Origin of the sequence: Microbacterium sp. Cr-K32, from assembly GCF_000708345.1 — a bacterium.
GTDB lineage: Bacteria > Actinomycetota > Actinomycetes > Actinomycetales > Microbacteriaceae > Microbacterium > Microbacterium maritypicum_A.
Genome location: NZ_JARD01000018.1, coordinates 112,145 through 167,827, shown reverse-complemented (window position 1 = coordinate 167,827; position 55,683 = coordinate 112,145). Strand labels below are relative to the sequence as shown.

General features: G+C 68.8%; 55 protein-coding genes (2 of these 55 only partly in view). 29 read left to right on the top strand and 26 right to left on the bottom strand.

What is annotated here, in order from left to right:
* The 3 genes in view from GZ64_RS0109135 to GZ64_RS19060 are tightly spaced (each overlapping or abutting the next) and all read left to right on the top strand, a layout consistent with a single transcriptional unit that may run on beyond the window.
* Positions 1-1,256, top strand: the 3' portion of a protein-coding gene (locus tag GZ64_RS0109135; RefSeq protein WP_029266065.1) for a lysine N(6)-hydroxylase/L-ornithine N(5)-oxygenase family protein. 70 nt of this gene lie to the left of the window's left edge; only the last 1,256 of its 1,326 coding nucleotides appear in the window; the start codon falls outside the window, past its left edge; it ends in the stop codon at positions 1,254-1,256.
* Positions 1,253-1,834: a GNAT family N-acetyltransferase gene (locus tag GZ64_RS19685; protein ID WP_081859712.1), complete on the top strand. Its 582-nt coding sequence runs from the start codon at positions 1,253-1,255 to the stop codon at positions 1,832-1,834. The genes GZ64_RS0109135 and GZ64_RS19685 overlap by 4 nt, the downstream gene beginning before the upstream one ends.
* Positions 1,831-3,618, top strand: a complete 1,788-nt coding sequence (locus GZ64_RS19060; protein WP_081859711.1) for an IucA/IucC family protein — start codon at positions 1,831-1,833, stop codon at positions 3,616-3,618. Before GZ64_RS19685 ends, GZ64_RS19060 begins: the two co-directional genes overlap by 4 nt.
* 96 nt (positions 3,619-3,714) lie before the next feature.
* Here the strand turns inward: GZ64_RS19060 and GZ64_RS0109120 are convergent, their stop codons facing one another.
* On the bottom strand, positions 3,715-4,650 hold the full coding sequence (locus GZ64_RS0109120) for a LysR family transcriptional regulator (protein WP_021198155.1): 936 nt from the start codon (positions 4,648-4,650) through the stop codon (positions 3,715-3,717).
* Positions 4,651-4,721: 71 nt separating this feature from the next.
* Here GZ64_RS0109120 and GZ64_RS0109115 point away from each other — a divergent pair, with 71 nt between their 5' ends.
* Both GZ64_RS0109115 and GZ64_RS0109110 read left to right on the top strand, forming a co-directional pair.
* Positions 4,722-6,452: an L-aspartate oxidase gene (locus GZ64_RS0109115; protein WP_029266059.1), complete on the top strand. Its 1,731-nt coding sequence runs from the start codon at positions 4,722-4,724 to the stop codon at positions 6,450-6,452.
* A gap of 102 nt (positions 6,453-6,554) precedes the next feature.
* Entirely contained in the window at positions 6,555-7,349 is a 795-nt protein-coding gene (locus tag GZ64_RS0109110; RefSeq protein ID WP_029266057.1) for an APH(3'') family aminoglycoside O-phosphotransferase, read from the top strand.
* A gap of 14 nt (positions 7,350-7,363) precedes the next feature.
* Here GZ64_RS0109110 and GZ64_RS0109105 read toward each other — a convergent pair whose 3' ends face one another.
* Positions 7,364-7,660: a hypothetical protein gene (locus tag GZ64_RS0109105; protein WP_029266054.1), complete on the bottom strand. Its 297-nt coding sequence runs from the start codon at positions 7,658-7,660 to the stop codon at positions 7,364-7,366.
* A 126-nt stretch (positions 7,661-7,786) separates the two neighbouring features.
* Here GZ64_RS0109105 and GZ64_RS0109100 point away from each other — a divergent pair, with 126 nt between their 5' ends.
* The 5 genes from GZ64_RS0109100 to GZ64_RS0109080 all read left to right on the top strand — a co-directional run bounded on the left by GZ64_RS0109100 (position 7,787) and on the right by GZ64_RS0109080 (position 12,330).
* Entirely contained in the window at positions 7,787-9,283 is a 1,497-nt protein-coding gene (locus tag GZ64_RS0109100) for an L-serine ammonia-lyase, iron-sulfur-dependent, subunit alpha (protein ID WP_029266053.1), read from the top strand.
* Between the two features lie 68 nt (positions 9,284-9,351).
* A complete protein-coding gene (locus GZ64_RS0109095) occupies positions 9,352-10,104 on the top strand; it encodes an AAA family ATPase (protein WP_029266052.1) in 753 nt (250 codons plus the stop codon).
* A 42-nt stretch (positions 10,105-10,146) separates the two neighbouring features.
* Positions 10,147-10,743: a TetR/AcrR family transcriptional regulator gene (locus GZ64_RS0109090; protein ID WP_029259701.1), complete on the top strand. Its 597-nt coding sequence runs from the start codon at positions 10,147-10,149 to the stop codon at positions 10,741-10,743.
* Between the two features lie 142 nt (positions 10,744-10,885).
* The gene (locus GZ64_RS19055) at positions 10,886-11,599 is read left to right on the top strand and encodes an ABC transporter ATP-binding protein (RefSeq protein WP_136025434.1); all 714 of its coding nucleotides are present in this window, start codon (positions 10,886-10,888) and stop codon (positions 11,597-11,599) included.
* Positions 11,596-12,330 carry an ABC transporter permease gene (locus GZ64_RS0109080; protein ID WP_029259703.1) on the top strand — a complete coding sequence of 245 codons (735 nt, stop codon included), beginning with the start codon at positions 11,596-11,598 and terminating at the stop codon, positions 12,328-12,330. The genes GZ64_RS19055 and GZ64_RS0109080 overlap by 4 nt, the downstream gene beginning before the upstream one ends.
* 19 nt (positions 12,331-12,349) lie before the next feature.
* Here GZ64_RS0109080 and hrpB read toward each other — a convergent pair whose 3' ends face one another.
* From hrpB to GZ64_RS0109060, 4 genes are all read right to left on the bottom strand, one after another.
* Positions 12,350-14,905: an ATP-dependent helicase HrpB gene (hrpB, locus tag GZ64_RS0109075; RefSeq protein ID WP_029266051.1), complete on the bottom strand. Its 2,556-nt coding sequence runs from the start codon at positions 14,903-14,905 to the stop codon at positions 12,350-12,352.
* A 206-nt stretch (positions 14,906-15,111) separates the two neighbouring features.
* Positions 15,112-16,737 carry an SPFH domain-containing protein gene (locus tag GZ64_RS0109070; protein WP_036331293.1) on the bottom strand — a complete coding sequence of 542 codons (1,626 nt, stop codon included), beginning with the start codon at positions 16,735-16,737 and terminating at the stop codon, positions 15,112-15,114.
* A gap of 250 nt (positions 16,738-16,987) precedes the next feature.
* On the bottom strand, positions 16,988-17,416 hold the full coding sequence (locus tag GZ64_RS0109065) for a MarR family winged helix-turn-helix transcriptional regulator (protein ID WP_021198144.1): 429 nt from the start codon (positions 17,414-17,416) through the stop codon (positions 16,988-16,990).
* Positions 17,417-17,599: 183 nt separating this feature from the next.
* Positions 17,600-18,850, bottom strand: a complete 1,251-nt coding sequence (locus GZ64_RS0109060) for a DUF418 domain-containing protein (RefSeq protein WP_051667906.1) — start codon at positions 18,848-18,850, stop codon at positions 17,600-17,602.
* Between the two features lie 50 nt (positions 18,851-18,900).
* On the opposite strand from GZ64_RS0109060, the gene GZ64_RS0109055 reads away from it, so the two are divergent.
* Positions 18,901-19,563 carry a DUF6611 family protein gene (locus tag GZ64_RS0109055; protein WP_331280735.1) on the top strand — a complete coding sequence of 221 codons (663 nt, stop codon included), beginning with the start codon at positions 18,901-18,903 and terminating at the stop codon, positions 19,561-19,563.
* A 78-nt stretch (positions 19,564-19,641) separates the two neighbouring features.
* The gene (locus GZ64_RS0109050; protein WP_029266043.1) at positions 19,642-20,166 is read left to right on the top strand and encodes a VOC family protein; all 525 of its coding nucleotides are present in this window, start codon (positions 19,642-19,644) and stop codon (positions 20,164-20,166) included.
* Here the strand turns inward: GZ64_RS0109050 and GZ64_RS0109045 are convergent.
* Together GZ64_RS0109045 and GZ64_RS0109040 are read right to left on the bottom strand one after the other, a co-directional pair.
* Complete coding sequence (locus tag GZ64_RS0109045; RefSeq protein ID WP_029266041.1) at positions 20,163-20,765, bottom strand: hypothetical protein; 603 nt, start codon at positions 20,763-20,765, stop codon at positions 20,163-20,165. The genes GZ64_RS0109050 and GZ64_RS0109045 overlap by 4 nt on opposite strands.
* Positions 20,762-21,283 (bottom strand): hypothetical protein, encoded by a 522-nt coding sequence (locus GZ64_RS0109040; RefSeq protein WP_029266039.1) that lies wholly within the window; start codon positions 21,281-21,283, stop codon positions 20,762-20,764. Before GZ64_RS0109040 ends, GZ64_RS0109045 begins: the two co-directional genes overlap by 4 nt.
* A 139-nt stretch (positions 21,284-21,422) precedes the next feature.
* On the opposite strand from GZ64_RS0109040, the gene GZ64_RS0109035 reads away from it, so the two are divergent.
* A complete protein-coding gene (locus tag GZ64_RS0109035; protein ID WP_029259711.1) occupies positions 21,423-22,412 on the top strand; it encodes an NAD-dependent epimerase/dehydratase family protein in 990 nt (329 codons plus the stop codon).
* Positions 22,413-22,422: 10 nt separating this feature from the next.
* Here the strand turns inward: GZ64_RS0109035 and GZ64_RS0109030 are convergent, their stop codons facing one another.
* Both GZ64_RS0109030 and GZ64_RS0109025 read right to left on the bottom strand, forming a co-directional pair.
* Positions 22,423-23,529, bottom strand: coding sequence for a fatty acid desaturase family protein (locus GZ64_RS0109030; protein WP_029259712.1), 1,107 nt, complete (start codon positions 23,527-23,529; stop codon positions 22,423-22,425).
* A 249-nt stretch (positions 23,530-23,778) separates the two neighbouring features.
* A complete protein-coding gene (locus GZ64_RS0109025; protein WP_231479858.1) occupies positions 23,779-24,753 on the bottom strand; it encodes an arsenic resistance protein in 975 nt (324 codons plus the stop codon).
* 103 nt (positions 24,754-24,856) lie between these two features.
* Between GZ64_RS0109025 and GZ64_RS0109020 the strand changes: the two genes are divergently transcribed.
* Positions 24,857-25,546 (top strand): GntR family transcriptional regulator, encoded by a 690-nt coding sequence (locus GZ64_RS0109020; protein ID WP_029266035.1) that lies wholly within the window; start codon positions 24,857-24,859, stop codon positions 25,544-25,546.
* Positions 25,547-25,580: 34 nt separating this feature from the next.
* On the opposite strand, the gene GZ64_RS0109015 is transcribed toward GZ64_RS0109020, so the two are convergent.
* Positions 25,581-27,137, bottom strand: a complete 1,557-nt coding sequence (locus GZ64_RS0109015) for an amino acid permease (RefSeq protein ID WP_081859709.1) — start codon at positions 27,135-27,137, stop codon at positions 25,581-25,583.
* A gap of 317 nt (positions 27,138-27,454) precedes the next feature.
* Here GZ64_RS0109015 and GZ64_RS0109010 point away from each other — a divergent pair, with 317 nt between their 5' ends.
* Positions 27,455-28,477 (top strand): TerC family protein, encoded by a 1,023-nt coding sequence (locus tag GZ64_RS0109010; protein WP_021198117.1) that lies wholly within the window; start codon positions 27,455-27,457, stop codon positions 28,475-28,477.
* 94 nt (positions 28,478-28,571) lie between these two features.
* Entirely contained in the window at positions 28,572-29,852 is a 1,281-nt protein-coding gene (locus GZ64_RS0109005) for a hemolysin family protein (RefSeq protein ID WP_029266030.1), read from the top strand.
* A 121-nt stretch (positions 29,853-29,973) separates the two neighbouring features.
* Here GZ64_RS0109005 and GZ64_RS0108995 read toward each other — a convergent pair whose 3' ends face one another.
* From GZ64_RS0108995 to GZ64_RS0108975, 5 genes are all read right to left on the bottom strand, one after another.
* Entirely contained in the window at positions 29,974-30,879 is a 906-nt protein-coding gene (locus GZ64_RS0108995; protein WP_029266029.1) for an arginase family protein, read from the bottom strand.
* Between the two features lie 40 nt (positions 30,880-30,919).
* Entirely contained in the window at positions 30,920-31,840 is a 921-nt protein-coding gene (locus GZ64_RS0108990; protein WP_029266026.1) for an SDR family NAD(P)-dependent oxidoreductase, read from the bottom strand.
* A 32-nt stretch (positions 31,841-31,872) separates the two neighbouring features.
* Complete coding sequence (locus GZ64_RS0108985) at positions 31,873-32,550, bottom strand: cation transporter (protein WP_029266024.1); 678 nt, start codon at positions 32,548-32,550, stop codon at positions 31,873-31,875.
* The gene (locus tag GZ64_RS0108980) at positions 32,550-32,885 is read right to left on the bottom strand and encodes an ArsR/SmtB family transcription factor (protein WP_029266023.1); all 336 of its coding nucleotides are present in this window, start codon (positions 32,883-32,885) and stop codon (positions 32,550-32,552) included. Before GZ64_RS0108980 ends, GZ64_RS0108985 begins: the two co-directional genes overlap by 1 nt.
* Positions 32,886-32,949: 64 nt before the next feature.
* Positions 32,950-33,498 carry a hypothetical protein gene (locus tag GZ64_RS0108975; RefSeq protein WP_021198111.1) on the bottom strand — a complete coding sequence of 183 codons (549 nt, stop codon included), beginning with the start codon at positions 33,496-33,498 and terminating at the stop codon, positions 32,950-32,952.
* A gap of 155 nt (positions 33,499-33,653) precedes the next feature.
* Between GZ64_RS0108975 and GZ64_RS0108970 the strand changes: the two genes are divergently transcribed.
* The 3 genes from GZ64_RS0108970 to erm all read left to right on the top strand — a co-directional run bounded on the left by GZ64_RS0108970 (position 33,654) and on the right by erm (position 36,444).
* Positions 33,654-34,856, top strand: a complete 1,203-nt coding sequence (locus GZ64_RS0108970; RefSeq protein WP_029266021.1) for a sensor histidine kinase — start codon at positions 33,654-33,656, stop codon at positions 34,854-34,856.
* Positions 34,853-35,455 carry a response regulator transcription factor gene (locus GZ64_RS0108965; protein WP_029266019.1) on the top strand — a complete coding sequence of 201 codons (603 nt, stop codon included), beginning with the start codon at positions 34,853-34,855 and terminating at the stop codon, positions 35,453-35,455. The genes GZ64_RS0108970 and GZ64_RS0108965 overlap by 4 nt, the downstream gene beginning before the upstream one ends.
* A gap of 224 nt (positions 35,456-35,679) precedes the next feature.
* Complete coding sequence (gene erm / locus GZ64_RS0108960; RefSeq protein WP_029266017.1) at positions 35,680-36,444, top strand: 23S ribosomal RNA methyltransferase Erm; 765 nt, start codon at positions 35,680-35,682, stop codon at positions 36,442-36,444.
* A gap of 57 nt (positions 36,445-36,501) precedes the next feature.
* Here erm and GZ64_RS0108955 read toward each other — a convergent pair whose 3' ends face one another.
* Positions 36,502-37,314: an alpha/beta fold hydrolase gene (locus GZ64_RS0108955; protein ID WP_029266015.1), complete on the bottom strand. Its 813-nt coding sequence runs from the start codon at positions 37,312-37,314 to the stop codon at positions 36,502-36,504.
* A 151-nt stretch (positions 37,315-37,465) separates the two neighbouring features.
* On the opposite strand from GZ64_RS0108955, the gene GZ64_RS0108950 reads away from it, so the two are divergent.
* The 8 genes from GZ64_RS0108950 to GZ64_RS0108915 all read left to right on the top strand — a co-directional run bounded on the left by GZ64_RS0108950 (position 37,466) and on the right by GZ64_RS0108915 (position 47,410).
* A complete protein-coding gene (locus GZ64_RS0108950) occupies positions 37,466-37,972 on the top strand; it encodes a methylated-DNA--[protein]-cysteine S-methyltransferase (RefSeq protein WP_029266013.1) in 507 nt (168 codons plus the stop codon).
* 104 nt (positions 37,973-38,076) lie between these two features.
* Positions 38,077-39,480, top strand: coding sequence for a threonine synthase (gene thrC, locus GZ64_RS0108945; RefSeq protein WP_029266010.1), 1,404 nt, complete (start codon positions 38,077-38,079; stop codon positions 39,478-39,480).
* Positions 39,481-39,718: 238 nt separating this feature from the next.
* Positions 39,719-41,056, top strand: a complete 1,338-nt coding sequence (locus tag GZ64_RS0108940; protein WP_029266008.1) for a purine-cytosine permease family protein — start codon at positions 39,719-39,721, stop codon at positions 41,054-41,056.
* Between the two features lie 39 nt (positions 41,057-41,095).
* Positions 41,096-42,643 (top strand): hydantoinase/oxoprolinase N-terminal domain-containing protein, encoded by a 1,548-nt coding sequence (locus tag GZ64_RS0108935; RefSeq protein ID WP_021198103.1) that lies wholly within the window; start codon positions 41,096-41,098, stop codon positions 42,641-42,643.
* Position 42,644: 1 nt separating this feature from the next.
* Entirely contained in the window at positions 42,645-43,745 is a 1,101-nt protein-coding gene (locus tag GZ64_RS0108930) for a DUF917 domain-containing protein (RefSeq protein ID WP_029266006.1), read from the top strand.
* On the top strand, positions 43,742-44,860 hold the full coding sequence (locus GZ64_RS0108925) for a DUF917 domain-containing protein (protein ID WP_029266004.1): 1,119 nt from the start codon (positions 43,742-43,744) through the stop codon (positions 44,858-44,860). Before GZ64_RS0108930 ends, GZ64_RS0108925 begins: the two co-directional genes overlap by 4 nt.
* Before the next feature lie 10 nt (positions 44,861-44,870).
* Positions 44,871-45,899 carry an S-methyl thiohydantoin desulfurase domain-containing protein gene (locus tag GZ64_RS0108920; RefSeq protein WP_029259729.1) on the top strand — a complete coding sequence of 343 codons (1,029 nt, stop codon included), beginning with the start codon at positions 44,871-44,873 and terminating at the stop codon, positions 45,897-45,899.
* Positions 45,896-47,410 (top strand): PucR family transcriptional regulator, encoded by a 1,515-nt coding sequence (locus tag GZ64_RS0108915; RefSeq protein ID WP_029259730.1) that lies wholly within the window; start codon positions 45,896-45,898, stop codon positions 47,408-47,410. The genes GZ64_RS0108920 and GZ64_RS0108915 overlap by 4 nt, the downstream gene beginning before the upstream one ends.
* A gap of 12 nt (positions 47,411-47,422) precedes the next feature.
* On the opposite strand, the gene GZ64_RS0108910 is transcribed toward GZ64_RS0108915, so the two are convergent.
* From GZ64_RS0108910 to GZ64_RS0108895, 4 genes are all read right to left on the bottom strand, one after another.
* A complete protein-coding gene (locus tag GZ64_RS0108910) occupies positions 47,423-47,836 on the bottom strand; it encodes a VOC family protein (RefSeq protein WP_029266002.1) in 414 nt (137 codons plus the stop codon).
* 105 nt (positions 47,837-47,941) lie between these two features.
* Positions 47,942-48,208 carry a glutaredoxin family protein gene (locus GZ64_RS0108905; protein WP_029266000.1) on the bottom strand — a complete coding sequence of 89 codons (267 nt, stop codon included), beginning with the start codon at positions 48,206-48,208 and terminating at the stop codon, positions 47,942-47,944.
* A 129-nt stretch (positions 48,209-48,337) separates the two neighbouring features.
* Positions 48,338-48,625, bottom strand: a complete 288-nt coding sequence (locus tag GZ64_RS0108900) for a hypothetical protein (protein WP_029259732.1) — start codon at positions 48,623-48,625, stop codon at positions 48,338-48,340.
* Between the two features lie 124 nt (positions 48,626-48,749).
* Entirely contained in the window at positions 48,750-49,490 is a 741-nt protein-coding gene (locus GZ64_RS0108895) for an SDR family oxidoreductase (RefSeq protein ID WP_029259733.1), read from the bottom strand.
* Positions 49,491-49,595: 105 nt separating this feature from the next.
* Here GZ64_RS0108895 and GZ64_RS0108890 point away from each other — a divergent pair, with 105 nt between their 5' ends.
* Positions 49,596-50,945 (top strand): M20/M25/M40 family metallo-hydrolase, encoded by a 1,350-nt coding sequence (locus tag GZ64_RS0108890; RefSeq protein WP_029265998.1) that lies wholly within the window; start codon positions 49,596-49,598, stop codon positions 50,943-50,945.
* Between the two features lie 55 nt (positions 50,946-51,000).
* On the top strand, positions 51,001-52,461 hold the full coding sequence (locus GZ64_RS0108885) for an MFS transporter (protein WP_029265996.1): 1,461 nt from the start codon (positions 51,001-51,003) through the stop codon (positions 52,459-52,461).
* Between the two features lie 3 nt (positions 52,462-52,464).
* Here the strand turns inward: GZ64_RS0108885 and GZ64_RS0108880 are convergent, their stop codons facing one another.
* The 5 genes from GZ64_RS0108880 to GZ64_RS0108855 all read right to left on the bottom strand — a co-directional run.
* Entirely contained in the window at positions 52,465-53,292 is an 828-nt protein-coding gene (locus tag GZ64_RS0108880) for an acyl-CoA thioester hydrolase/BAAT C-terminal domain-containing protein (protein WP_029265994.1), read from the bottom strand.
* Positions 53,289-53,549, bottom strand: coding sequence for a hypothetical protein (locus GZ64_RS0108875; protein ID WP_231479857.1), 261 nt, complete (start codon positions 53,547-53,549; stop codon positions 53,289-53,291). The genes GZ64_RS0108880 and GZ64_RS0108875 overlap by 4 nt, the downstream gene beginning before the upstream one ends.
* A gap of 195 nt (positions 53,550-53,744) precedes the next feature.
* A complete protein-coding gene (locus tag GZ64_RS0108870) occupies positions 53,745-54,914 on the bottom strand; it encodes an RtcB family protein (protein WP_029265991.1) in 1,170 nt (389 codons plus the stop codon).
* Between the two features lie 275 nt (positions 54,915-55,189).
* Entirely contained in the window at positions 55,190-55,594 is a 405-nt protein-coding gene (locus tag GZ64_RS0108860; protein ID WP_029259739.1) for a VOC family protein, read from the bottom strand.
* A 33-nt stretch (positions 55,595-55,627) separates the two neighbouring features.
* Positions 55,628-55,683 carry the 3' end of a siderophore-interacting protein gene (locus GZ64_RS0108855; protein WP_021198087.1) on the bottom strand. It continues 712 nt past the right edge of the window, so only the last 56 of its 768 coding nucleotides appear in the window; its start codon lies beyond the right edge, outside the window — the gene reads right to left on this strand; the stop codon is at positions 55,628-55,630.

Sequence of the window (55,683 nt, the reverse complement as noted above, 5' to 3'; positions counted from 1 at the left end):
CGGATCCGCTCGGGGTGGACGCGGTGTTCCTCGACCGTGCGGAATGCTTCCGATGGCACCCCGGGATGATGATCGAGGGCTCGACCATCCAGGTGCCGTTCCTGGCCGACCTGGTCACCATGGCCGATCCCACCTCGCGCTTCTCCTTCCTCAACTGGTTGAAGCAATCGGGGCGGCTCTACCCGTTCTACATCCGTGAGAGCTTCTATGCGCTGCGTACCGAATATGACGCGTACTGCCGCTGGGCGGCCGAGCAGCTGCACCAGCTGCACTGGAATCACGAGGTCGTGCGGGTCGAGCATGACCCTGTCGACGACGTCTACATCGTGCAGGCGATGCGCACCGACACCGGCGAGGAGCGCACACTGCGCGCCCGACACGTCGTCGTCGGGGTCGGCACGAGCCCCACGATCCCGACGGCTCTCCGCGACATCTCCGGCCGTGCCGTGCACAGCTCGGCATACCTGGAGAATCGTGATGCGCTTCGTGCGACGGATTCGATCACGGTGGTCGGCAGCGGCCAGTCGGCGGCCGAGATCTACCGCGATCTCCTCGAGGGTGCGCGCGACGGCGGCTATCGTCTCGACTGGATCACCCGGTCGCCGCGGTTCTTCCCCATGGAGTACACGAAGCTCACCCTGGAGATGACCTCACCGGAGTACACCGATCACTTCCATGGCCTTCCCCTCGCGCTGCGGCAGCACCTGAGTCGGGAGCAGCGGAGCCTCTACAAGGGTGTCTCCGCCGACCTCATCGACGACATCTACGACACCCTCTATCGGCTCAGCGCCGAAGGTGCAGTGCCCACGACGCTCCTCGCCGACACCGAGGTCACCGCCGCCGAGTGGGACGGCGTGCGCTTCCGGCTCTCGTTGCGGCACGGCCAGCTCGGAGAGCAGCACGACAGGGAGACGGCCTCGCTCATCCTCGCCACGGGGTACTCTGCCCAGACGCCGCCTTTCCTGCAGGGCATCGCCGACCGTCTGGACTGGGATGCCCTGGGCAGGATGGACGTCGCGCGCGACTACAGCGTCGACGGCGGACGGGCGCGGGTCTTCGTGCAGAACGGTGAAGAGCACACCCATGGGTTGACCGCCCCGGACCTCGGCTTCGGCGCCTGGCGCAACTCGTCGATCCTCTCGTCGATCCTCGGTCGAGACGTCTACCCGATCGAGCGCCGCATCGCGTTCCAGGACTTCGGTGTCCCCGCCGATGCCCTCCGGGAGTCCACCGCGCCCGGGGCGGTCGTGCGATGACGACGACGACCGGGATCGGAGTATCGCTCACCGTCGCCAGCCCCCTTCGGGACGCGGCTATCCTGCACCGCTGGCTGGCCGATCCCCATTCGGCGTACTGGGGCATGACCGACCTGGATGTCCCCGCCGTCGCGGCCTATCTCGCCGCTGTCGATGCTGATCCCGCCCAGCAGGCGTGGCTCGGGCTGGTCGACGAGGTCCCGCTGTTCTACGCCGAGACCTATGACCCGGCGCAGGTGCTGCTGACAGAGGTCCACGACGCGGTGCCGGGCGACATCGGCATGCACGTCCTGGTGTCGCCTCCGGGCGAGGACCCCCGACACGGGCTGACCGATGCGGTGTTCGCCGCCGTGATGTCGTGGTGCTTCGATGAGCTCGGCGCGGAGCGCGTGGTCGTCGAACCGGATGTGCGCAACGCGCGCATCCGCGCGAAGAACGTGCGCGCCGGCTTCGAAGAGGTGCGCCACGTCGTCATCGACGAGGGCGGGCACCTCAAGACCGCGATGCTCTCGGTGTGCACCCGCGCCGGCTTCGCGGCGTCCGAACTGATCCGCCTCGACCGAGAGGGACGCGCATGATCGCCCCCGCCGCCCACCTGACGATCGATTCGCTGGAGCGCGCACAGCGTCACCTGGTGGCCAAGGCTCTCGCGGAGTTCAGTCACGAACGGCTGATCGCCCCGGAGCCCTCCGGCGATGGTTGGCGCGTCGGTGTGCCTTCCTCCGCCGTCGAGTACCGGTTCCGCGCCATGCGTACCGAGCTGGAGCACTGGATCATCGAGGAGAGCAGCGTCCGTCGCCTCATCGACGGTGCGGATGCCGTGCTGGACGCGCAGCAGCTGATCCTCGAGCTGCAGCCGACCCTCGGCCTGTCGGATGAGCTTCTCCCGTTGTACCTGGAAGAGATCGCCTCCACGCTCGCCGGCTCGATGTTCAAGATCGCGCGGGGTGGGCCGTCGGCGCGGGAGCTGGCCGGCGCCGACTTCCAGACGATCGAGGCGGCGATGACCGAGGGGCACCCTGGTTTCGTCGCGAACAACGGGCGCATCGGCTTCGGTGTCTCGGATCATGCCACCTTCGCTCCCGAGGCCGCCCGGTCGTTCCGCCTGGTGTGGGTCGCCGCGCGGCGGTCAGCATCGCATCTGGCCCTCGGCGCCGATCTCACCGAGGAGACCCTGCTTTCGGGCGAGTTGAGTCCGACCGAACGCGATCGCTTCGCCACCCGTCTTCGCGACCTCGGCGAGGAGCCGGCCGACTTCCACCTGCTGCCGGTGCACCCGTGGCAGTGGGAGAACCGCGTGACCATCACCTTCGCTCCCGACCTCGCCCGACGCGACCTCGTCTACATCGGCGAGAGCGAAGACGACTACCGCGCCCAGCAATCGGTGCGCACCATGTTCAACGTCTCGCATCCGCATCGGCACTACGTGAAGACGGCTCTCGCTGTGCAGAACATGGGGTTCCTTCGGGGGCTCTCTCCGGCGTACATGCGTGTCACACCCGCGATCAACGACTGGGTGGCCGCGCTCGTGGCCGCCGACCCGACATTCGCGGATGCCGGCTTCCGAGTGCTCCGGGAGCGCGCGTCGATCGGCTACACGGGCGACGTGTACCACCGCACCGCACAGCCGTCCGCCCACCGCAAGATGCTGGCCGCCCTCTGGCGCGAGAGCCCTGTGCCGTTGGCAGCCGGGGCTGAGCGACTGGCGACTCTGGCGTCGCTCCTGCATCGCGACAGCGAGGGCGTCTCGGTGGTCACCACGCTCATCCGTGCTTCCGGTATCCCCGCGACCGCGTGGGTCCACCGGTTCCTTCGCGCGTATCTCCGGCCGATCGTGCACAGCCTGCTGGCCCACGATCTCGCGTTCATGCCGCACGGCGAGAACCTCATCCTCATCCTCGAGGGGAACGTGCCGACCGGTGTGTTCATGAAGGACATCGGTGAGGAAGTGGCGCTCCTGTCCGAGCGCACGCTGCCGGAGGAGGTGCGACGCATCGTCGCCCCCGTCGGCGACGAGGAGAAGGCGCTCGCCGTCTTCACCGACGTCTTCGATGGGGTGCTCCGGCACCTGGCGGGCATCCTCCACATCGACGGCACCCTGACTGAGGGGGACTTCTGGCGCCTGGTCGGAGAGACGGTCGATGAGCATGCCGATGGGCATCCCGACCTCGAGTCACTCGTCGATCTGCGGGCCGATGCATTCGCCCATTCGTGCCTGAATCGTCTGCAACTGCGCAACACGCTGCGCATGGTGGACCTCGCGGACCAGTCCGCTTCTCTGATGTACGCCGGAACGCTCGACAATCCCATCGGTCGGGCGCGCAGCTCGTCGCCGATTCCGCTGTCGCCCCAGGGAGGGTGAGCGGATGACCAGCGGTGGTTCGCGATGCCCTCGGCATTCCGCGCATCCGGGTGATGGATGGGCGGGACCGTGGATGTGCGGTCTCGCGGAGCGAGATCAGAGCAGGCTGGTGATCGCCGGGTCGCGGTCGGCGACGTCCGCGGCGGTGGCGACGATCACCTGGCGGATCGCGGCGACGGCGACGGCCGGCGTGACGTCTGCACGGTGGGCGAGGCTCACCGTGCGGGTCATCATGGGGTGCGTCAGTCGCACCGAACGAAGAGCGGGGCGATCGAGCAGAACCATGGCCGGCACCACCGCGACGCCGACGCCGCGCTCGACGAAACGCAGCACCGCATCCATCTCGGCGCCCTCGAGCACATGGGTGGGTCGGAGTCCCTCGGCGCGGAAAGCCGCATCCGTGGTGGCTCGAAGCTCGTAGGTCTCGTCGAGGGCGATCAGGGGGAGGGTGGCGAGGTGGTGAAGCGTCATCGACGCCGAACTCGACACCGGTGGCTCGCTCGCGGCCGAGACGACGACCAGCTCCTCGGTGAGGAGCGGGGTCCGCGTCAGGCTGAATCCAGAGGGAGGAGGTCCTTCGGACTCGGTGATGAGGGCGATGTCGACGGCGCCGACCGCGAGCTCCTCGACGAGCCGGCGAGAGCCGCTCTCCGTCAGGTGCAGATCGATGCCGGGATGCGCGGAATGGAAAGCGCGGATGGCCTCGGCGACCAGGCTGATGCAGAGTGTCGGAGGGGCGCCCAGGCGCACGCGTCCACGGCGGAGTCCGGCCAGCTCGCCCATCTCGTCACGGATGGCGTCGGCCTCGGCGAGCATGCGCTGCGCGCGGGGGAGGAGGGTCTCGCCGGCGGCCGTGAGAGCGATGTGGCCGCGTGCGCGGTGGAACAGTTCCGCGCCCAGTTCGCGCTCGAGCGTGGAGATCTGCCGGCTCAACGACGGCTGCGCCAGATGCAGGTGCTCGGAGGCGCGGGTGAAGTGTCCGAGACGCGCGACCTCGACGAACCCGCGGAGTTGCTCGAGGTTCATGACCATAGCCTACCCGCATCGTTTCAACTCGAACTATGCATTGGAGTTATTAGGATCCCCTAACTAGCGTGGATCGCATGGCTACGCGCGAACGACAGATATCCACCACGGTCCTCGTCATCGGCACTGGAGGGTCGGGTCTGCGGGCGGCGATCGAGATCGCCGAACACGGAGTGGACGTGCTCGCCGTGGGGAAACGACCGCGGCAGGATGCGCACACGTCGCTCGCCGCCGGCGGCATCAACGCGGCACTCGGCACGATGGATGCCGACGACAGCTGGCAGCAGCACGCAGCCGACACCATCAAGGAGAGCTACCTTCTCGCAAACCCGCACACCGTCGAGATCGTGACGCAGGGTGCCGAGCGTGGCATCCGCGACCTCGAGCGCTGGGGCATGGACTTCGCCCGCGAAGACGACGGCCGCATCTCGCAGCGCTTCTTCGGCGCCCACACCTTCCGCCGCACCGCGTTCGCCGGCGACTACACGGGTCTCGAGATCCAGCGCACCCTCGTGCGCAAGGCCGAGCAGCTCGAGGTCCCGATCCTCGACCACGTCTACATCACGCGCCTGCTCGTGCGCGACAACGTCGTGTTCGGCGCCTACGGCTTCGACCAGGCCGACGGCACCCGCTACCTCATCCACGCGGACGCCGTGATCCTCGCCGCGGGCGGACACAACCGCATCTGGCGCCGCACCTCGTCCCGCCGCGACGAGAACACCGGCGACTCCTTCCGTCTCGCGGTGGACGCCGGCGCGCGGCTCCGCGACCCCGAACTCGTGCAGTTCCATCCGTCGGGCATCATCGAGCCGGAGAGCGCAGCGGGAACCCTGATCTCCGAGGCCGCACGCGGTGAAGGCGGAATCCTCCGCAACGCCCTCGGCGAGCGATTCATGGCGAAGTACGACCCCGAGCGGATGGAGCTCTCGACCCGTGACCGCGTCGCGCTCGCCGCGTACACCGAGATCCAGGAAGGGCGCGGCACCGAGAACGGCGGCGTCTGGCTCGACGTCTCGCACCTGCCGCGCGAGACGATCATGACCCGTCTGCCGCGCGTCTATCAGACGATGATGGAGCTGCAGATGCTCGACATCACGACCGATCCGATCGAGATCGCGCCGACCGCGCACTACTCGATGGGCGGCGTCTGGGTGCGTCCGGAAGACCACCAGACCGACGTCGACGGCCTCTATGCGATCGGCGAGGCGTCGAGCGGTCTGCACGGCGCGAATCGTCTCGGCGGCAACTCGCTCATCGAACTCCTCGTCTACGGACGCATCGTCGGTCAGGCGGCAATGGAGCATGCGGCGGGGCTCGACGCGCAGCGCCGGTCGGCGACCGCGGTGGCGGAAGCGCGGGCCGAGATCGACGATCTGCTGGCGGCCGAGGGGCGCGAGAACGTCCGTGCCCTGCAGCGCGCGATCCGCAACCTCATGACCGAGTACGCCGGTGTGGTGCGCTCGGAGGAGGGGCTGCGCGCCGGTCTCGCCGACCTCGACATGATCGAGGGGCGCATGGAGGACATCGGCATCCACCCCGACATCGCCGGGTTCCAGGACCTCGCGCATGCGTTCGACCTCAAGGCATCGGCACTCGCCGCCCGGGCCACCCTCGAGGCCGCGCTGGAGCGGCGGGAGACCCGCGGATGCCACAACCGCAGCGACTTCCCCGACACCGATCCCACGTTGCAGGTGAACCTGGTGTGGTCGCCGAAGGACGGCGTGACCCGTGAGGCGATCCCAGAGATCTCGCCGGAGATCGCGGAGCTCATGCGCGAGGTCGACACCGCGGGCAAGCTCGTCGAGTAAGAGCACACAGCGGCGGCTTCCGGTCGCACCTGCTGTCGTCCCGTCGACGATCAGGCAGCATCAGGTGCGACCGGAGCGGGTCCGGTGCGGGAGGATGAGCAGATGCACATTCCCGCAGAACTGCTCCCCGATGGTGCGGACTGGCTGCCCGTGGAGAGCGGCGAGTCGGGCGCGGCTGTGCTTCGCGATGAGGCCGGTGGGCGATACGTCAAGGTGGTCCCCTCGTCGCAGGCGGACGAACTGGCGGCCGAGCGCGACCGGATCGCATGGCTCGCGAGCGTCGGCATCCCCGGTCCGTCGGTGATCGAGTGGCGTCTCACCGCGCACGGCGGTGCCCTCGTGACCTCTGCGGTGGAGGGAGTCCCCGCCGACCGGCTCGATGCGGCCGGTCTGCGTGCGGCGTGGCCGGCGATCGCCGACATCCTGCGGCGTCTCCACGCCGTCCCGGTGTCCGACTGCCCCTACGGCCAGGGAGTGGACGGGATGATGACGGCAGCCAGAGCGACGGTCGCCGAGGACCGGGTGCAGACCGAGTTCCTGCCCGTCGCGCTGCAGGATGTGCCGCCGTCGCGGATCCTCGCCGGCCTCGAGGGCGAGCTCCCGCGACGGATCGTCCAGGAGCAGGCAGAAGCGGTGGTCTGCCACGGCGACTTCTGCCTGCCGAACATCCTGATCGCGCCCGACGGCTCGCACGTCGCCGGACTCATCGATGTCGGCCGGCTCGGGCGTGCCGACCCCTACGCCGACATCGCCCTGCTCCTGGCGAACGCCCGCGAGACGTGGCCCGACGAGAGCACCGCCCGTCGGGCGGACGACGACTTCGCTGCGCGGTACGGCATCGATCTCGACTCTGCCCGTCAGGACTTCTACCTGCGGCTCGACCCGCTGACCTGGTAGCGCGGTCGCGGGTCTCAGCCGGCCTGCGGCTTTTCCGTGTCGACCACGCCGATGCCGACCGCCTCGTGATCGGGCTCGGGCTCGTCGCGCTTCGGGGCCTTGGGTTCCTCGCCCGGGGCCTTCTCGGTGCTGGGCTCTTCGAGGTCTTCGGTGCGGGGCACTTCACTCGGGTCGGCGTCTTCGGGGGAGTCGGCTTGTGCCGGTGTCGTGACCTCGCCGTCGCTCGTGTCGGAGGTCGGGGTGGGAGTCGGAGTCTGCGCCTCGGCGGAGAGCTCGTCGGTGGGCTCGGGCTCGGGAGTGCTGTCGGTCATGGGGACCCCTTTCGATGATGTCGTCCGCTCAGGATGCCTCGGCGGCGGATGGGGCTGTAGGGGGTTGACGGGACGGCGAGTTAACCTCGGTGAACCGAAGTCGCCGATCCGGCGTAGCCTGGAGGGGTGACTGCGTACGTCTCGGCCTTCGACCTCTTCTCCATCGGAGTGGGGCCTTCGAGCTCCCATACGGTCGGACCGATGCGAGCGGCTCTCGACTTCGCACGACGACTCACTGCGACGGGCGTCCTGCCGCAGGTCACCCGCATCGGAAGCACACTGTACGGATCGCTCGGCGCGACGGGAATCGGGCACGGGACGCCGGATGCCGTCGTCGCCGGCCTCCGCGGACTCGCGCCGGAGACCTGCGACCCCGCCGAGGTGCGCTCGGCCTGGACCGACCTGCCGGCACAAGCCGTGATCCGCATCGACGGCGCGCACGACGTGCCCTTCGCGAAGGACGACATCGTCTTCGCGCCGCGCACCCGGCTTCCCGGTCACCCGAACGCCATGACCATCACCGCCTGGGACTCCGCGGAGCAGGTCGTCGCCGAGGAGACCTACTACTCGGTCGGCGGCGGGTTCATCCGGCGCGATGGCGAGGAGGCGAAGCTCGCGACCTCGGGATTCCCGTACTCGTACGCGGATGCCGCGTCGCTGCTCGCACTCTGTGACGAGAACGGACTCTCGATCGCCGAGGTGGCCCGACTCAACGAGACCTCGCTGCGCAGCGAGGAAGAGGTCGCGGCCGGCCTCGACGCGATCTGGGACGCGATGTCGGGGTGCGTGGATGCGGGTCTCCACGCCGACGGCACGCTTCCCGGCATCCTCAAGGTCAAGCGGCGGGCCGGAGTGATCCGCGGCCAGCTCGAAGAGGTCGAGGCCGACGGCCATCGTGAGCTTCCGGGTGAGTGGCTCGGCGCGTTCGCGCTCGCCGTCAACGAGGAGAACGCCGCGGGTGGCCGCGTGGTCACGGCGCCGACGAACGGTGCCGCCGGAATCCTCCCGGCCGTCGCGATGTACTGGTGGCGGTTCCTCGCCGACTCCGGACTCGGGGCGGGCAACGCGGTCACGCCCTACGGCGAGCTGGTCGGCAGCGCACTCCTCGGGTTCGAGTCGGATGTGCGCGCGGTGAGCGACGGGAGCGACCTCGACGAAGAGCAGACCGCCGAGGCGAACCGTCGCCGTGGCATCCGCCGCTTCCTGCTGACCGCGACGGCCCTCGGGTCGTTGTTCAAGGCCAACGCGTCGATCTCCGGGGCGGAGGGCGGATGCCAGGCCGAGGTCGGCTCCGCCTGCGCCATGGCAGCCGGCGGCCTGACGGCGGTGATGGGCGGCACGAACCGCCAGATCGAGAACGCCGCCGAGATCGCGATGGAGCACCACCTCGGTCTCACCTGCGACCCCATCGGCGGACTCGTGCAGATCCCGTGCATCGAGCGCAACGCGATCGCCGCGTCGACGGCCGTGACCGCCGCCCGCCTCGCCCTGCGCGGCGACGGCAGCCATTACGTCTCCCTGGATGCGGTCGTCGAGACCATGCGCCAGACCGGGGCCGACATGTCGACGAAGTACAAGGAGACCAGCGAAGGCGGCCTCGCGGTCAACGTCATCGAGTGCTGACGGTCCTCGGTCGCGCGGGTGTCCCCGGATGCCGGTAGCCTCCACGAGACGACACGCGGAGGATCACGATGGATGAGTTCTGGGAGCCGGCCTCCCGCCGTCGACGTCAGCAGCCCGTCGTGGCGGTGCGCCCGAACGACGACGCCCCCGCACCCGGCGCAGTATGGCCGACGAGCATCCCCGCCGTCGCCCAGGTGCTGCGCGAGGGGATCGACCTCGACCCCGGCGTCACGTTCCTGGTCGGCGAGAACGGCAGCGGCAAGTCGACACTGGTCGAGGGGATCGCGATCGCCTATGGGCTCTCTCCCGAGGGCGGTTCCCGCCAGGCCAGGCACACCACGCGCGCGACCGAGTCGCCGTTGTCGGACTGGCTGCGGCTGCAGCGGGGCGTGGGGGCGAATCGGTGGGGTTTCTTCCTCCGCGCCGAGACGATGCACTCGTTCTACACCTACCTGGAGGAGAACCCCTCGGCCCGCGGCGACGTCCCGTTCCACGAGATGAGTCACGGCGAATCGTTCCTCGCCCTGCTGGAGAGCCGATTCGACGAGCCGGGCTTCTACTGCCTCGACGAGCCGGAGGCGGCGCTGTCCTTCAACTCGACGCTCGCGCTCATCGCCGTGCTCCGTCGCATCGCCGATGAGGGCGGCCAGGTGCTGTGCGCGACGCATTCGCCGGTGCTCGCTGCTCTTCCCGGCGCGAAGATCCTCGAAGTGGGGGAGTGGGGTGTGCGGCCGGCGGAGTGGGACGACCTCGAGATCGTGAACCACTGGCGCTCGTTCCTCGAGCATCCGACCCGCTACCTCCGCCATCTGCTCGACTGACTTGCGCGCCGTGCCCTCGTCGCGCGTCATAGGCTGACGGACATGACCGAGCAGAAGCCCGCGCGGCGGCGTGGCCGCCCCCGGGGCGTCTCCGACTCGCGAGCGCGCATCATCGCGGCTGCGGTCGACGACTTCGGTGAAAAAGGATACGACGGCGCGACGATCCGCTCCATCGCCGCCAGGGCCGGTGTGGATTCTGCCCTCGTGCATCACTACTTCGGCACCAAGGCCGATCTCTTCGCAGAAGCCGTGGGCATTCCGCTGCGACCGGATGTCGATGTGCCGGGGATCCTCGCGGGTCCGCGTGACGAGATCGGCGACCGGCTGATCCGGTACGTCCTCGAGGCGTTCGAGCAGCCCGAGGTGCGCCGTCGGGGAGTCATGCTGCTGCGCACCGCGATCGGCAGTCGGCTCACGACCCCGCTGCTGGCGGGCTTCCTGTCGCGCGAACTTCTCTCCCGGGTGGCTCGGCGCCTCGACGTCGACGACGCCGATCTGCGTGCCTCGCTCGTCGCCTCGCAGATCGCCGGGCTGCTGATCGCACGCTATGTGCTTCGGCTGCCGGCGCTTGCGGCGGCATCGATCGATGAACTCGTCTCCCGTCTCGGCCCGACCGTTCAGCGCTACCTCTTCGACTGACGCCGAACGTCGGCATCGGGTATGTGCGGATCCCGTTGACGCGGACGACGGGCGGGCGCATAATTCATCACATGATGAATAACTCCGCCGTCGAGATCGCGCAGCTGCGTGTGCGTCGCGGGGCGGTGCACGTGTTCGAGGGATCGACCTCGCGATCCCCCGCGGCCAGATCACGGGCCTGCTGGGCCCTTCCGGATGCGGCAAGACCACGCTCATGCGCTCGATCGTCGGCGTGCAGAGGATCGCCTCGGGCGAGGTGACGGTACTGGGCGAGCCGGGAGGGTCGCGACGGCTGCGGCACCGGGTCGCGTACGGCACGCAGGGGGCCTCGGTCTACGGCGATCTGAGTGTGCGTCAGAACCTCTTGTACTTCGCCTCGCTGCTCAAGGCGCCCAAGGGCGACGTCGATCGGGTCATCGACGAGGTGGGTCTCGGCCCGCAGGCGGGGCAACTCGTGGACTCTCTGAGCGGAGGGCAGGCGACGCGGGTGTCGCTCGCGGTGGCCCTCATCGGTGCGCCCGAGCTCGTCGTGTTGGACGAGCCGACGGTGGGACTCGACCCCGTGCTGCGCGCCGAGCTCTGGACCCTCTTCCGCGCCCTCGCGGATCGAGGGGTGACGCTCATCGTGTCGAGTCACGTGATGGACGAGGCCGTGCGCTGCGACCGGCTGCTGCTGATGCGCGAGGGGCGGATCATCGCCGACACGACTCCGACCTCGCTCCTCGCCGACACCGGCACGACCGACGCCGAGGCCGCGTTCCTCGTGCTGATCGAGCGCGACCGCGCGGCTGGTGTCGGCGACACGAGGCGATCGCGCCGAGGAGCGCGCGACCAGCAGGAGGGGGCCGGAGAATGAACGGCCGCCGGACGTTCGCCACCGCCGGACGCGTGCTCACCCAATTGCGGCACGACCCGCGGTCGATCGCGCTGATGCTCATCGCGCCGAGTCTGCTCGTGGGCCTCTTCGCCTGGCTGTTCAGCGATCAGGACGGCGTCTTCGATCAGTTCGGCGGCGCGATCCTGGCGCTGTTCCCGTTCATCGTGATGTTCCTCATCACCTCGATAACGACCCTGCGCGAGCGCCGTTCGGGCACCCTCGAACGCCTGATGACGACCCCGCTCGAGAGGGCCGACTTCATCCTCGGGTACGCGCTCGCGTTCGGTCTGATGGCTCTGCTGCAGGCGGTGATCACGGTGTCGTTCGCCGTCGGGGTGTGCGGGCTCGACGTCGAAGGTCCGCTCTGGCAGCTCGGCCTGGTCGCGGTGGTCGACGCGCTGCTCGGTACCGCGCTCGGTCTGCTCGCGAGCGCGTTCGCGCAGACCGAGTTCCAGGCGGTGCAGTTCATGCCGCTGCTGGTCTTCCCGCAGATCATCCTCGGCGGGCTCTTCATGCCGCGAGATCAGATGCCCGATGTGCTGCACGCGATCTCCGACTGGCTTCCGCTGAGCTACGCGATCGACACGATCAACGCGGTCGCCGCGGGCGACGAGGGGTGGGATGTCTTCGGTCCGCTGCTGATCGTCGTGGCCTTCGCGGTCGGCGCTCTCGTGCTCGCCTCGCTGACACTGCGGCGGCGCACCCGCTGACTCCCGTCCCGGTCGGTGTTCAGCGCGCGGCGCGGTTCTTGGTGTGCTTGGTCGGTGTGGCGGCCCACGGATCCTCGGGCCAGGGATGCCTCGGGTAGCGCCCCCGCATCTCGGCGCGGACCTGTGTGTAGGGGCCGGACCAGAACGAGGCGAGGTCGTCGGTGACCGCGAGCGGACGCCCCGCGGGGGACAGCAGGTGGAACAGCACCGGTACCCGTCCGTCGACGAGGCGGGGGGTCTCCGCCCAGCCGAAGCACTCCTGCAGCTTCACGGCGACGACAGGACGTGACGTCGGGTCGCCGTCGGGTTCGGGGTAGGTGATGCGGACGCGGGATCCGCTGGGCACCTCGAGGCGCTCCGGCACGAGGTCGTCGAGTCGCACCGCTTCGGGCCACGGCAGCAGCCGACGAAGAGCCGACAGCAGGTCCAGGCGATCCACGGGGGTGCCGGATGCCAGGGCGTCGAGCTCGGACGCCAGCCAGGTGTCGAGGGTCTCTATCAGTCCGGCGTCCGAGACATCGGGCCACGGATCGCCGAGCTCGCGTCGTAGCATCGCCAGACGGCGGCGCAGTCCGTCGGCGGCGTCGGGCCAGCTGAACAGCGTGAGTCCGTCGCGCCGGAGCACACGACGCACGGCATCCCGCCCCTCCTGGGCCGATGCCCGCACCGGCACCGATGTGCGCAGGATCGCACCGATCCGGCGTTCGCGTCGGGCCTGGACACGACCTCCGACGAAGTCTGCCTCGACGCGGTCGGTCATCAGGTGGCTGGCGGCCTGCTCCATCTGCAGCTCGGTGAGCGCCGCAGCGGAGCGGATGATCGCACCGGACCCGGCCGCCGCACGGCCGGAGGCACGGGTCACGTCGGCGACGGCGAGCCATTCGACGGCCGCGAGCGGGCCCGTCACCCCTGCGCGTGTCCCGGAGGCGAGCAGGTACGTCGCTCCGGTGGCGGTGCGCTCGACGCGGTGGGCGATGCGCTCGGGAAAAGCCAGCGCGATCACGAGGCCGACCCCGTCGAGGTCCGCGCGCACGCCCGGCGCCGGGCCGATCATGCGTTCGAGGCGGTTCGCGTCGTCTCGCCATCGGCGGGCGTCCGGGGTCCGCCCGTTTCTGAGGGCGATGAGGGCCCGCGCGATGTCGGCCTCGGGGCTTCGCAGATCGCCACCCACGAGCGCGACGACCTCAGCCGCGAGACGGCTGCCGACCGTCGGGCTGCCGTCGCGCAGAGCACGGGCCAGCCGGGGATCGGTCGGGATGCGCGCCAGTGCACGTCCCTCGGCGGTGGCGCGGCCCTCGTCGTCGATCGCGCCGAGGCCGTGCAGAACAGCGATGGCGTCGGCCAGGTGGGCGGCGGGCAACGGGTCGATCATCCGCAGGCCGTTTCCACCCGGGGCACCCCAGCACGCGAGCAGGAGCGCGGCATCGGCGAGGTCGACCACGGCCAACTCCGGCACCGGACGGGCGGGTGCCGCCGCGTACGAACGCTCGTCGACGCAGCGGATCACCGCGCCGGGGCCCTGGCGCGTGGCGCGTCCGGCCCGCTGCACGCACGACGAGCGAGGCGCAGCGCTGGTGACCAGGCCCGTCATGCCGCGGGCGGCGTCGCGCTGCGGATACCGCGACAGGCACGTGTCCACGACCAGACGGACGCCCGGCACGGTGAGCGAGGATTCGGCGAGCGACGTCGTGATGATGATGCGCGGACGGTCGTGCGGTGTACGGCCCCGGATCACGGCGTCCTGTTCGGCCGGGGGAACGCGGCCGTGCAGCTCCCGCACATCGAACCTGTCGCCGGCATCTCGGACGCGGCGGGCGATCTCCGCCACCTCGCGGGCACCGGGGGCGAAGACCAGCACGTCGGCATCGGGCTTCTCGCGGACCAGATCCCGTGCCGCTGATACCGTGACCGCCGCGACGTGGTCGAGGAATCCCCACGTGACACCGCGCTCGTCGAGCCGGGGCACGGGGCTCGGTGCCCAGCGTTCGGCGAGAGGGAAGGCCGGGACGTCGTGGTCGACGATCGGCGCCGGTGTCGCATCCGTGGCGATGACGGAGGCGAGGCGTGTCGCGTCGAGGGTGGCGGACATCGCGATGACCATGAGGTCATCGCGCAGCTCCCGCACCTCGGAGAGCAGACCGATCAGCAGATCGGTCTCGAGCGCGCGCTCGTGCACCTCGTCGATGATCACGGCATCCACGCCGTCGAGCCCCGGGTCGTCGAGCATGCGTCGAAGCAGCACGCCGGCGGTGACGAACTCGACCCGTGTCTCCGGACCGGCCGCGCGCTCGCCGCGGACGGTGAAGCCGACGCGTGCGCCGAGGGGCGAGCCGTCGAGGTGGGCGAGTCGGCGGGCGGCGGCGCGGGCGGCGACACGGCGAGGCTGGGTGACGATCACCCGACCGCTGCGCCGTGAGGCCACGAGCGGCGGTACGAGTGTGGTCTTGCCGGTGCCCGGGGGCGCGGTCACGACGACCGACCCGCTCGTGTCGAGCGCGGCCGAGACCTCGTCGAGGGCGGCCGCGAACGAGAGCCCCGCGCCGATGGCGGCGAGGTCGAATGCGGCGGGGGTCATCCGTCCAGTCTGCCGGGTCGGGCGACGTCCGGAGCCGTTCGGAACTCAGGAGATCTGCGAGGGATTCGGCGGAGCGGGCAGTACGGCGCGTCCACGGGGGCAGGTGTCCTGAGTCGTGAACCGGGGACGGCGGTGCCCGCTCCGGAAACAGCGGATGCCGCGACCGGGTCGGTCGCGGCATCCGCCGAAGTGCTCTGCTGCTCCGCCTACTCTGCTGCGGGAGCTGCGGGAGCTGCGGGGGTTGCGGAAGCGGGCGGTGGTGGAGTGGTCGGCGTCGACACTCGGGGCGCGGGTGCGGGTGCGGGCGGCGTAGCCTCGGCGACTCCTGCACCGAAGCCGCGGCCGACGGCCTGACCCTGGATGATCCCGGCGAGGTCGAGCCCTGTTGCCGAGTGGACGCTGTCGAACACCGAGCGCAGGGCCTTCGCGCTGTCGGCGCCGACGACGTTCGACGCGCCGTCTTCGCCGGAGCTGCCGATGATCGACACGTTGCCGATCGCCGCGTAACCCTTGGAGAACTCGGCCATGATCGACGGCAGCACCTCGAGCACGCGCTGCGAGAGGAACGCGTCCTGGTTCGAGGCGATGGCCTTCGCCTCCGCCTCGAGAGCGGCGGCACGGGCATCACCCTCGGCGCGGATGGCGTCGGCCTCAGCGCTGGCGCGCAGACGGCGGGCTTCGGCCTCGGCTTCTGCCTGAGCACGCAGCGCGTTCGCCTCACCGCTGGCCTTGGCGATCGCGGCCGCGGCCTCACCGTCGGCACGAGCCTTGTCGGCCTGCGCCTGCTGCTCGGCGATGCGGGTGCGGGCCTCGGCCTGCTTGACCTGCTCGATCGCGGCAGCCTCGGCGGCGCGCTCGCGCGTGTAGAGCTCGGCCTGTGCGCGGGTCTCGGCCTCATACCGCTGCGCATCGGCGACGCGCTTGACGTCGGCGTCGAGCTGGGCCTGCTTGTTCTCGGCCTGCTGCTGCAGAACGGCCTGCTCAGCCTGAGCACGAGCCAGCGCCTCGGCCTGCTCGGCTTCGGCACGGGCGCGGCCGATCCCGGAGTCGGAGTTGGCCGTGTTGGTGTCGAGCGCGGTCTGCTCGATCAGGTTGGCTTCCTTGTTGGCGATGTTCTTCTGATTGATCGCACGGTCGGCGTTGGTCTGCGAGATTTCGGCGGCCTGACGTTTCGCCTGGATCTCGGGGGCGCCGAGCGACTGGATGTAGCCGACCTTGTCGGTGATGCCCTTGATCTGGAACGAGTCGAGGATCAGGCCCTGTTCGGCGAGCTCCTGCGAGACGTCGGCGGCGATCTGGTCGGAGAACTTCTTCCGCTCGCGCATCAGCTCGACGACGGAGAGCGTGGCGACGATGCCGCGGAGGGCACCTTCGAGCTGCTCGGTCGTGAACTGCTCGATGGCCTTGTCCTGCGAGGCGAATCGCTCGGCCGCGCGGCGCACGTACAGGGGGTCGGAGCCGATCTTCACGATCGCGACGCCGTCGACGTTCAGTGTGACGCTGTCGAGTGACTGGGCCTCGGCGTTGAGGGACACCTGCCGCGAGCGCAGCGAGATGATCTCGTGGCGCTGCGTGATCGGGTTGACGAGCGACTTGCCGTTCACGATGACCGTGACGGGCGACTCCGCCAGCTCGGAGCTGGTCGTGCCGTCGGCGGCGATGACCGCGCGCTGGATCTTCTGCTTGCGGCCCGAGATGACGAGTGCTTCGTCGGCTCGCGCGACCTTGATCCAGCTGCGTGCGAACAGCAGCAGGATGAGCAGCAGAACGACGGCGACGACGACCGCGATTCCGACGATGACGAGGATGCCGACGATTCCGGCGATCTCCATGAATGACCTCCCTGGTCCCCCCGAAGGGGCGGTCCCGAGCGCGCCGTGGTGCGCGCCTTCGCCCCCCACCCTGCCAGAAATGCAGAGAGGCCGTTCCGGGGGGCATCGTGGTGGGCGGGAAACTCCACGTCGGGAGGAAGGTCTTCGGCCATACGTCCGCCCGACGAGGAGATCTCCTCCTGCGGGGGTGCGGGCAGGGGCTGGTCAGGGTGTGCGGGCAGGGGAGGTGCCGAGGCCGAGGCCGAGGGCGTCAGCGGGCGCGGAGCTTCTCCGCGAGGTCGCGCAGGGCGCGCAGCTCGTCGTCGTCGAGACGGGACATGCGGTCGGCGATCGAGCGTCCGTGCACGGTGGCGAGCGAGCGGAAGGCCCGGGCCCCCTCGTCCGTAGCCCGGATCAGCGCACCGCGACCGTCGTCGGGGTCGGCGCACTTCGCCACGAGTCCTCGTGTGACCATGCGGTCGACCAGGCGCGAGACGCTGGGCTGGCTGATCAGCATGTTCGAGGTGATGTCGCGCAGCCGCGCGGTCATGTCGGGGGAGCGGGTGACGGTGAGCAGCACGTCGTACTCTGCCTGCGCGATATCGCTGTGCTCGAAGTCGCTCATCATCTCGGTGAACAGCTCGTGCTGCGCGCGGAACAGGCTCTCCCAGGCCTCCAGGGCGAGCTTGCGATCGGTCATCCTCACAGAATAGTGCGAACAGTAAAGGGCCGGTCGGAGAGGCTCCCGACCGGCCCTTGTCCCTTGCACCAAGAGTGTCCTGCAATCACATGCGGTGGATGCCACAGCAAACATTCACCGTGTGATCACTGTATAACGGCGAGATAACGAATGCAACGGTTTGATCACGGAAAGTTCTCGATCTCAGGCGACGGTCGGCGCCTTCACGCGGCTCCGGGTGAGGAATCGGAAGCTGACGTCCCAGACGTACTCGAGCGGTCCCTTGCGGAAGCGGCGCATCCAGAGGTTCGCGAACAGGATCACCAGAGCGGCGATCACGAAGAACATCGCCAGGGTTCCGACCAGCGGGTCGAGCGTCTCCGCAAGCGGCGAGTGACCGATGATCGACTGCGCCACCCGACCGAGGATGTTCTGGAGCACGTAGCAGCTCAGGGCCATCTGGCCGACAAGGGAGAGTCCGCGTCCGACGAATCCGATGCGGTGTCCTCGATAGAAGGAGGCCATGAGGGCGAGGATGCCGAACGCGACCAGCGGCGCGGAGAGGAACCTGTTGAGTCCGAACGTCTCTTGCATGAGGAAGAACACGACCTCGCCGGGAATGCCCGCACCGAAGCCGACGATCATGACCCATCTGCGCAGTCGCGCGCCGCGGGCCTCGAACAGTCCGTGGCGGTAGAGCATGGCGCCGAGGGTGAAGACGACGAGACCGAGGGTGAGGATCGAGCCGGTGTCGGTGCCGACCGTCAGGTCGGAGAACACGGTCAGGGTGTTCATCTGCACCTCTTCCCAATATGTCGGCCTGCCGCCGACCGTCGGGGACTCCCCGGGGATCACGAGGCCCGGGAACATCATGACGCTGCCGGTGAAGAGGGGGAGAAGGATGAGCGTGACGTGCGTCACGAGCGCCACGCCGATGAACACCCACTGGCGTTTCTCCGGGAGCAGCAGGACGAATGCCACGACGAAGCCGAGGACGGCGTAGGCGCGGAGTACGTCGAACTGCACCACGAAGATGTAGTTGAGCATTCCGTCGATGAAGAGCAGACCGGCACGAACGAGATAGGTGCCGGGCCACCGGCTGCCGCGCCGGAGCGCTGCCTGGCGCTGGATCTCGAGTCCGATGCCGAACATGATGGTCAACAGGCCCAGGAACTTCCCTTCCGAAAGTGCGGAGACGAGGTCCTGCCACCAGATGTCGACCACCCGTTCGCCGAAGAACGCCTGGAACAGCCAGACGTTGCTGGCGAGAGTGCCGATGATGGCGACGCCGCGGATCACGTCGAGCGAGGCAATGCGGCCAGGCGATGCCATCGCGGTCGTCTCGGGTGCCTCGTGCTCGGCCCTCCCGGCCCCTGCCTGCTCCGGGAGGAGGCCGTCGCCGTGGGGCGGCTTCGCCGTACGGCGATAGCGGGGAAGGGCAGAAGTCTCTGTCATACCTCCAGTCCAGGGCGCGCGCCGTTGCGTGGCCGTATGCCGTTCTCGATATGAGGACGATATGCCGACCACGGAGGCGTCGCCATTCCGCATGGAAAACGCCGGCCGCCGTATGTGTTCCGTCTGTCAGGCGCTCAGAGGCACGCGTCCGGAGCAACGTGGGAGGCATGTCCGTGTCCCGTCCTCCCCATCACGTCCCCGCGCAGACACTGCCGAGCGCTTCGTGCCCTCCATGCTGGGGCCATCTGTCGAGGACCGTGAGCCACTACGGCACCGTCGCGTGCGTGCTCGCGGTCTATCCGCCCGACTCCACGGACGCGGAACGGCGCATTGCCGAGGCGCACCGCTGGTTCACTCCGCTGTCGCTCGGCGGTGGCGTCGTCGCGTGGGTGGTGCTGTGCGCCGCGGGTTTTTCTCCGTTGCTCGCTGCGATGCTGCTCGTCGCTGCTCTGCTTCCGATCGGCATCATCCTGTCGCGGCGCTCGCGCAGCATCCGTCGGCGCGTGGTCACGGTATCGGCATGTCGGTCCGGGCTCAGCGAAGACACCGCGGCCGAGCGCGCCCAGCAGCTCCGTCTGGAGACCCTGGCCCAAGCGCTCGGCGACGCCGCTCTCGCCTGCCGTCAGGGAGTGATCGGTCGTGATCGGTTCGACCGGGTGTGGACGGCTGCCTACGCGCAGGCCGCTGTCATCGCGACCGGTTCCGCCCGGTGAATCCCCGGCTTCTCGGCGACTGTCCGAGGCCCTTTCTACTGTGTGTCTCACTCCGCAGACCGGGAAGAGGGAAGAGCCATGACCGCAGCCACGAGCGCAGCCCCGAACGGCTACACGAGCGTCGCCCCCTGGGTCGTCACCGACGACACGGGCGCGCTGCTCGACTTCATCTCCCAGGTCTTCGACGGGGAGGAACTGGCGCGGGTCGCCACGGAAGACGGTCTGATCGGACACGGTGAGATACGCATCGGCGACACCGTCGTCCTCGCCTTCGATCGTCGGCCGGAGTGGCCCGTGATGCCGAGCCTGCTTCGGGTGTGGGTGCCCGACGCCGCAGAGGCCTTCACCAGAGCCGAGGCTGCAGGGGCGACCGTGGTGACCGCCCTCAGCGACAACGCCTTCGGCCAGCGCGGTGGGCGTATCAGGGATCCGTTCGGCAACATCTGGTGGGTCGTGAGCCACGTGGAAGACGTCGATGAAGAAGTGATGTGGCAGCGGCTGCAGCAGACCGAGTATGCCGACCAGATGCGCGTCGCGCAGGAGACGCTCGACGCCGAGTTGAGCGGTCGTGCGCACGGGCGCAGCAGCGCGCCGACGCGCTAGTCGGCGAACGGCTCCCCCCGATACTTGCGGCACACGCCTCCTGTCTCTTCGACATCTTCCGCGACGGCGTCGACGACCGCGACGGCGGCGGTGCGCGTGCGCGGTGCGACCTGGCTCAGTGCGAGGGCACCGGTGCACGCGAACACGATCAGGTCGCCGGGGGAGAGCGCCTTCGGCAGCCGGGCGTGCAGCCGTGTGTCGTCTTCGTCGGTGCGGAGGACGGTCTGCACCAGGTCTCGAGCCCGGGGCGTGCGCAGCCGCTCGACGTGGGTGACCAGCGGGACGATCGCGCGGAGATCGCAGTCGACGGTCGCCGACGCCTCGCGATGCCACCCCGGAGGCTCTTCGCGGGCGGTGATCCGTGCCACCACCAACGTCACGTGCGGGTCCGCTTCGGGGTGCGCCGCAGAGGGCGCGACGGGCGCGATCAGTATGCAGGGGGTGCGTCGTTCGCGCGCGAGATCGGACAGCGCTCGCCCGGCGACGACGATGTCGTGCGCACCGATCACGGTGTCTTTCGGCCACAGCTGCCGTGCATCGCGTCGCGGGTCGTTCCATACGAATGCGGTCGAGTGCAGCACCGTGTGCAGGACGGTCATCGTGACGCCTCCACAGAGAGCGCGGCGGCGGCGCGTGGACGCACGTTTCGGAGCGTGACAGCACCGACGCAGGGGACGACGACGAGATCGCCTTCCCGGAGGTCGGCAGGAAGAGGCGCGATGGGGTGCGGCCAGGCCACGCCGCCCTCCTCGCCGGGGATCAGCTCGATCTTCGTCGTCCGCGCCGAAGAAGCCCGGCCGATGAGGCGGCACTCCTCCCACGCGGCATCCACACCGTCGAACGAGCAGTCCGTGAGCGCGATGCGCTTGTCCTCCTGGGTGTCGACGCGCAGCGTGATCCGGAACAGCAGCACGGTCACGTCGGTTCCCGCGGTCGGCAGCGGCAGGTCGCCGGTGAGGACCGCGGGTGATCCGCTGATCTCGAACAGCCGCAGGAGCGAGATGCCTCCCACCACGACATCGGTGGTCGTCGGGTGCGTGTGCACCGGCCACCTCCATCCGTCGAGGGGAGTGGGAATGCTCTGTCGAAGGGTGGGAAGGATCTCCGTGAGGGTCATGACTCCGTCCTACGCCTGGGTGATCCTGGCGATGAAGGAGTCTCACGGAACCCATGCGCGTCCATCCCGATCACTCACGACGTCCCGACCTCGTCGAAACGACGCCGACCCGGCGACGCCGGCGTGACAGGATCGGGACATGGGCACACAGGACATCCTCTTCATCGGCGGCAGCGGTGTGATCAGCGCGGCTTCGGTGCGACGGGCGGTCGAGCTCGGACATCGAGTCACCGTTCTCAATCGCGGTCGCTCCGAGGAGAGGGCGCTGCCGGAAGAGTCCGAGCTCCTGCAGGGCGACATCCGCGACGCGGACGCGGTGCGGGCAGCGCTCGGGGACCGCGAGTTCGACGTCGTGGCCCAGTTCACCGCCTTCACCCCCGCCCACGTGCAGGCCGACATCGCGCGTTTCGCCGGCCGGACCGGGCAGTACGTGTTCGTCAGCTCCGCGTCGGCGTATCAGAAGCCACCGTTGCGCTTCCCGATCACGGAATCGACGCCGCTCCGCAATCCGTTCTCCGGATATGCGCGCGACAAGATCGCCTGCGAGGACGCCCTCACCGCCGCGTATCGCGACCAGGGCTTCCCCGTGACGATCGTCCGCCCGTCGCACACCTACGACCGCACCAGCATGCCCACGCTGGCCGGGTGGAACGACGTGGCGCGGATGCGCGAGGGTCGGCCGGTCGTCGTCCACGGCGACGGTACCTCACCGTGGACGATCACGCACACGAACGATTTCGCGGTGGGTTTCGTCGGCCTCTTCGGGCGCCGTGACGTGCTCGGCGACGTCTTCCACATCATGGGGGACCACGCGCCGACGTGGGATCAGATCTACACCTGGCTGGGCGAGGCGGCAGGGGTCCGTCCCGAGCTGGTGCACGTGTCCTCCGACACGATCGCCGCAATCCGGCCGTCGTTCGCCGCAGACCTGCACGGCGACAGGGCTCACCCGATGGTGTTCGACACCGCCAAGATCCGACGTATCGTCCCCGAGTTCTGCTCCCGTGTGCCGTTCTGGATCGGTGCGCAGGAGATCATCGAGTATCACGATGCCACGCCGGCCCGACAGGTCGTCGACGCCGATCTCGACGCCGATCTGGACCGGATGATCGCGACCGTCCGCGGCTAGAGGCGGCGGTTCACGACCGCAGCGGCACCCCGATCGCGAGCCGCTGATCCGCGAGGGGGCAACGGAACACGTCGCGCTCGCCGAGACCGACCCGGTTGATGTAGCGAACCACGATCGCGTATGAGGCGAACAGGCCGACCTGGGTATATTGCACGTCGTGCTCCCGGCAGTACGCGGCGATGATCGGGGCGGCGCGACGCAGATGCGGGCGGGGCATCGAGGGGAACAGATGATGCTCGACCTGGTAGTTCAGCCCACCCATGGCGACGTCGAGGAAGCGGCCGCCGCGCACGTTCCGACTCATCAGCACCTGCCGCCGCAGGAAGTCCAGGGTCATGTCCCGAGGTACGACCGGCATCCCCTTGTGGTTGGGGGCGAAGGCGATCCCCATGTAGAACCCGAACAGTCCCAGTTGCACCGTCAGGAAGACGAAGGCGATTCCGGGGGACAGCACGATGAACACCAGTACCAGGTATCCGATCATGCGGACGCTGAGGAACGTGATCTCGGCCCACCGGCGTTCGAGCCGGCCCCGCGCGAACATCCGCCGCACGCTCGAAGCGTGCAGCGAGAGTCCTTCGAGGAGCAGGATCGGGAAGAACAGCACGCCCTGATGTCCGCGCAGCCACGTGATGACCGGTCCCTGGTGCCTCGTCGCAGCCTCGGCGGAGACGGCGATGACGGGGAGCTCGATGTCGGGGTCGGAGCCCAGCTTGTTCGGGTTGGCGTGGTGGCGGGTGTGCTTGTGCTGCCACCATCCGTAGCTCATGCCGACGAGCAGGTCGCCGAGGATGATGCTGATCCAGTCGTTCCACCGGCCGGACACGAAGATCTGCCGGTGCGCCGCATCGTGACCGAGGAACGCGATCTGGGTGAACACGATCGCCAGGACGGCGGCGGTGAACAGCTGCCACCAGGTGTCGCCGATCCAGAGGAACGCGAGCAGGCACACGCCCACAGCGATCGGGGCGGCAATGAGCTTCGTCCAGTAGTAGCCGTAGCGCCGGTGCAGGAGCCCGCGCTCGCGTACCTGCTGCGCCAACTCGGTGAAGGCGCTCGATCCTCGGGACGCGTTGTCGCGCGGACGGGTGTGGACGGTCGGACGGATGACGTCCATGATGACCTCGTCTCCGGCGTCGCCCAGAGCGGGCGGCGGAGGTGTTGTTCTTTCGCGAACGGCCCTTCAGAGCGTCGCGTTCGGATCTTCAGTTGTGCTCGCTGGTGCTGACGGTACGCGCCCAAGCTGGGTGCGCGTTCAGGGTCGGGACGGCGCCCGGCGACTCATGATCGGAAGCCCGATCAGCGTACGCAGCTGTACGTCCCGACAATGCTCGACGGTCCGCCGGGGCGATGATCGTCGCGGCGCTCAACGCTGCCTGATCAGGCGTGGGATCACCGCGACCATCGCCACCATGACGATCAGCTCCACCATCGTCTGGGTGACGACGACGAGCGGCGTGAGCGTGAACGCGTCGGGCAGGGCCAGAGCGAGCGGGAGCACGACGAGAGAGTTGCGCGTGACACCGCTGAAGACGACCGCGCGGCGGCCCGGCGTGTCCAGGCCGGCGACCCGCGCGAGGACTGCGCCGAGGGGCGCGGCGATCACGGCGAAGATCGCGAAGACCGGCACCGTGAGGAACAGACGCCCCCACGCGCCGCCAACGGCGAACACCTGCGAAGCGACGACGGCCGCGAGGGTGAGCATCATCAGCGGCACCATCGCCGTGGCGGAACCGCGTTCGATCACGCGGGCCGAGGCGAACCTCCTGGTCAGCACTTGGGTCAGTGCGGCGAGTGCGAGCGGCAGTGCGATCAGCAGCAGGAACGCGTCGATGAACGGGCGCGGGTCGACGACGCTCATCGCATCGGTGCCGAAGAAGAGGGAGAGGTAGACGGGGAGCAGCAGCATCTGCAGCAGCATGAGCAGCGGTGTCGCGGCCAGAAGTCGGGAGCGGTCGCCGCCCGCCAGGCCCGTGAACACGATCACGTAGTCGACGCACGGGGTGAGCAGCACGAGAAGCACCCCCAGCAGGATCGCCTCATCGGCCGCCACCACTCTGCTCACGCCGAAAGCCAGCGCCGGCACCACCACGAAGTTCAGGAGCAGAAGCGTGCCGAGGAAGCGCCCGTCGACGAATGCCCGTCCGATGTGCGCGAACGGCACGCCCAGGAACGTCGCGAACAGCAGAACGCCGAGGAGCGGGGTGACCGCCGACTCCCACACCGGTGCCGTCGAGGGGGAGAGGAGGCCGACGACGGCGCCGACCGCGATCGACGCCAGGTACAGCGCCACCTGATGCCGTTCTCCCCATGCCGTGAACGCGCGCACGGTCACCTCCACGACCCGGTATTCTCTCGCCCGTTAGGTCGGATGCGATACATTGCAGTGTAGGTAGAACTTCAGGCTCTACAGCGATTCCGTGCTCGAGTGGAGGACAAAAGCGGTGGCACTCTCAGGCGGACCCCTCGAGCGCAGGTCGATGAGCGACGAGGCGTACAACCGGTTGCAGGATGCGATCATCAGTGGCGAGCTGCGCCCGGGTGAACGTCTGCGAGACTATGAGCTCGCAGAGCGCCTCGGCACGTCGAAGACCCCGATCCGGCATGCCCTGGACCGCCTCGCCGACCATGGTCTCGTCGAGATGCAGCGCAACCGCTACACCCGCGTCGCCCCGATCGATCTCGATCAGGTCCGCAACGCCGTCGATCTCTTCGGAGACATCTGGATCGGCTCGGTGCGCCACGTGATGCCCCTGATCCAGGACGACGACATCGTCTATCTCACCGAGCTTGCCGACGAGATGTCCGCGGCGGTGAAGGCACGCGATGTGGCGGGGTTCGGTATCGCGCTCCGTGCGGCCGCCACCGGATTCGCGCGCATCGAGGGCAACGCGTCGCGAGCCGTGATCATCGAACGTCTCGGGCCGCAGATCCGGAGGTTCAGCCAGCACTCGCGGGATGCATTCGACTGGGAGGTCGTCGGTGCTTTCGTCGTCTCCCTTCGGGAGGCGATCCTCGAGCGTGATGCGGTGAAGACCCGCGCGGTCCTCGTCACCTTCTTCGACGAGGTGCTCCCCGCCATCATCGATCGCGCCCAGGAACAGGAGCTCATCCGCTCCGATATCCAGGACTAGCGGGCTCATCCAGTTCTAACGGACTGCAGCTCGCTCAGGCCGAGTCGGACGTCTCCGTCGGTTCAGGCGTGAAGTTCGCCCCCTGTCGCAGCGCCTGAACCTCGCTGATCCTTCGCCGGGCGAGGAACCAGCCGCCGATCAGTGCGGGGACGATGACGATCAGCGTGCCAACGGTCCAGGTTCCGGTGGGGTAGTCGAACGCCATGAGGACGATCACCGACGCCAGGAAGGCGAGGGTGAGGTAGGACGTGAACGGCGCCCCGAACAGTCGGAACGACGGCCGCACGATGCGTCCCTGCAACGCCCAGGAGCGGAGGCGCAGTTGGCACAGGATGATCGTCGCCCACGCGGCGATGATGCCCAGCGCCGACATGTTCAGCACGATCTCGAAGGCGTCGTCGGGAACCGCGAGATTGAGCAGGACCCCGATCAGGGCGAACCCTGCGGTGAAGAGGATTCCGGCGACCGGGACGCCACGCCTGCTCATCATTCCGGCGACCTTCGGGGCCGCACCGGAGGCGGCGAGGGAATGGAAGACGCGGCCGGTCGAGTACAGGCCTGCGTTGAGCCCGGAGATCGCGGCGGTGATCACGACGAAGTTCATGGCGCTCCCGGCGATCGCCCCGATCTCCGGGCCGCTGATGTGGGTGAAGAAGGTCACGAAAGGACTCTCCCCGGCTCGGTAGACCGTATACGGGAGCAGGAGTGCGAGCAGGAGCACCGACCCCACGTAGAAGACGCCGATCCGCAGGATCACGGAGTTGACGGCTCGAGGTACGAGCTTGGCCGGATTCTCGGTCTCGCCGGCAGCCGTACCGATCAGTTCGATCGAGGCGTAGGCGAACACGACGCCCTGCATGACGATGACCGCGGGAAGCACGCCTTCGGGACTGAAGCCTCCGTTCTCGCTGAGCATCTGCAATCCCGTCGGTCCCTGATCTGTCTCCCAGCCCGCGGCGAGGACCACGATGCCGATGAGGAGGAAGGCGACGAGAGCGGCGACCTTGATGATCGAGAACCAGAACTCCATCTCGCCGAACAGGCGGACCGAGACGAGGTTGAGTCCGACCACCACCACCAGCGCGACCAGGGCGAGCAGCCACTGGGGCACGACGTCGAACGCCGACCAGTAATGCACGTACAGTGCGACGGCCGTCGAGTCGACGATCGCGACCATGCCCCAATTCAGCAGGTAGAGCCACCCTGCGGCGAAGGCCAGCTTCTCGCCGTAGAACTCGCGAGCGTAGGAGATGAACGATCCGGATGACGGCCGGTGGAGCACCAGCTCGCCGAGCGCTCGGAGGATGAAGAACGCGAAGACACCGCAGATCAGGTAGGAGACAGCGAGCAGGGGGCCGGCCGTGTGCAGTCGTCCCCCCGCTCCCATGAAGAGGCCGGTGCCGATCGCTCCGCCGATGGCGATCATCTGCAGATGCCGCGCCTTGAGAGAGGTGTGATACCCGGTCTGCTCGTGTGCGAAGTCCTGGACCGACGTCGACACGTCGCCGAGCCTCTCGCGGTCGTTCTCGAGATCAGGGGCCCGGTCTCGGGCGCCCGGCTTCTCGGTGGCATCATCGCTGGCGTGCGGCATCGCGGCTCCTGTCTGGTCGGGTGACGCTCCGCAGCATCGGACGCGACCGAAAAGGGATAGACGGGTAATATGTGAAATGTTACTGATTCACGCGTCGAAACCCGATATGCCGTTCTCTCTCGTGGCGTGACGTTATCAGCAGATCCACAGGAAGAGCAAAGGGTCTTCTCCTAATCTGAAGACACCCAAGGGGAGTACTCCGACACGGTGGGGTCGTCATTACGGATGCACGTCGCATCCCGGGCCACCGGTTCCATGTTCCATGGAATGGAGAAGACTTTGGCGGTACTGTCGTACCCCGAGTCTGGAGTCCGCATTTGGATATCACCCCTCTGATCTGGATCATCACGATCGCGGTCACGATCGCCTTCTTCGTCTACGAGTTCTTCGCTCACGTGCGCACACCGCACGAGCCGACGATCGCGGAATCGGCGCGCTGGTCGATCTTCTACATCAGCCTCGCGCTGCTGTTCGGTGTGGGTATCGGCGTCTTCTCCGGGTGGACGTTCGGCGGCGAGTACTTCGCCGGATACCTCACCGAGAAGGCCCTGTCGATCGACAACCTGTTCGTCTTCCTCATCGTGATGACGGGTTTCGCCGTGCCGAAGAAGTACCAGCAGAAGGTGCTGATGATCGGCATCGTGATCGCGTTGATCCTGCGCGGCATCTTCATCGCCGTCGGCGCGACGCTCATCGAGAACTTCTCGTGGATCTTCTACCTGTTCGGCGCTCTGCTGCTGGTGCTCGCCTATCGTCAGGCGTTCAGCAACCACGAGAGCAACCCCGCGAACGGGCGCTTCATGACGTTCGTCCGTCGGCACCTGCCCGTCAGCGACGAGTACAACGGCGACCGGCTCACGGTCGTGAAGAACGGCAAGCGCTTCGTCACGCCGATGCTCCTCACCATCATCGCGATCGGCTTCATCGACCTGGTGTTCGCGGTCGACTCGATCCCCGCGATCTACGGCCTGACCGACCAGGCCTACATCGTCTTCACGGCGAACGCCTTCGCGCTCATGGGACTGCGACAGCTGTACTTCCTCATCGGCGGTCTGCTCGAGCGCCTCGTCTACCTGGCACAGGGACTCGCCGTCATCCTCGGATTCATCGGCGTCAAGCTGGTCCTGCACGCTCTGCACGTCAACGAGCTGCCGTTCATCAACGGCGGCCAGGGCGTCGAGTGGGCGCCGGAGATCCCGATCTGGTTCTCGCTGCTGTTCATCGGCGCGACCATCGCGGTCGCCACGGTGGCGAGCCTCATCAAGACGCGCCGTGCACCGGGCGACACCTCCCACGACATCTCATCCGCCGACACCACCACCAAGAAGGAGCACTCTTGAGCGCGCAGCGCTGTTCTGACTCTTCGGATTCTGACAGTACGAGCGCCCGGTTCGTCCCGGGCGCTCACCCCACCGCAGACGAGGCGGCCCGTTGATGGGCGACCTGCTCTGGAACATCGCCCTCGTCTTCGCGTTCGTGCTGATCGGCGGTGTCTTCGCTGCGACGGAGATGGCGCTGGTCACGCTGCGCGAAAGCCAGATCAATGCGATCGGCCAACGAGGGCGGCGCGGTGCGAAGGTCGCCGCCCTCGCCCGCAACCCCAACACGTTCCTCTCGGCGGTGCAGATCGGTGTGACCGTGGCCGGGTTCGCCTCGGCGGCGTACGGAGCGACATCGATCGCGCCGTCGCTGGCGCCGGTGCTCGAGTCATGGGGTCTCGCCCCCGCTCTCGCCCTCACCGTCGCGACCCTCGTGCTCACGCTGGTGATCGCCTACCTGTCGCTGGTGCTCGGCGAGCTCGTGCCCAAGCGTCTGGCGATCCAGAGAAATGCCCAGTTCGCCTACGCGGTCGCGCCTGCCCTCAACGGGTTCGCGACGGTCATGCGGCCGGTGATCTGGCTGCTCTCGGTCTCGACGAACGCCCTCGTCCGAGTGCTCGGGGGAGATCCGCACAAGACGAGCGACGAGATGACCGACGAGGAGGTGCGCGACATCGTGGCGAGCCATCAGGGGCTGCCCGATGACGAACGGCGCATCCTCGATGATGTGCTCTCCCTCCGTGGGCGCCAGGTCAGCGAGGTCATGCGACCGCGCCCCGAGGTCGTCGCCCTCGGTGAGGCCGCGAGCGTCGGCGAGGTGATGGCGCAGGTGCGCGACCTTCCCTTCTCGCGTTACCCGGTCTCGGAGACCTCGATCGACGACATCACCGGATTCGTGCACGTGCGTGATCTGTTCGAGGCCGCATCCGACGACCCGGAGCGTCCGCTGAGCGCGCTGATGCGCGACATCCCGTACATCCCCTCGACCGCGCGCGTGCTGCCGACTCTGACGCGTATGCGGGCCGAGGGTCACCACATCGCGGTGGTCGTCGACGAGTACGGCGGCACGGACGGTCTGGTCACCCTGGAAGACCTCGTGGAGGAAGTCGTCGGCGAGATCTTCGATGAGTACGACGCCGAGGTGTTCATCTCTGCGGACGACGGCATCGACGGACGTCTCAACCTGCAGGACTTCGAGGAGGCGACGGGGCTGGCGATGCCGCGCGGGTCGTCGGACACCATCGCCGGGTTCGTGACCGAGCAACTCGGACGTCTCGCGGTCGTCGGCGACACCGTGGAGGTGCCCGGAGCCACGATCCAGGTCGCCGAGGTGGACCGCCGACGCATCGCCCGCGTGCGGGTCATGACCGAACCCGTCGTCGAGCCGGAGGCGTGAGTCCAGGCGGTGGCTCTGACGAGTCCGGGCGTCACGAGCCCGGCCGTCAGGAGTCCGGCCGTCAGGAGCCCGGCCGTCAGGGGCGCCGATGTCAGAGGCGCCGATGTCAGAGGCGCCGACGTCAGGGGCGCCGCACCCGGGTGCCCAGTTCGCCGAGGCCCGCTGTGAGCACCTCGACGAGCAGGCGTGCGTGGCGCCCATCCGGGTCGAGGTCGGGATCGAAGACCGTGATGGAGGCGCCGATCGCGCGAGGCGCGAGTTCCCGCAGCAGTGCGGTGAGTTCCGCCGCGCTGATCCCGCCGGCATCGGGGCTGTCGACCGCGGGCATGATGGTCGGGTCGAGCACGTCGACGTCGAGTTGGAGCCAGTACGCGGGACCGGCGACGGCGGCGCTCTCTGCACCCACGCGAGCGGCTCCGAGAGAGGTGACATCGGCGGCGGGGGTGACGCTGCCGAGGATGCCACGTACCTCGTCCTGATCCTCATCGTCGGCGCGGTGACCGATGTGCGCGGTGTGCTCGGACCGGAAGTAGGGCGCGAGCCCGTCGATGTCGGCGATCGACGGCCAGTGTGCGCCGACCGCGGCGGCGAGGGCCTCCCCGGCCACGCTCGCGCATTCGTCGCTGTTGCCCGGGTGGCGGAAGTCGGTATGGCCGTCGATGTGCACGAGGCCGACACCGCCGCGGCGTGCGGTCGCGAGACCCGCTCCGAGGAGGATCGCGCAGTCGCCGCCGATCACGAGGGGAGCCTCGCCGCGGTCGATGGCCGCGCCGATGCGCGTGGCGAGGCGCTGGGAGTGGTCGATCATCGCGCTCTCGTTGCGCACGCGGCCGGCCGGCCGGGTGTCGTCGTCATCGACGTAGCGGCCGGCGAGGACGACGCCGGAGTCGGAGGCACCGCGTTCGACGAAGCGCGCGAAGAGGCCGACATCGCGTAGCGCCTCCGGCGCCTTCGCCGCGCCCGGCACGCTCCCGCGCTCCGGCGGGCGCAGGCCGAGGTTCGACGGGGCAGAGAGCAGTGTGATCATGGGCTCATCCTGCCGCGGGGGTCGGACATAGCGGCCCGGATCATGTCGGGAAACGCACCCCGGTGAGGCGCTCTGCCGCGGTCCACAGCTGCGCCCCGATCGCGGCGGAGCGCACGTCGTCCGATGCGGTCACCCGTGTCGGCGTTCCACGGAACTCGAGCAGTCCGCCCGGACCCCAGTAGTCGCCGTCGACGACCTCCGAGGCGGTCGCGGCATGCACGATCGGGAGGGCCCCGCCGTCCTTGCCCTGCACGAGTGCTCGGGTCGGGGAGGCCACGGCACGGACGAAGCCGGAGACCTCGGCGAGGCCCGGTCGTGGGGGAGTGAGGGGATCGACCGCATAGCCCGGGTGTGCGCAGACCGCCGCGCGAGAGGAACCCGACCAGCGTCGCGCGAGCTCGAAGGCGAAGGCCATCAACGATGCCTTCGACCTTCCGTACTGTCGGAGCGAGGAGCCGCTCCACGGTGCGTCGAGGCTGGCGGCATCGAGGGCGGCGGCGTCGAGATGTGCGAATCGGTGCGCGATCGATCCGACGGCGACCACGCGGGCATCCGGGGCGAGGAAAGGCTCGAGCTGGGCCACGAGTGCGAAATGACCGAGGAAGTTCGTGCCCACCATGAGGTCGAGGCCGTCGCTCGTGCGCGCCGAGCGGTCGGCCGCCTTCACCCCCGCGTTGCAGATGACCGCATCGAGTCGCTCGCCGATGCCCGTTGCGGCCAGGGCGATGCTGTCGAGGGAGCCGAGGTCGAGCCCCCGCACGCGCAGGTCGGCAGCCGGAACCCGGCTTCGGATCGCGGCGACCGCGATCTGCGCACGTTCGGGGGAGCGGCAGCCCAACAGCACGCGTGCGCCCCGGGCGGCGAGCTGTTCGGCGCACCAGTATCCGATGCCGGCGTTCGCGCCGGTGACCAGCACTGTGCGTCCGCGCAGGTCTGCGGGCGGGAGGGGAGCGGCATCCATCTCCCCAACCTAGGCGTTGTGCGCGTCAGTGGTCAGTCGTCGTGGTGGTGGTGGTCGTGGTCGTGCGCGTCCTCGTCGTCGAGGAGCATCCCCACCGAGGTCGCGCAGGCATCGCCCTTCCAGGCCTCGATGCCCTCGCGCACCGCGAAGGCGGCGATCACGAGACCGGCGACGGCATCCGCCCACCACCATCCGAGCAGCGAGTTGGCGATCAGCCCGATCAGCACGGCGGCGGAGAGATAGGTGCAGATGAGCGTCTGCTTCGAGTCCGCGACGGCGGTGGCCGATCCGAGTTCCTTGCCCGCACGTCGTTCCGCGAGGGACAGGAAGGGCATGACGGCGACGCTGACCGCGGTCAGGACGATACCGATCGTGCTGTGCTCGGGCCGCTCGGTCGTGACGAGCGCGGCCACGGAGGTGGCTGTCACGTAGAGCGCGAGCGCGAAGAAGGCGACGGCGATCACCCGCAGGGTCGGCTTCTCCCAGCGCTCCGGATCGCGGCGGGTGAACTGCCAGGCGACGGCGGCCGCGGACAGCACCTCGATCGTGGAGTCCAGCCCGAAGCCGATGAGCGCGGCGGATGAGGCGACGGAGCCGGCGGCGATCGCGATGACCGCCTCGATCAGGTTGTAGCCGATCGTGATGCCGACGATCAGGCGGATGCGGCGGTGGAGGGTGTCGCGGCGCGCCGCGGTTGCCGTGGCGGTCATCAGCAGGTGCAGCCTTCGCCCGAGCAGCAGTCCGGCTCGACGATGAGGGTGACCCGCATGAGCATGTCGAGGGCCGGAGCGAGGTGGCGATCCGCGAGTCGGTAGCTGCTGCGGCGTCCCTCCGGAACGCTCTCGACGAGCCCGCATCCGCGGAGACAGGCGAGGTGGTTCGACATCGCCTGCCGCGAGACGCCGAGGGTGTCCGCGAGGTCGGCGGGGTAGCGCGGTGCTTCGCGCAGCGCGAGCAGGACGCCGGCGCGGGTGGGGTCCGACAGCGCATGCCCGAGGCGGGCGACGGCGGCCGTGTGGGTGAGGGAGGCCAGAGCAGTGGTCACGCCACTACTGTACAGAAAAGGCTGAATTCAAGAAAACTTGAATTCAGCCTTCTCTGTGAGGGTCTCAGCGGATCGCGTACACCGCGCTTCCGACGATGACGGCCACGACGGTGGTCCAGCCGATGATGGCCAGAGCCTGCCAGAAGAGGATGCGCGCCCTGCCGATGCCGGAAGCCGCGAGCATGGTCGCGGTGAACTGCGTCGGCAGCAGGAGCGGTCCGAGCAGGCTGACCCCCGGAACGCCGTAACGCTCGAACGCACGCTGGAACTTCTCGCGACGCGCGGTGCCGCGGCCCGTCTCGGCCGCATCTGCAGCCGGCTCGTCGATCGTGCCGCCGCCGGCACCGGCGAGCGCCGCGGTCTTGGCGCGCGAACGGTTCACGACGGCCTGTCGGGCTCCGGAGCTGACGAGCACCACCACCAGGACGCAGAGGAAGTTGCCCACGATCGCGGCGATCGCGGCGATCACCGGAGAGATGCCGCCGATGATGCCGATGCTCACCGCCCCTTCGCCCTCGATGAAGGGGATCGCGCCGGCGAGGGCGACGATGAGCGGCTGCACGAGCTCGGGGACCTGGGCGACCAGGTTCTGGAAGGTCTCGATGAGGTTCAAGGGATGCTCCCGGTTGTCGGTGCGAACGGAGTCTCCGCCGCGATGACTCCAGTCCAGCCGAGCGCTCCGTTCGGCGGCAGTGTCGGCCCGTCATCGCTTCCCGGGCGGATCGCACGACGCATCCGTGACAACTGTCACGGCTCTATCGTGGGAGCGTGAGCAGCCGCGTCGAGCCCCTCGCCCCCGTCGAACCGAGTCCGGGGGCGAGACAGCTGTCTCGCGGTATCACGGCGACGTGGTGGTACACCGTGACCGCCGTGATGTTCCTCCAGGTGATGCTGGTCTTCGCGTGGACGGGCATCCTCGCCGCGCAGGGTCAGAACGGTCCGCTGATCCTGGTGGTCGCCGTCGGCGGCCTGGTGTGGTGCGCATCGACGGCCTTGCTCCTGTTCGACTACCGCCACCGTGTCGACGCGGTGCCGGGATTCCGCTGGAGCCGCATCGCCGTCCCCCTGCTCATCGCCGTCGCGTACGGCACCGTCGCCGGGGCGCTTGCCGGGAGCTGGCAGCTCGCGGCGATGCCGATCGTCCAGTCGGTGGTGCTCCTGAACTGGCCGCGAGGCATCCGCATCCGCGTCGTCGTGGCGGGAACGCTGCTCCTGCTGGTGCTGGCCGCCGTCGACTCCTCCGCTCACGCCTTCGGTGCGGTGCTCGCGTGGTGGGTGGCCGTGATCTACACCGCACTCTTCCCCGTGATGACCGTGAGCTCGTTGTGGTGGTGGGATGTGCTCGTCACCCTCGACCGCGCCCGCACCTCGGAGGCGAAGCTCGCCGCGACCCAGGAGCGGCTGCGGGTCGCGACCGACGTGCACGACCTGCAGGGTCACCATCTCCAGGTCATCGCGCTGCAGCTCGAACTCGCCGAGCGTCTCCTGCCGAGCGATCCGGATGCCGGCATGGAGCAGCTGCGCGCCGCGCGGGTCAGCGTCGACGAGGCGCGTCAGGGGACCAGGGACCTCGCGACGCGCTTCCGCTCGGTGCCTCTCGGCGATGAACTCGCCAACGCCCGCGACCTGCTGACCGCGGCCGGGCTCGAGGTGGACGCCGCGATCGGTGCGGATGCCGACTCCGCACCGGCATCGGCCCTCGGTCCGGTCATCCGTGAGACGACGACCAACGTGCTGCGCCATGGCGGCGGGGAACGCGCACGCCTCGTGCTCACGCGCGTCGCGGGCACGTGGCGATACGAGATCGCCAACGACGTCGTGCCCGGCGCGGTCGACGAGGGTGACGGATCCGGATTGGACGGCGTCCGTCGGCGCGTCGAAGAGGTCGACGGCACGCTCGACGTGCGTCGGGACGGGGACGAGTTCGTGGTGGTCGTGACGGTCCCGGCGCGGTCGGAGGAGACACGATGATCCGTGTGCTTATCGCCGACGATGAGGCGATGATCCGCTCCGCGCTCGCAGCCCTCCTCCGGCTGGAAGACGACATCGAGGTCATCGCCGAGTGCGAGGACGGCGAGCAGGCGGTCGTCGAGGCTCTGCGACTTCAGCCCGATGTGTGCCTGCTGGACCTCGAGATGCCCGGGCTCGACGGCGTGCAGGTGGCCGAGAAGCTGCACAGGGCGATCGCGACGCGGTGCGTGGTCGTCACCCGTCACGCGCGTCCAGGCGTGCTGCGCCGTGCCCTGGCCTCCGGTGTCTCCGGCTTCCTGCCGAAGTCCCGTGGGGCCGACGAGGTCGCCGCCGTCATCCGCCGGGTCGCGGCGGGGGCTCGCTACGTCGATCCCGAGATCGCCGCCGATGCCCTGAGCGACGAGCGCTCACCGCTGACGGACCGTGAACTCGACGTGCTGCGTGCCGGTCGGCGTGGGGAGACGACGGGGCAGATCGCACGATCGCTCGCTCTCGCCCCGGGGACGGTGCGCAACCACATCTCCGTCATCCTCGGAAAGCTCGCGGTGGGCACCCGTCAGCAGGCTGTTCTCATCGCCGAGGAGCGCGGCTGGATCTGACGGCCGATATGCTGATGCGCATGGGAACGATATGCGCAGCGCCCGTGATGGGGCGCAACCTCGTGTTCCGCGACCGCCGCGCCTGACGGCGCGCTCGCTCATCGCACGCATCTGCGCGCCGTCCACCGAGATGTCATCGCACCTCGGGACGGGCAGTCCTCAGCGACGCCTCTTCGCGTCCTCCCCCCGCCGAGGTGCTCCGATTCTTCTTCTGGAGCGCACTCATGCCTCGTTCGATCCATGGTGGCCGTCACGAACTCGGCCAGAACTTCCTCACCCATCGTCCGACCCTCACCCGCATCTCCGGCCTCGTCCGCCAGACGTCCGGTTCGATCCTGGAGCTCGGCTGCGGTGACGGCGCCCTGACCCGCGCTCTCGCACAGCTGGGCAGGCCGCTCACCGCGATCGACATCGACGAGCACCGCGTGCACCGACTGCGCGCGACGCTGCCCGGCATCCGTATCGAGATCGCCGACGCCACACGTCATCCGCTCGATGCCGAGGTGGTCGTCGGCAACATCCCCTTCCACGTGACCACGCCGATCCTGCGGCGCCTGCTCTCGCGCGGTCGCTGGAACGAGGCGGTGCTGCTCACGCAGTGGGAGGTGGCGCGCAAGCGGGCAGGCGTCGGCGGTGGCACAATGATGACCGCGCAGTCGGCGCCGTGGTTCGAATTCTCCCTCGAGGGGCGGGTGCCGGCGTGGGGCTTCTCGCCGCAGCCGAGTGTGGACGGTGGCCTGCTCGCGATCACCCGACGGGGTTCTCCGCTCGTCCCTGTCTCCGATCGGCGAGCGTACGAGGAGTTCGTTCGGGTGATGTTCACGGGGCGGGGAGGCAGTCTGCCCACCGTCCTCGCGGGTGCGGCGGGGATCCCGATGCCTCGAGCACGACGCGTGGTGGCGGCTGCCGGGGTGACCGGCCGGAGCCTTCCTCGCGATCTGCGTCCGGAGCACTGGGCCGCGCTCTGGCTCCAGGTCTCGCGGGAATGACGCGCTGAGGCCGTCGAGCGCTGAAGGGGCTCGACGGCCGCGTCCGTCACGTCGTCCTCAGTGCGCGAGGACCTCGCGCAGGCGGGCCGCGAATTCCGCGGGGTGATCGACGAATCCCGTGTGGTCGCCGGGGAAACGGGTCGGCTCGATGTCGAGCTGTGCACCGAGTGCCGTCGTCGTGCGCTCGCAGAGCTGGTCGACCGACTCCTCGCCGATACCCAGGACGAGGTCGTCCGCCCGTGCCCGCAGAGTCTCGGCGTCGGGCTCCCAGCGCACGCTGGCCGGCAGCTCGTGCTGGAACCAGAACTGCTCGTCCTCCTGATGCTGCGGATCGACCTCGCCGCCGAACCACTGGATGAGCATCTCCTCCGGCATCGGGATGTTCGCCTGCGCGAAGAACAGCCGCCAGGCGCCGACGCGGTCGCCCGAGAGGGCTGCCGCGGTGAGCTCGTCGGTGAGACGACGCTGCTCGACGCGGTCGGGGAGCAGCTCGAGCAGCGGGGGTTCGTGGGCGATGACCGTGGACGCGAGGTCTCCATGCGATTGCACGAGCGCCAGGCTGGTCACCGCGCCGCCGCTCGATCCGAAGACGACCGCCGGCCCGCGATCGACGTGGGCGATGAGTGCCGCGAGATCGTCGGCGCGCTGCTGGGGGCTCGAACCCCGGGAACGGTCGTGGAGGATGCTCCGCTTGGCGCCGCGCGGGTCGGATGTGAGCACCGTGTGATCGGTCGCGAGTTCGACGGCGAACGGGGCGAAGGCATCGGCGTCCATGGGGGCGCCGATCAGGGCGAGGAGCGGTCCTTCACCGCGGAGTTCGTAGTGGAGACGGACGTCGGGCAGGTCGAGCGCAGCCGTGGTGGTGCTCATGTGGTGCTCCTTGTCATCGAGGTGGCGTTCCCCTGTTCTGCGGTTTCGGTAGGTCCAGGTTCGCCCCCCGATGCGTCCTGGCGCCATACCCGTCCGCAGAGTGCCGCGGACGATCGCTGTCGCTGTCGCTGTCGAGAGGTACCCTCGACGCATGCCCGCCTTCGCAACGCTCGCGACCTCGGTCGGCGTCATCGGCGTCGTCAGCGACGGTGCGGCGATCACCCGCGTCGCGTGGCGATCGACTCCGCCCGAAGGGAGCCTGGCGCCGTCAGACGCCACCTCCGATCCGCTGCTCGCCGAGGCGCTCGCCCAGCTCGCCGCGTACTTCGCGGGCACCCTGCATCGCTTCGACGTCCCCGTCGATCTCGGGGATCAGACGGTCGCGACGCGGGCGGTCCTCACGGTGCTGCACGAGACGGTCGGCCACGGTGAGACGATCACCTACGGTGGACTCGCCGCGCGCAGCGGCACAGATGTGCCGGCCCGGGGGATCGGGTCGATCATGGGGGCGAACCCCGTCCCGCTGATCGTGCCCTGCCACCGGGTCGTCGCGGGCGATGGGCTCGGCGGGTACTCGGGCGGCGATGAGGGACACGGGCTCGAGACCAAGCGCTGGCTGCTGGAACACGAGGGTGCGTTGCCGACCTCTCTGTTCTGAGCGGCTCTCTTCTGAGCGGAAGCCGCCTCTCGTGTCATCGCGTCATCGCGGACGGGAACACCCTGCGAGAATGGACGGGCCGAGTCCCGAGCCGAGGAGCCAACGTGCAGTTCATCTCCACCCGCGGCGGCATGCAGCCGCAGTCGTTCAGCGAGACGCTGTTGGAGGGCCTCGCGCCCGACGGCGGACTGGCGGTACCCGAGGCCATGCCGACCGTCGACGGCGAGACGCTCGAGCGCTGGCGCGCGCTGACGTACCCGCAGCTGGCGACCGAGGTGCTCGGTCTGTTCGCGACCGACATCCCCCGCGCAGACCTGGCGCGCATGACGGATGCGGCCTACGCCGACTTCCCCGACGGCGTGGTGCCGCTGCGGGTGATCGATGACGAGCTCACCCTGGTCGGGCTCTCCGAAGGCCCGACGCTCGCGTTCAAGGACATGGCGATGCAGTTCCTCGGCCAGGTGCTCGAGTACACGCTGGAGCGCAACGACTCCGTGCTCAACATCCTCGGCGCCACTTCGGGAGACACCGGATCCGCGGCAGAGCACGCGCTGCGCGGCAAGGAGCGCGTCGCGGTGTTCATGCTGTCGCCGCAGGGACGCATGAGCGCGTTCCAGCGGGCGCAGATGTTCTCGCTCGACGATGCGAATGTGCACAACATCGCGGTCGATGGTGTCTTCGACGACTGCCAGAACCTCGTGAAGAAGCTCGCAGGAGACCTCGACTTCAAGCGCTCGCAGCACTTGGGGGCCGTGAACTCCATCAATCTGGCGCGCATCACGGCGCAGACCGTCTACTACTTCTGGGCGTGGCTGCGGGCGACGGACGCCGGTGGCTGGACCGAGCTGTCGTTCACGGTGCCCTCCGGGAACTTCGGCAACATCCTCTCTGGGTTCTTCGCGAAGCAGATGGGACTGCCGATCCGGCGCCTCGTGCTGGCGGCGAACGAGAACAACGTGCTGGACGAGTTCTTCCGCACCGGCGTCTACCGGCCGCGCAGTGCGGCCCAGACCCTCGCGACCTCGAGCCCTTCGATGGACATCTCCAAGGCGTCGAACCTCGAGCGGTTCATCTTCGAGCTGGTCGGTCGCGACCCGGCCCGCGTCGTCGGCGCCTGGGACGACCTCGAGGCGCAGGGCCACTTCGACTTCTCCGCCGAGCAGGAGCGCTTCCTGGAGGAGTTCGGCATCGTCAGCGGCACCTCGACGCACGAGGATCGACTGGCGACCATCCGCGCGGTGTACGAGACGACCGGTGAGGTCATCGACCCGCACACGGCGGACGGCGTCAAGGTCGCACGCGAGTACGTCGAGCCCGGTGTGCCGATGCTCGTGCTCGAGACGGCCAAGCCGGAGAAGTTCGCCGAGACGATCCATGAGGCCATCGGCGTGGAGCTCGGCTACGCGCCGGAGCTGCAGGAGATGCTCGACGCGCCTCAGCACGTGACCGAGATGGGTGACGACGAGCACGCGCTCCGCGCCTTCATCGAGACCAACGCGCTGCACTGACCTTCGACCTCGACCCGCGAGGTGGTCGAGACCACGCCTCGAGCCGAGACCCACCCCTGGCGATGTCCGCAGGGGTGGGTCTCGTCGTCGGTCGTGATGTACCGGCGGCCGTGGACGGAGCGAGTGGTGTGCGATCTGCACATCCATGGGTGATTCTCGTGCGATATGCACATGTCGGCCGTGTGGGAAGCGTCGCTACTGTGGCGCACAACCCGTTCCCTCCTCCCGAAGGATCCTCATGGCACGCACGGCGCACGCAGACGACTTCGCGCTCTCCCGAGTGACTCCCGAGGCCCGCAGACCCTGGTTCGGAATCGCCGTGCAGCGATTCGGGCAGGTCTCGGCCCTCTCGCAGTTCCTCCTCGGCGCGACCCTCGGTTACAGCATGACTTTCGGCGAGGCCGTCCTCGCCTTCCTCTTCGGCTCGCTCATCCTCGAGGTGATCATGTGCGTGGTCGGCTTCATCGGCCAGCGCGAGGGCCTCAACACCGCTCTGCTCGCACGCTGGACCGGCTTCGGCGAGATCGGCGCCTCGCTGGTCGGCCTCGCGATCGGTATCAGCCTCATCGGCTGGTTCGGCATCCAGTCGGCCATCTCCGCGCAGTCACTCGACGCTCTCATGCCCGGTGCCCTGCCGGTCTGGGCCTGGAGCCTCATCTTCGGCCTCGCCGTCACCGCGATAGTGGCCTTCGGCTTCGTCGGGATGCAGTGGCTCGCGAACATCACCGTTCCGCTGTTCCTCATCCTGGTCGGCTGGTCGGTCATCACCGAGCTGAGCCGTCACGACATCGGCGAGCTGCTCACGGGACCGGCGCCCGGACCCACGATGAGCGTCTGGGCCGGAACCGGCATCGTCGCCGGTGGTCTCATCGTCGGTGCGATCATCACGGGTGACATGACCCGCTTCAACCGCTCGCGCGCCGACGTGATCAAGCAGACCGTCCTCGGTGTCTCGCTCGGCGAGTTCGTGATCGGTCTCGCCGGCGTGCTGCTCGCCCACGCGGCCGCCACGGGCGACATCGTCGCGATCGTCACCTCGTCGGTCGGTTTCATCGGCCTGTTCATCGTGCTCACCGGCACCCTGAAGATCAACGACTGGAACCTGTACTCCTCCACGTTGGGCCTGGTGAACTTCATCTCGACCGCGTTCGGCAAGAACCTGCACCGCGTCACGACGACCATCGTGCTGGGCGTCGTGGGATCGATCCTCGCCGCGGTCGGCATCCTCGGACAGTTCACCGAATTCCTGATCGTGCTGAGCGTCGCGTTCCCGCCCATCGCCGGGATCATGGTGGCCGAGTACTACATCGTGCGCCGCTGGCGCCCCGACCTCGACGCCACCCGCGAAGCCGGCACCCTTCCGACGACCGCTCCGCGCATCGTTCCCGCGACGATCGTCGTGTGGCTGGTCTCCGCGCTGGTCGGCTACTTCGTGACCTGGGGCATCCCGTCGCTGCTGAGCCTCTTCCTCTCGATGGTGCTCTACATCGTGGCCGGCAAGCTCGGCTGGGTCCGTGGCGTCGGCGTGGCGACGACACGACAGGCCACCTCGGTCGAAGCAGCAGCAGCGGCCTGAACCGCCGAGACAGACACCCCTCACAGGAAAGCGAGAATCATGCATATCGGCATCGACGTCGGCGGCACCAACACCGACGCAGTCCTCATGGACGGCACCCGCACGCTCGCGGGCGTGAAGCACTCGACCACCCCCGATGTCACCGGTGGCATCATCCAGGCGATCGAGGACCTGCGGGCCGGGCACGCCTTCGAGGGCGCCGACGTCGATGCCGTCATGATCGGCACGACGCACTTCATCAACGCGCTCGTGCAGGCCAGCCGCCTGGCACCGGTCGCCGCCCTCCGGCTCGGACTGCCCGCCACGCGGGCGCTGCCGCCGCTGATCGACTGGCCCGAGGTTCTGGTCGAAGCCACGCAGGCCCGCAGCTATCTCGCCCACGGCGGCTATGAGTTCGACGGCCGGCCGATCTCGCCGCTCGACCCGGACGAGATCCGGGCGCACGCGGAGGACATGAAGGCGCACGGCATCCGCTCGGTCGCGATCTCGTCGGTGTTCAGTCCGGTCAACCACGACCTCGAGGTGCGGGCGGCCGAGATCGTCGCGGAGGTGCTGGGCACGGACGCCGCCATCTCGCTGTCCCACGAGATCGGTCGCATCGGGCTGCTGGAGCGCGAGAACGCGACCATCATCAATGCGGCGCTGCGTGAGCTCGCATCGGAGATCGTCGACGGGCTCACCTCCGCCGTGCGCGCCCAGGGCATCGAGGCGCCGATCTTCCTCAGCCAGAACGACGGCACGCTCATGGACGAGGAGTACGTGCGGCGCTACCCGGTCGCGACCTTCGCCTCCGGCCCGACCAACTCCATGCGCGGGGCTGCTGCCACGAGCGGACTCGACGACTGCGCCGTGATCGACGTGGGCGGCACCACGGCCGACATCGGTCTGCTGATCAACGGCTTCCCGCGTGAGACCGCGAACGAGGTGAAGGTCGCGGGCATCCGCACCAACTTCCGGATGCCCGACGTGCTCTCGCTCGGCATCGGGGGCGGGAGCATCGTCGACGAGGAGACCGCCGAGGTCGGTCCGGCTTCGGTCGGATACAAGCTGACCACCGAGGCTCTGGTCTTCGGCGGTTCCACCTTGACCGCCACCGACATCGCGGTCGCCGCGGGGCGCGCACAGGTGGGCGATGCGAGCAAGGTCGCTCACCTCGACCCGGCATTCGTCGAGCGGGTGCTCGCCCGCATCGCCGAACGCGTGTCCGAAGCCGTCGACCGCATGCGCACCTCGCCCGAGCCCATCGCGGTGGTCGCTGTCGGCGGGGGATCCATCCTGCTCCCCGACGAGCTGCCACTGTTCGGCACCGTGCACCGCCCGGAGAACTATGCGGTCGCCAACGCCATCGGCGCGTCGATCGCGCAGGTCGGCGGCGAGATCGACAAGGTCTACGCGATCGAACCGGGGCGTCGCGACGAGACCATCGCCGAGGTGCGCGCCGAAGCCGTCGACAAGGCGATCGCGGCGGGCGCGAAGCCGTCGACCGTGTCGATCATCGACTTCGACGAGGTGCCGATCCCGTACCTCCCCGGCAACGCGACGCGCATCCGCGTGAAGGCCGTCGGCGACCTCGACATGGGAGCGTGATATGAGCTGGACGATCACTCCCGCGCACATCGACGGTCTCGCCCGCGGTGCTGCCGTCCTCGGCACCGGCGGGGGAGGAGACCCCTACATCGGAGCGCTGCTCGCTCGTCAGGCGCTGACCTCCGGCGACGTCACGGTCGTCGGCCTCGACGAGGTCCCCGACGACGCTCTCGTGCTGTTCGTCGCGATGATGGGAGCACCGACCGTGATGGTCGAGAAGCTCCCGAGCCTCGCCGAGGTCATCGAACCGGTCAGGGCGCTCAGCGTGCACCTCGGCCGTCCGATCACCCATATCGCGTGCGCCGAGGTCGGAGGGGTCAACTCGACCATCCCGATCGCCGCCGCTGCCGCGCTCGGCCTTCCGCTGCTCGACGCCGACGGCATGGGGCGGGCATTTCCGGAACTGCAGATGGTGCTCCCGACGCTGTACGGCGTAACGGCATCGCCGCTCGCGTTCAGCGATGAGAAGGGCAACACCGGCGTGCTGCAGACGGTCGACAACTCGTGGACCGAGCGCATCGCCCGCGTGGCCTGTGTCGAGATGGGGTGCTCGGTCATGATCTCCGGGTTCTCGATGTCGGGATCTGCCGCGCGGGAGTCGCTCGTCTCGGGGTCGCTGTCCCGCTGCATCGAGATCGGGCGGCGTATCGCCGCCGCACGCGACGAGAAGACCGATCCGGTCGCGGCGGTCGTCGAGCTTCTCGGCGGGCGCGAGCTGTTCGACGGCAAAGTCGTCGATGTGCACCGCGCCACCACGACCGGCTTCGCGCGCGGACGTGCACGCATCGACGGCGACGGCGACGCGACGCTGACGCTGCAGTTCCAGAACGAGCATCTCGTGGCCGAGGCCGAAGGGACTGTGCTCGCGACCACTCCCGATCTGATCATGGTGCTCGACGGGGAATCCGGCGAGCCGATCACGACCGAGGCCCTGCGGTACGGGCAGCGGGTGCGGGTGATCGCGGCACCCGCAGATGAGCGCTGGCATTCGGAGGCGGCGCTCGCGATGGTCGGCCCCGGCTACTTCGGGTACGACATGCCGTCGCACCGCTTCGACGGCAGCATCTCGGCAGGATTCGTCTCGACGGGAGCCGCGGCATGAGCTGGCAGCTCACCGCCGCAGACCTTCCCGATCTCGCCCGCGGTGCGACGCTGCTGGGCACCGGCGGCGGGGGCGACCCGTACATCGGCAAGATGCTGGTCGAGCGCGTGCTGGGGGAGGCGAGCATCACGATCCTCGACCCGGACGAGCTCGCCGACGACCTCTTCGTGATCCCGACGGCCCAGATGGGCGCGCCGACCGTGATGATCGAGAAGATCCCCGCCGGGACCGAGCCCACCCTCGCCCTGCGCACGCTCGAAGAGCACCTCGGGCGGAAGGCGGACGCGACGATGCCGATCGAGTGCGGGGGCATCAACTCGATGATCCCCCTCATCGTCGCGGCGGAGACCGGGCTGCCCGTGGTCGACGCCGACGGCATGGGCCGTGCCTTCCCTGAGCTGTCGATGGAGACCTTCGCCGTGTACGGCGTGCACGGGTCGCCCCTCGCGCTCGCGGGAGAGCGGGGTGAGAAGGTCGTGATCGACACGGGAGACGACGACCGCCAGATGGAGTGGCTCGCCCGCGGCATCACCATCCGACTCGGCGGTGTGGGACACATCGCCGAGTACGCGATGACCGGAGCCGACGTGCGCCGGACGGCCGTTCCCCGGACGATCTCGATGGCCCTCGCGCTGGGCCGCGCCATCCGGATCGCCCGTGAGGAGCATCGCTCGCCGTTCGACGCGATCGCCGAGACCCTGGCGAGCACGCTCTACCCGCACCTGCGCGAACTCTGCGTCGGCAAGGTCGTCGACGTCGAGCGGCGCACGACCGAGGGGTTCGCCAAGGGGAGAGCCGTCATCGCGCCCCTCGGTGCCGACGAAGGCGACACCTTCGAGATCTCCTTCCAGAACGAGAACCTCATCGCCCACCGGAGCGGGACGCTGGTGGCGATCGTGCCCGACCTCATCTGCGTGGTCGATCACGAGACGGCGGAGCCCATCACGACGGAGGGCCTCCGCTACGGGCAGCGCGTGCGGGTGCTCGGCATCTCCACACCGGAGATGATGCGCACACCCGACGCGCTCGCCGCCTTCGGCCCGTCCGCGTTCGGCCTCACGGCGGAGTTCGTTCCGCTCGAGACGCTGGCCGCGGGTGAGGACGTTTCTCCCTAGGCTGGAGCGCATGATGCTGCAGCGCGACGACCTCACGGCGCTCGCCCGCGGCTATGCGCTGCTCGGCTCCGGCGGCGGCGGCTCGACGACCATGCTCGAGCTGATGCTCGCCGGTGCCGAGGGCTGGCCGATCGAGGTCTCGCCGATCTCGGCGCTCGACCCCTCCACGCCCTGTCTCGGGGTTGCCTTCGTCGGCTCGACCATGCTGCTGGAGGAGCGTCTTCCGGGTGCGGCGCCGTTCACCCGGCTGCTCGACGCCGTCGAGCGGTGGATCGGTCATCCGGTCCCGGCGGTCTGTTCCCTCGAAGGCGGAGGCATGAACGGGCTGGCGCCGTTGCTGCTGGCCGGGTCGCATGTCGTGGTCGATGCGGACTGCACCGGCCGGGCCGTTCCGGGACTCGACCAGATGTCGCTGTTCGTGGATCGCGTCCCCGGCCTCGTGTTCGCCTGCGATACGGGCTTCGATGGCGTCGCGCTCGTCGAGGCGCACCGGGCGATCGATGCCGAGCGTGTCGTCCGATCGGCGATCATCCAGGCCGGCGGGGTCGGCTGCGCCGTGCTGGGCGGGTTCACGGTCGGCGATCTGCGGGAGCACGCGATCGGCGGCCACCTCGCCCATGCGCTCGACCTCGGTCGGGCCTATCTCGGCGCCGCGACCGCTCCGCTCCCGATCCTCGCCGATGCGCTCGGGGCGGAGCTTCTCGCCGAGGGGCGCATCGTCTCGGTCTCCTCGTCTGCGCACGATCCCCACGTGAACGCGGTGGAGATCAGCGGGCTCGCCGGGGCCGTGCACCGGGTGGTCAGTCGCTCCGAGACCCTCGCCGTGCTGACCGACGGCCGTCTGGTCGCATCCGCGCCGACGATCATCGTGGTCATCGATGCGATCTCGCGGGAGATCCTGGAGGTCACCGAGCTCCGACTCGCGCGGAACGTCGCGGTGCTCGCCATCCCCGCGCCGGAATGGTGGAATGCCCGACCGGATCGGCGGGCGAAAGTGCTGCCCTCGGCATACGGACTCGACGATCTGGACGCGGCGTGAACGAGAGACTGCAGTTGAGCGCGCTGCTCGCCCACGGCGAGAACGGCGGGCTTCGGAGAGTCGCGGGCCCCGAGGACGCCGCGTGGGAAGCGGTGACGGTAGGGGCGGGGGAGTCCGAGCTGAGCGCGAGCGGGCCCGATCGGCTCGCAGTCCTGACGGCGACCGCCCCGACGTCGACCTGGCAGCAGGACGCGCTGCTGCGGCGGCTGCGTGATCGCGGATACACGGGACTGGCGCTCTCGGGAGCGGCCTCGTTCGATGCCGGTGCTTTCCGCCTCGCGGATCGGATCGGTCTGTGCCTGCTCGATGTCGAACGTCCCATCCAACTCGCGAAAGCGTGCTGGATGCTGATCGAGGCGCGGGATGCGCTGACGCTCAGCCAGGTGCGCAAGGTCGCGCAGTCGTTCGAGTACGCCGCCGATGACCTGGCCGATCTGCTGGGGCACATCGCCGCGAACCTCGGTGTCGGTGCCGCGCTGATCGACTCGTCGGGAGTGCTGCAGGAGGCAGGTGCGCATCTCGACGAGCGACTGCACGCCGCGATCGGTTTCGAATCCTGGCTCGATCGGGCCGGTGTCGGCGATGCGGCGGCCGCGTCGGTGCGTGTGGACAGCCCGGGGCGCAGCGGGTTGCGGCTCGTGCTCTTCGGTCGAGGACTCGGGGAGGCACAGGTGCAGTCGCTCTCCGTCGCCGCCGAGGTGGCGATGCCGGCGGTCGCCGCACGCATCTTGATCGACGAGGTGGCGGCGGTGAACGACGTCGCCGTGTCCTCCGGGCTGCTGCGCGACTTCGTCGATCTGCATGGGACGGCCGACGCCGATGTCGAGCGGCGCATGGCCGAGCGCGGCTGGCGCACCGGTGGACATCACCTCGGCTTCCGGATGGTGGCGAGGGGACGACTCGATTCCTTCTCGCTGCTGCGGACGGTCAGTGCCGGGCTCAGCGCCATCGACGGCGATGCGCACGCGACGACGGCCGGTCGAGGACTGAGCGGGTGGCTGACCTTCCCGGAGTCGCCGGATCCTGACCGGGTGGAGCGGGCGGTCGCGTCCCTGCGGGAGCTCCATCTGAGTGCCCTGCGCGATTTCGCCGTCGCCACCGGCATCGGCTCGCTCCAGGGAGGACCGGAAGGACTCGCCGCGACTCTCGACGAGGCGGGGGATGCGGCGCGCATCGCGGCGTCGCGATCGGCGACGGGGTGGTTCGTGCGCGTCGACAGCCTCGGACTCGAGCAGCTCCTGCTCGCCTGGACCGGGAACGACACGTTCGTCCCCGCTGCGGAATCCCTGCTCGCACCGTTGCGGGAGGGAGGGGGAGAGCTGCTCACCACCCTTTCGTCGTACCTCGACCACGAATCGGGCATCGCTGCGACCGCGACGGCGCTCGGTCTGCACCGCAACACCGTGACCGTGCGGATCCGGCGTGTGCAAGAACTCCTCGGCATCGACCTGACCGACCCGGAAGCGCGCTTGGCGCTGCATCTCGCCTGTCGGGCGGTGCAGCCGCGCTGACGCGGAGTGGTCTCACTCCTCCGGGTCGCCGTGCAGCATCCACGGGATGCCGAAGCGATCGACGAGCATGCCGAAGAGGCCGCCCCACGGGGGGACGTCCAGCGGCATCGTGATCGTCGCGCCGTCGGAGAGCTTCTCCCACACGGCGCGGGTGGTGTCCTGGGAGTTGCCGCTCAGTGACACCGAGAACCCCTGCGGCTTCTCGTAGGGAATGCCGTCGGGGGAGTCGGAGGCCATGAGCACCAGACCGCCCGGAGCATCGAGTTGGGCGTGCATGACGAGGTCCTTCTGGCTCGGATCCTGCACCATGTCGGGGAACTCTCCGAAGGTGTTGATCACCAGGTCACCGCCGAGGACGCTCTGATAGAACTCCATCGCCGTGCGGGCCTCGGTGCGGAACGAGAGATACGGGTTGAGAGCGGGCATGAAGACTCCAGGAGTGTGTGAACGGTGTCATGACCGGCACCGCTGGAACTTAGTCTGCGCTCGGATCGAGAGGGTCCGCAAGAGGGATCCGGAGCGACGGCGGCCCTAGGCCGGGAGCGCCTTGACCGCGGCGGTGAGCACCTGCGGGACCGTCGGCACACCGGTGGCCCGGAAGACTTCGGTGCCGGTGGAATCGTGGATGATCACGGTCGGTGTGAACCCGATATCCAGCTTCTCGGCAGCATCCGGATCCTGTGCGACGTCGATCTCGGTCACGGTCGCGTCGGGGAGGAATCGTGCGGCCTCGGCGAGAACGGCCCAGGTCCGGGCGCAGGCGCCGCAGAACGACGATGACACCAGGGTCAGTTCCATGTGCACCTCCAGGGGGCGCCGCGCGCCACCCTGGATGCAACCGTCACCTGTTCCGTGGTGTTCCCGTGAGACGGCGGAGGTGTTCAGGCGACGGAGCGCCGCACGCTCGGTCGGATCAGCCTCGAGAGGTCATCCGCGGTCGAGGCCGAAGGTGTGCTTCACGAGCGCGCGCACGTCGCGGTCGAGGCCTTCGATACGGCTCTCCACGGCGTCGATGCGAGTGTTCACCGAGACGAATCGCGCATCGACGGCCTCGAACCGCGCGACCATCTCGGTGCGGAGCCCACCGATCTCTGACCTCACGCCGCCGATCTCGGCTCGCAACACTCGGATGAACAGCGTCGAGACCACCGTGACCATTCCGAACATCAGCGCGATGACGGCACCGATCATGGTCCAGATCTGCGGCTCGGTCATCGTGATCACGCTCTCATTCTGGTCGGATGATCTCATCCTGCCAAGACCACGAACCTGGATGCGGCGAGTGGGGAGAAGCCTGTTCCGGAGCAGTATGTGGAGAGGGACTGGAGCAGGGGCACCGCTAGCGGGCGGCGAGCCATTCGGCGAAGCTCTGGCGTCCGAGATCTGCGTCAGGACCGGGGAGAGCATGCCCCGCTCTCATGCCGGCCATCTGCGGCCCCGGCACGTTGAGTCTCGGTATCCATCCGCGGAATCCCGTCCGCCGCGCGAACGCACGCACCATGTCAGACAACTGCTCTTCCCGAGGGCCGGCGAGGTCACGCACGCGTCCCTGCGGATCGGCAGTGGCGAGTGCTGCGAGACGCGCGCCCACTTCGCTCGCAGCCACGGGCTGTGTGCGGGCGTTCGGGGCGATGTGCACGGGTCCCAGCTTCGCCCGGGCGAACATCTGCTCCGCGAACTCATGGAACTGCGTGGCCCGCAGGATCGTCCACGGTACGCGCGACGCCTCGACGATCTTCTCCTGGGCGATCTTGCCGGCGTAATAGTCGTAGGGAATGCGGTCGATCCCGACGATCGACAGCAGCACGACCTGTCCGACTCCCGCATTCGACGCCGCTGAGACCAGGTTTCCGGTCGCGGCGGTGAAGAACTCGATGGCCGCGCTCGCCTTGAGCGTCTCGATGCTCGCGACGTCGACCACCGCGTCAGCGCCTGCCAGGGCGTCGTCCAGCCCCTGCCCGGTCACCAGGTCGACTCCCTGCGACCGGCTGAGGACGACCGCGTCGTGTCCCGCTGTGCGCACCGCCTCGACGGTGTGCCGTCCGACGGTCCCGGTTCCTCCTGCGACGGCGATCCTCATCCGTGTTCTCCTTCGTCTCGGTACATCTTCTCCGGAATCGACGATGCAGGGACCGAAACGCGTGATGTCGGATCGCGCCGGAACGCGGCCCCGCTGCTGGGTACGATGGCGACTGTGACCACACCGACCGTGCGCCCGGGCATCGCCGAGCGACTTTCGCAGATGATCCGGATACCGACGGTCTCGGCCGAGCTCGAGGAACGCGGACCTGCGCCCTTCGAGGAGTTCGTCGCGCTGATCGCGGAGCTCTACCCGTTGACGCACGAGGAGCTGGGTCTGGAACGGCACACCGACTTCGGCCTCCTGTTCCACTGGGAGGGGAACGGTGCGACCTCCGACGAGCCCGTCGTGCTGATGGCCCACTACGACGTCGTCCCGGTCGACGAGAGCGACGACTGGACCCATCCGCCGTTCGCCGGCGTGATCGCCGACGGATCGGTGTACGGCCGCGGAGCGCTGGATGACAAGGGCCCGCTGATCGTGGTCCTCGAGGCGGTCGAGAATCTGCTCGCCGACGGGTTCGTGCCGCCCCGTGATGTGTACCTCTCCTTCGGGGGCAACGAGGAGACGTACGGACGCGCCGCCGAGGAGATCGCGCGAGTGCTGCGCGAACGCGGGGTGGTCCCGTGGCTCGTGGTCGACGAGGGTGGTGCCGTGGTCGACGCGCCCCTGCCCTTCGTCCCCGGCCGTGCCGCGATGATCGGTGTCGGGGAGAAGGGCGTGATGACGCTCCGGCTGACGGCCCGCGGCGACGGCGGCCACGCCTCCGCTCCGCCGTCGTCGACCGCCGTCCGGCGCATCGCCACGGCCGTGGACCGACTCGGACCCACCACCTTCCGCCCGCGGGCGTCGAAGGCGATCCTGCGGATGCTGTCGCAGCTGGCCGGGCAGACTCCGGGCCTGGCTCGGCACCTGCTGCGGTTGCTGAGTTCTGCCCCGCTGCTCACCGCGCAGGTCTTCGCCGCCCTCGGCGGTGAACCCGCAGCTCTCGTGCGCACCACGGTCGCGCCGACGATGCAGTCGGGCGGTACTGCGGCGAACGTGCTGCCGTCTCAGGCATCCGCCACCGTCAACCTGCGCATCGCGCTCGGCGAGACGACGCAGCAGACGGTGTTCCGGGTACGTCGGCGCATCCGTGACCCGCTCGTCACGGTCGAGGTCGTCGAAGCGAGCGAGCCGTCGCCGGAGTCACCGACGGACAACGCCCAGTTCGCGCTCCTCGCCGAAGCCCTCGACGTCGCTTTCCCCGGGGTGCCCGCGGTGCCGTATGTGATGATGGCCGCCACCGATTCGCGACACTTCCACCGGTTCTCGCCGGCGGTCTACCGCTTCGCACCGCTGGACATGTCGAACGCCCAGCGTTCCTCGATCCACGGCGTCGACGAGAGCGTCGAGATCGCCGCCCTGGAGCGGGGGGAGCGATTCCACCGGGCGCTGCTCGAACGGCTAGGGTGATCTCACCCTTCCCCCGGAGTGTGCCGGGGAACCCGAAGCAGAAGCAGGAGACGCGATGACGCGCACCCGCACCCTGGGCACCCTCGCCATCGTCGTGGGCTTCCTCGCCTTCGTGGAGTTCACGAGCGGTGTGCTGCAGGGGTACTACACCCCGATGCTCACCGACATCGCGCGCCATCTGGGGATCCACGACGCCGATGTGAACTGGCTCGAGGGGGCGCAGCTGATGCTGTCGGCACTCGTGGTCCCGGCGTTCGCGAAGCTCGGTGACATGGTCGGCCACAAGCGGATGCTGCTGATCTCGACCGCTGTCACCGCCGCCGCCGCTCTGGTGCTGCCTTTCACCGACTCTTTCCCGGTGTTCCTCGCGGCGTGGGCGCTGATGGGGTTCTACGTGGTCTGGCTTCCGCTGGAGATCGCTCTGATCTGGTCGCGCTCGCGGCGCATGGAGGGGCGTTCCTCGATCACGGCGAAGGCAGCGGGCCTCCTCGTCGCGGCGCTCGAAGGAGGGGCGATCATCGGCGCGCTCGTGGGTGGCGCGCTCATCGATGTCCTGCCGCTCACCGTGGTGCTGCTGGTGCCTGCCGTGCTGATCGTGGTCTGCTTCTTCGTGATCCTGTTCGGGGTCAAGGAGTCGCCGGAGCCGACGGGCGGTCTCTTCGACACGGTCGGCCTCGTACTCATCTCCCTCGCCCTCGTCTGCTTCACCGGGGGTCTCAGTCTGCTTCGGCTGGAGGGCGGCCTGACCAACCCCTGGTCCTGGGCGGTGGTGGTGCTCGGCGTCCTGCTGGTGATCCCGTTCGTCCTCTGGGAGCTCCGCGCCGACGATCCGCTGATCGATGTGCGCATGTTCCGTTCGCCGGCGCTCGGCCCCGTCTTCCTGACCGCCGGGCTCTTCGGCGTCAGCGTGCTCGGCGCGCAGGCCCCGCTGTCGACGTTCGCGCGTACCGATCCGACGGTCTACGGCTACGGTCTCGGCACGAGCGGCTTCGCGACCTCGCTGATCATCGGCGTGTATCTGATCGCCATGATCGCGGGGGCTCTCCTGTTCCCGACCGTCGCCCGGCGGGCCACGCCGCGCCTGACCCTGATGGGTGCGTCCGTGCTGGTCGGCATCGGGTTCCTCCTCTTCCTTCCGTTCCACGACACGTACGCGCAGGTCATCACGAACATGGTCGTTGTCGGACTCGGCTCGGGAGCGCTGGTCGCCGCGCTCCCCGCCGCTGCCGCATCGGCCGCTCCGGCCACGCAGACCGGTGTCGCGACGGGGCTCACCAACTCGGTGAAGACCGTCGGCGGCGCGATCGCCTCGTGCGTGTTCGGCATCGCGCTCCTGCATGGGGTCGCGAGCACGGCAGGCGCGAGTGAGGGAACGGCCGGGTCGCTCGCGGGCTACTTCACGGTGTGGATCGTCTGCGGGGTGACCGCCCTCGTGGCCGCGGTGATCCTCGTGTTCGTCCCGAAGACCGCGTTCACCGACCGATCTGTCGAGACCGAGGCGGCCTCGGCCCTCTGACGCTCAGGCGCGCAGCCCGAGTGCGTGCACGATCTGCGGCCACGCGAGGGCACCGAGTTCCGCGTCAGCCGATGGTGAGCCTCCTCGTGCCATCGTCACTCCACCGGTGGCGATCGACTCGCCGGGCAGGATCATCCGGTGCCCGGCGGGGGAGTGCGTGATCAGCCTCGTCTCCCGTCCGTTCGCTCTGCGGCGCTCGACGATCTCGGCGGCGAACCGGTCGCTCGGCCAGACACGGTCGTCGCCTCCCGCGATGAGCACGACGACGCCGCGGATGCTCTCTGAGAGGATCGTTGCGGCTGCAGTGGCGTCAGGAGCGCGATCGAGGCTCGACTGGTACAGGGTCCGGTACTCGGGCGGTTCGGTCGACGGCGACCACGACGAGTCGAACGGGACAGCCGGGAGCGGAGCCCCCTGCCAGGTCCAGTGCGATGACCAGTCCCCGTCGGCGAACCCCGCCCAGACGACGGATGACGGTGCGACCGCGACCGTCGCGTCGACCGGGTGAAGGGACGCGGTGACCAGGGCAGCCTCCGCACCGAACGACGTTCCGAAGATCGCGATGCGGTCGGCATCGTGCCGCAGGAGGTCCAGCTGATCCGTGAACAGCTCGATCGGCACTTCGTGGGGTGAGGGGCGCTGACCCGCACCGCCGAACCAGCGGATGGCGCGGACCCGGGCCCCGTGCCGTGCGAACAGGTCGGCCCGTTCTGCCTCCACGCGCCCACTCGACCCCGCGAGGAGCAGGATCGCGGTGCCGTTGGGTACTTCCGGATAGGCGTCATACCGGTCGGGTGGGGCGACCGAAGCGTGGTCTCGAAGCGTCGTCATCCGTCGCGGTCGAGACCGAACGTGCGCTTCACGATCGCCTGCACGTCGCGGTCGAGCCCGTCGATGCGGGTGTTCACGGCATCGAATCGTGCGTTCATCTCGGTGCGCAGACCGCCGATCTGCCCGTTCATCTCGGTGCGCAGACCGCCGATCTCACTGCGGACGATCCGGACGAACAGGGTCGAGACGACCGTGAGCGTGCTGAACATCAGCACGGTGAACGATCCGATCATGGTCCAGATCTGCGCGTCATTCATGAATCCCACTTCCTCATCGTCGCATCGATTCGGCAAGCCTGCCAGAGCCCGGGAGCCGAAGATATCGGTCGCGCACGAGAGGGGGAGAACCCGGCCTCTGACGTGTCGGAGCAGGTGAAGACGATCCGCCCGCGGATCTCGCGGGGAAGGGGTGGAGAGGAGACCGGGCGGCGGGATCCCACCGCCCGGTCCTGCTCAGTCGCCCTTCACGTTGACGATCTGCCGCAGCGTGTGCCGGATCGACACGAGTCCGGCGGCATCCGCCATCACCTGGTCGATCGGCTTGTACGCCTGCGGAATCTCGTCGATGAAGGCATCGGTGTCACGGAACTCGATGCCCGTCATCGCCTCTCGCAGCTGGTCGTGCGTGAAGGTCCGCCGCGCCGCCGAGCGGGAGTACTCCCGTCCGGCACCGTGCGGGGAGGAGTTCAGCGACTGCGGGTCGCCGAGCCCTTCCACCACGTACGAGGCGGTCCCCATCGACCCGGGGATGAGGCCCGGTCGACCGGCGTCCGCCTGGATGGCGCCCTTCCGTGACACCCACACCTGCTTCCCGTAGTGCTTCTCCGACTCGGTGAAGTTGTGGTGGCAGTTGATGCGCTCCTGTTCGTCGACCGGGGTTCCGAGGAACTCCGACACCTGCCGGATGACGCGATCCATCATCTCCTCCCGGTTCAGCAGAGCGAAGTGCTGGGCCCACCGCAGCTCCCGGATGTAGCGGGTGAACTCCGGTGTGCCCTCGACCAGGTATGCCAGGTCGGGGTCGGGAAGGTCGATCCACCACTGCCTCGCCAGCCGCTGGGCGACGGTGATGTGGTGCCCGGCGATCTTGTTGCCGACGCCTCGCGAGCCCGAGTGCAGGAACAGCCAGACCCGATCGAGCTCGTCGACCGACACCTCGATGAAGTGGTTGCCTGAACCGAGCGTGCCCAACTGCAGACGCCAGTTCCCGGCGTACTGCGCCGGGTCGAAGCCGTGCTTCTCGGCGAGCTGCTCCAGCTCGGCGATGCGCGGTTCCGCGGTGGCCACGACCTTGCGGTTGTACCGGCCGGCCGACAGGGGGATGGCGCGCTCGATCTGCTCCCGCAGGTCGGCGAGCCGACGACCGTCGACGTCGCTCCCCGTGAACTGCGTACGAACGGCGATCATCCCGCAGCCGATGTCGACGCCGACGGCGGCGGGGATGATCGCGCCGAGCGTCGGGATGACCGAGCCGACCGTCGCCCCCTTGCCGAGGTGCGCGTCCGGCATCAGTGCCAGGTGCGGGTGGATGAACGGCATGCGGGCCGTGGTGTGCGCCTGAGCGAGTGTCTTCTCGTCGATCAGGGACGCCCACGACAGCAGCCGTGCGGAGAGCCTCTCCATGATTCCTTTCCTTGTGGTGATGTCCAGCCACAGGTCAGAGGAGTCTCCAACGGAAAACGCCCCGGACCTGACGGTACGGGGCGTTGCGAGAGCGGATGCTGTCACACGGCGCGTGCCGGAGGGTACGACTCGTAGCGGTCATTGCGCTTCTGCTGAAGCGGCAACACCGCTGCCTGGGGAAGGTTCCGCTGCGCGGTCATCCGTCGTGCTCCTCGGCTGGCGTGCTGCGCCGATCGGCACAGCTTTGCCACACTAGGGCGCGACACGCCCGGGAGTCAAGCCGTCTCACGGGGCGGGTTGTGCATGAACTCGACCCGGATGCCGTCCGCGTCCTCGACGAACGAGGCGTAGTAGCGCTCCGAGTAGCGCGGGTACTCTTTGGGCTCGCGGACGGCTGTCCAGCCGGCGTCGACCGCGACCGCGTGCAGGCGGTCGACCTGCTCGCGCGTCGGTACCGCGAAGGCGATGTGCTGCCAGCCGATGCGGCCATGACGGTGCGGAGCGGAGTCCTCATCCCAGGTGTAGAGGATGATCTCGGTCTCGTCGCCGTTGTTCCATGAGATCGAATGATCGTTCGCGCCCCCGCTCTGATACCCGAGAGCGGTGAGCACGGGGTGGAACTGCGCCCGTCCGCGCTCGAGGTCGTCGACGGTGATGCCCAGATGATCCAGAAGAGCCACGGGTCGAGTCTTCCAGCAACCGCCGACGTCGTACTAGTGCGGGGCGTGGTATTCGGCTTCGCCGCGCTTCCAGTAACCCTTCACGACGG

What these genes read in the sequence shown, in the direction of transcription:
- GZ64_RS0109055 (WP_331280735.1), top strand. Translation starts at nt 18,901, where the DNA reads ATGAGGACGATATGCCGACCACGGAGGCGTCGCCATTCCGCATGGAAA.
- GZ64_RS0108910 (WP_029266002.1), bottom strand. Translation starts at nt 47,836, where the DNA reads ATGCCCGCTCTCAACCCGTATCTCTCGTTCCGCACCGAGGCCCGCACG.
- GZ64_RS0108925 (WP_029266004.1), top strand. Translation starts at nt 43,742, where the DNA reads ATGAGCTGGCAGCTCACCGCCGCAGACCTTCCCGATCTCGCCCGCGGT.
- GZ64_RS0109065 (WP_021198144.1), bottom strand. Translation starts at nt 17,416, where the DNA reads ATGACCGATCGCAAGCTCGCCCTGGAGGCCTGGGAGAGCCTGTTCCGC.
- GZ64_RS0108990 (WP_029266026.1), bottom strand. Translation starts at nt 31,840, where the DNA reads ATGGATGCCGCTCCCCTCCCGCCCGCAGACCTGCGCGGACGCACAGTG.
- GZ64_RS0108985 (WP_029266024.1), bottom strand. Translation starts at nt 32,550, where the DNA reads ATGACCGCCACGGCAACCGCGGCGCGCCGCGACACCCTCCACCGCCGC.
- GZ64_RS0109110 (WP_029266057.1), top strand. Translation starts at nt 6,555, where the DNA reads ATGCACATTCCCGCAGAACTGCTCCCCGATGGTGCGGACTGGCTGCCC.
- hrpB (WP_029266051.1), bottom strand. Translation starts at nt 14,905, where the DNA reads ATGACCCCCGCCGCATTCGACCTCGCCGCCATCGGCGCGGGGCTCTCG.
- GZ64_RS0108905 (WP_029266000.1), bottom strand. Translation starts at nt 48,208, where the DNA reads ATGGAACTGACCCTGGTGTCATCGTCGTTCTGCGGCGCCTGCGCCCGG.
- GZ64_RS0109105 (WP_029266054.1), bottom strand. Translation starts at nt 7,660, where the DNA reads ATGACCGACAGCACTCCCGAGCCCGAGCCCACCGACGAGCTCTCCGCC.
- GZ64_RS0108940 (WP_029266008.1), top strand. Translation starts at nt 39,719, where the DNA reads ATGGCACGCACGGCGCACGCAGACGACTTCGCGCTCTCCCGAGTGACT.
- GZ64_RS0109115 (WP_029266059.1), top strand. Translation starts at nt 4,722, where the DNA reads ATGGCTACGCGCGAACGACAGATATCCACCACGGTCCTCGTCATCGGC.
- GZ64_RS0109095 (WP_029266052.1), top strand. Translation starts at nt 9,352, where the DNA reads ATGGATGAGTTCTGGGAGCCGGCCTCCCGCCGTCGACGTCAGCAGCCC.
- GZ64_RS0109045 (WP_029266041.1), bottom strand. Translation starts at nt 20,765, where the DNA reads ATGACCGTCCTGCACACGGTGCTGCACTCGACCGCATTCGTATGGAAC.
- GZ64_RS0108995 (WP_029266029.1), bottom strand. Translation starts at nt 30,879, where the DNA reads ATGATCACACTGCTCTCTGCCCCGTCGAACCTCGGCCTGCGCCCGCCG.
- GZ64_RS0108885 (WP_029265996.1), top strand. Translation starts at nt 51,001, where the DNA reads ATGACGCGCACCCGCACCCTGGGCACCCTCGCCATCGTCGTGGGCTTC.
- GZ64_RS0108870 (WP_029265991.1), bottom strand. Translation starts at nt 54,914, where the DNA reads ATGGAGAGGCTCTCCGCACGGCTGCTGTCGTGGGCGTCCCTGATCGAC.
- GZ64_RS0109030 (WP_029259712.1), bottom strand. Translation starts at nt 23,529, where the DNA reads ATGGACGTCATCCGTCCGACCGTCCACACCCGTCCGCGCGACAACGCG.
- GZ64_RS0109070 (WP_036331293.1), bottom strand. Translation starts at nt 16,737, where the DNA reads ATGGAGATCGCCGGAATCGTCGGCATCCTCGTCATCGTCGGAATCGCG.
- GZ64_RS0109035 (WP_029259711.1), top strand. Translation starts at nt 21,423, where the DNA reads ATGGGCACACAGGACATCCTCTTCATCGGCGGCAGCGGTGTGATCAGC.
- GZ64_RS0109080 (WP_029259703.1), top strand. Translation starts at nt 11,596, where the DNA reads ATGAACGGCCGCCGGACGTTCGCCACCGCCGGACGCGTGCTCACCCAA.
- GZ64_RS0108930 (WP_029266006.1), top strand. Translation starts at nt 42,645, where the DNA reads ATGAGCTGGACGATCACTCCCGCGCACATCGACGGTCTCGCCCGCGGT.
- GZ64_RS0108880 (WP_029265994.1), bottom strand. Translation starts at nt 53,292, where the DNA reads ATGACGACGCTTCGAGACCACGCTTCGGTCGCCCCACCCGACCGGTAT.
- GZ64_RS0109015 (WP_081859709.1), bottom strand. Translation starts at nt 27,137, where the DNA reads ATGCCGCACGCCAGCGATGATGCCACCGAGAAGCCGGGCGCCCGAGAC.
- GZ64_RS0109040 (WP_029266039.1), bottom strand. Translation starts at nt 21,283, where the DNA reads ATGACCCTCACGGAGATCCTTCCCACCCTTCGACAGAGCATTCCCACT.
- GZ64_RS0108955 (WP_029266015.1), bottom strand. Translation starts at nt 37,314, where the DNA reads ATGAGCACCACCACGGCTGCGCTCGACCTGCCCGACGTCCGTCTCCAC.
- GZ64_RS19685 (WP_081859712.1), top strand. Translation starts at nt 1,253, where the DNA reads ATGACGACGACGACCGGGATCGGAGTATCGCTCACCGTCGCCAGCCCC.
- erm (WP_029266017.1), top strand. Translation starts at nt 35,680, where the DNA reads ATGCCTCGTTCGATCCATGGTGGCCGTCACGAACTCGGCCAGAACTTC.
- GZ64_RS0108875 (WP_231479857.1), bottom strand. Translation starts at nt 53,549, where the DNA reads ATGAATGACGCGCAGATCTGGACCATGATCGGATCGTTCACCGTGCTG.
- GZ64_RS0109060 (WP_051667906.1), bottom strand. Translation starts at nt 18,850, where the DNA reads ATGACAGAGACTTCTGCCCTTCCCCGCTATCGCCGTACGGCGAAGCCG.
- GZ64_RS0108900 (WP_029259732.1), bottom strand. Translation starts at nt 48,625, where the DNA reads ATGACCGAGCCGCAGATCTGGACCATGATCGGTGCCGTCATCGCGCTG.
- GZ64_RS0109090 (WP_029259701.1), top strand. Translation starts at nt 10,147, where the DNA reads ATGACCGAGCAGAAGCCCGCGCGGCGGCGTGGCCGCCCCCGGGGCGTC.
- GZ64_RS0108920 (WP_029259729.1), top strand. Translation starts at nt 44,871, where the DNA reads ATGATGCTGCAGCGCGACGACCTCACGGCGCTCGCCCGCGGCTATGCG.
- GZ64_RS0108935 (WP_021198103.1), top strand. Translation starts at nt 41,096, where the DNA reads ATGCATATCGGCATCGACGTCGGCGGCACCAACACCGACGCAGTCCTC.
- GZ64_RS0109005 (WP_029266030.1), top strand. Translation starts at nt 28,572, where the DNA reads ATGGGCGACCTGCTCTGGAACATCGCCCTCGTCTTCGCGTTCGTGCTG.
- GZ64_RS19060 (WP_081859711.1), top strand. Translation starts at nt 1,831, where the DNA reads ATGATCGCCCCCGCCGCCCACCTGACGATCGATTCGCTGGAGCGCGCA.
- GZ64_RS0109050 (WP_029266043.1), top strand. Translation starts at nt 19,642, where the DNA reads ATGACCGCAGCCACGAGCGCAGCCCCGAACGGCTACACGAGCGTCGCC.
- GZ64_RS0108965 (WP_029266019.1), top strand. Translation starts at nt 34,853, where the DNA reads ATGATCCGTGTGCTTATCGCCGACGATGAGGCGATGATCCGCTCCGCG.
- GZ64_RS0108895 (WP_029259733.1), bottom strand. Translation starts at nt 49,490, where the DNA reads ATGAGGATCGCCGTCGCAGGAGGAACCGGGACCGTCGGACGGCACACC.
- GZ64_RS0109120 (WP_021198155.1), bottom strand. Translation starts at nt 4,650, where the DNA reads ATGGTCATGAACCTCGAGCAACTCCGCGGGTTCGTCGAGGTCGCGCGT.
- GZ64_RS0108950 (WP_029266013.1), top strand. Translation starts at nt 37,466, where the DNA reads ATGCCCGCCTTCGCAACGCTCGCGACCTCGGTCGGCGTCATCGGCGTC.
- GZ64_RS0108890 (WP_029265998.1), top strand. Translation starts at nt 49,596, where the DNA reads ATGGCGACTGTGACCACACCGACCGTGCGCCCGGGCATCGCCGAGCGA.